Genomic DNA, 57,028 nt, shown 5'->3' with positions numbered 1-57,028 from the left:
CCGCCCCGAAGGCGATGAGGGCGAACAGAAAGGGCGCCATATTGTCCATCATGGCGGTCATTTCACCAGGGAGAGGATCTGGCGAAATGCCGGATGGCGGCAATCCCCCATCAGCTCATAGAGGCACATCTCCACCGAGGTGAGGGCGGCGCCCCGGGCCGCCAGCTGAGCGATGGCGAGATCCCGGTTGGCAAGGGTGCGGGACGACACCGCATCCACCACCAGCGAGACCCCGGCACCGCTGGCGAGAAGCCCCAGCACGCTCTGGTAGACGCAGATATGGGTCTCGATGCCACATACCAGCCAATGCTCGATCCCGCTCTCGGCCAACGCGGCCGCCACCGTCGGCTCACCCAGGGCGCCGAAGCTGTATTTGGGCAGCACAAGATCGCCTGCCTGCAGCGACTGCAATTCGGGCACGGTGGCACCGAGCTTGTCCGGGTTCTGCTCCAGCCAGACAACCGGCAGCCCCAGCACCCTGGCCCCTTGCACCAGCCTGGCGGTATTGGCAATCAGGGCGTCGCTCTCCTCGACCAGGCGGGCCAGCTTGCCCTGGAAATCGACCACCAGCAGGCCTGGGTGATGGTGTTTGTGCATTTTTTGTCTCCTTTCTCCGTTGCGGATGAGATACAGCGCCATCCTGGGAGCCATTCTCGCGTACATCTTGATACAAATTGTGAGCTGACCGACGGCGTGGGGGACACTAGGATGCCCGTCATGGAGCCCGTTTTCTCAGTTGTGGTGTGCATGACAAGGGGCGACGCATCAACCCGCTACTGCGTAGTTGGACGATTTTCCATTAACGATGAGAAGTACCATGAAGAAGATAATCCTGTTCGTCTCCCTGGCTGGCCTTTTGGCCGGTTGCGCCAGCCCGGCACAACGCATGGCGGAATGCCAGGCGCAAGGGATCAGCAAGGACGCCTGCTACCAGGCCGAGCAAAACCGCCAGGCGTCCATCATGAACGCCGCCGAGAAGCAGGCCTTGGAGAACGCCAGCAAGGCGGTCAAATAATCTAACCCGACTCATTACGTGTACTTCTCAGGCCCTGGATTCACCGAATGCAGGGCCTTTTGCTGGGTGGCACAGTGCTGCGATGTGTTTGCGGCGTGTGAGGACTCAATGTAGGTCATCGCCTCGATGTTGCTGCCATCGGGATCGCCCAGGAAGGCGGCGTAGTAATTGGGGGCATAGTGGGGACGCAGTCCCGGCAACCCATTGCAGGCAAAACCTGCCTTGATCCCTGCGTGATGGAACGCATCCACCTGGGTCGCGTCGTCGGCCCTGAATGCGAGATGGCAGGAGGCGCCCTGCTGCCCCCGCTCAATCAGAAAGCCCACGTGATCGCGGCCCATCAGGCCAAAACCGGCCGCCGTCTCATCAGACCATTTGAGTTCTATCAAAAGAGGAGCCAGCACGGTGGCGTAGAAGTGCTGACAGGAGTGAAAACGCACCACCTTGATTTCAACATGATCGAACACGGTGACTCCTTGTGTTGCCTGGGTGTAGAGCAGCCCATCAGGCCCTCATTGGAACTTGTGTAAATGGGTATCGAATGACCACAATAAGCCAGTTTGACGCCAGGCAGGGAGAGGGCAAGGCGCATAACTGCGTGCTCCGTCAAAGATTTTTCATCCAGTTGCGGGATGCGCTTTGCTTCGTGCTGGCCAAGCTTGCCCGGTTTTGTTGCTTGGCGAAGGCTACGAGCTCTGTTATGGTGTGCTCAGTTAGCCGTTTGGATGGCTAGATGGTTGTGCGCTGACTGCATGTTTGCGCCCCCGACCGCTCACCGTTTTGATGATCATGTTGACAGGGAGTTTTTATGCAACGTCGTTCCTTCTTCACCCTTTCCGCCCTGGCGTTGCTCGCCAGCAGCCTGCCGCTGTCCGCCTTTGCCATCGATGAGGCGAAGAAAGAGATCGTCATCGGCACCACGGTTGGCGACTTTGCCGACATGGTGACCGACGCCATCAAGCCGCAGCTCGAAGCCAAGGGCTACAAGGTCAAACTGGTGGAGTTCACCGATTACGTGACCCCCAACATCGCCCTGGCGGACGGGTCGCTTGACGTCAACTGCTTCCAGCACAAGCCCTATCTGGAGAGCTTCGCCAAAGACCGGGGTCTCTCTCTGGCGCCCATCACCCAGGTACCGACCGGTCCCATGGGGCTCTACGCCGGCAAGCTGGGGGATCTGAAGGCGGTGAAAGAGGGAAGCACGGTCGCCATCCCGAACGATCCCACCAACCAGGCGCGAGCACTGCTGATGTTGCAGGATCTGGGCTGGCTGAGCCTCAAGGAGGGGATCAATCCCCTCAAGGCGAGCGAGTTCGACGTGGTGAAGAACCCCCACAACCTCAAGCTGGTGCTGCTGGAAGCGGCGCAGCTGCCGCGCTCCCGTGAGGATGTGGACTTCTCCGTCATCAACGGCAACTTTGCCGCCTCAAGCGGGATCCCGTTCAGCTCCGGCCTCTTCCTCGAGCGCAGCTATGACTTCATCAACTGGGTGGTGGTCAAGAGCGCCGATGCGGGCAAGCCGTTCGCCAAGGATGTGGCGGCCGCCTACAACTCCCCCGAATTCAAGGCTTATGCCGCCAAGCGCTTCGTCGGCTACAAGTATCCCGAGGGCTGGCAGCAGAAGGGGTGAGTGGCGTACAAGCGATAAAAACGGGCACCCAGGTGCCCGTTTTTTATTGGAGGTCAGTAGTGGCGCAACCACCAGCGGGCGGCCAGGAGGGCGGTAAGGCTGCCAAGCAGGGCGCTTGCCAGCACATCCAGGGGCCAGTGCATGCCGATAAGGGTGCGCGAGAGGCCGATCCCGATGGCCCAGAGCGGCAGCAGCCAGGCTCCGGCGGGTGCCCGGGCCAGCCAGATCAGGCCGAAGAACTGGGCGAGGCTCATGGCGGCGATGCTGTGACCGGAGGGAAAGGCGTAGTTGACCTCTGCCTGCCAGTGCTGGCCGAGCCAGGCGGGCAGCGCCAGCAACTGGGTCGCGGCGTGGACCTGTTCGCTGCGAAGGGCCTGGCTTCCCCCATAGAACTGGCGGATGGCGGGGATCAGCTCCTGGCTCTCCAGCCAGATGAGGTAGGGCCTGGGCTCCTCGGTCAGCAGCTTGATGAGGCTCTTGATGACCCAGTCGCTCGCCAGCACGGCAAAGAGGGCGCCAGCCAGCGCCAACAGGGCGCGACCGTCCAGCGTCAGCTTGTGTCTTGTGAGCAGCAGCAGGGCGGCAATGGTGAAGACCAGTCCCGGCAAGTCCACCATGCGGGTGAGGGCGTAGGGCCACCATAGCCAGCCCGATTGCAGGGCCTGGGTCATGAACGGTTGCCAGGGCAGGCAGACGAGCAGCAGCAGGGGAAGGAGCAGGAGGGCATTGAAATGAAGCACCTTGCGGCGTGGCAACGAAGAGGAGTGAGTCGGCATCAAGGGGTCCGGTTCGGTGGCGCGAGCGGCTAGAAAGAGGCGTCATTGTGCCAGTCAGGTTGCTCTGGTCAAGGCGAAGGGGGCGAGGGCAACAGGCTGTTACATATGATGCTGCCGGACATCGTGCCCGCACCTGAGGCCGGAAGGCGGAAAGATGGCCGCAGAGCGGTCTGCCAACAAGCCTCTGAAAATCCGCCGCGTTTGGGCTAGAATGGCGCGCCTGTGGCCCTTGTGGACGAGATGCGTGCCGATGAAGATCGTCGTTGATGAAAATATGCCCCATGCGGTGGAGCTGTTTGCGGAATTTGGTGAAGTGGTTCCCCTGCCGGGACGAGAAATAAAGGCCGCGGATCTGCAAGAGGCGGATGTGCTGCTGGTGCGCTCCGTGACCCGGGTCAACGAAGCGCTCCTGGCGAGTTGCCCCAGGCTGGGGTTTGTCGGCACGGCCACCATCGGCACGGATCACATCGATCAGGAGCTGCTGGCGGCGCGGGGCATCCCCTTCTTCAGCGCCCCCGGCTGCAACAAGGTGTCGGTGGGGGACTACGTGCTCTCCGCCCTGCTGGTTCTGGCGGAACGCCATGAGCTGACCTTGAGCGAGATGAGCCTCGCCGTCATCGGTGCCGGCAACACCGGCGAGAGCGTGGCCGGCAAGGCCGAGGCGCTCGGGATGAAGGTGCTGCGCTGCGACCCGCCCCTGGCCCGTAGCGGCGCCGCTGGCGACTTCGTGGATTACCGCACTGCCCTGGATGCCGACATCGTCAGCTTCCATGTCCCCTATCTTCGTGAAGGGGATGAGGCCACCTTCCACCTGCTGGGAGCCGAGGAGATCGCCGAGCGTCCGGCCGGGCAGATCCTCATCAACGCATCCCGCGGCGAGGTGTGGGACAACCGTGCCCTGCTTGTCCGCCAGCAGGGACCCCATCCCCTGCGACTGGTGATGGACGTGTGGGAAGGAGAGCCGGAGCCCCTCAATGAACTGGTGCCCCATACCGAGCTGGCCACCCCGCACATCGCCGGTTACAGCCTGGAAGGCAAGGCCCGTGGCACCTGGATGCTCTATGAGGCGCTGTGCCGGCAACTGGGGCGCACCCCGCGCCAGGATCTGCAATCCCTGCTGCCTGCCCCCGAGGTGCGCGAGCTGACGCCGGGGCAGCCGGCGGATCAGGCGCTCATCAAGCAGCTTGTCCACCTTGTTTATGACGTGCGCCGTGACGACGCCCGTTTTCGCAACCGGATCGGGCTGCCCGGCAGCTTCGATGAGCAGCGCAAGCGCTACCCCGAGCGGCGCGAATTGGGCGCCTTGCAACTGAAAGGGCCCTTCGCCGACGACAGACTGGCCCGACTGGGCTTTGCCGTCTCGAAGCAATAAACCCGATTTCAACAAGGGGAGGGGCTTGCCCAGGCGGCGCTTCCCCCCGGCCCGGCATCATGGCGGGCCTGTCATCAAACCGATACGCGTGCCAGCCGGGGCCCTCATGCCCGGCCCCGACGGGCCGCATCACAGGAGAACAGATCAGTGAGTCAGCAATTCAACGTAGCGGTATTGGGTGCCAGCGGCGCCGTGGGTCAGGCCATGATCGAGATCCTGGAGGAGCGCGCCTTCCCGGTAGCGACCCTCTATCCGCTCGCCTCCAGTCGCAGCGCTGGGGACACGGTGCGTTTTGGCGGCAAGAACGTCGACATCCTTGATGTGGAGGCCTTTGACTGGAGCCAGGTGGAGATCGCACTCTTCTCCGCCGGTGCCGAGGTCTCGGCCAAATGGGCGCCCATCGCCGCCGAGCACGGCTGCATCGTCATCGACAACACCTCCTGCTTCCGCTACGACGAGGACATTCCCCTGGTCATTCCGGAAGTGAACCCGGACGCGCTGGCCGATTTTCGCAACCGCAACATCATCGCCAACCCCAACTGCTCCACCATCCAGATGCTGGTGGCCCTCAAGCCCCTGCACGATGAGGTAGGCATCAGTCGCATCAACGTGGCGACCTACCAATCCGTTTCCGGCTCCGGCAAGGAAGGGGTGAGCGAGCTGGCGGGCCAGACCGCCCACCTGCTCAACGGCCGCCCGGTGGAGCCGACCCTCTATCCGCAGCAGATCGCCTTCAACCTGATCCCGCAGATCGATGCCTTCACCGACAACGGCTACACCCGGGAAGAGATGAAGATGGTGTGGGAGACCCAGAAGATCCTGGGGGATGCCAGCATCGCCGTGAACCCTACCTGCGTGCGGGTACCGGTCTTCTATGGTCACGCCGAGGCGGTCCATGTGGAGCTGCACCAGCCGCTGGACGCCGAGCAGGTCAAGGATCTGTTGCGCAATGCCCCGGGCGTCACCCTGTTTGATGATGAAGGGGACTACCCGACCCCGGTGCGCGATGCCACCGGTCAGGATGATGTGATGGTCGGGCGGGTACGCCAGGATATTTCTCATCCGAGTGGTATCAATATGTGGATCGTGGCCGATAACGTTCGTAAGGGCGCGGCAACCAACAGCGTGCAGATTGCCGAACTGCTGGTACGCGACTACCTCTGAGGCCGGATGTCGGCCCCGGGCGGGGAGGGAACCCCGCCTTGATGTGGGCGCCCTGGCCCCGGTATGTGACCGGGAACCCACTCTCCGGTTTTTGGAATACCGTGTGATATCAGTGGACTAGGTTTTTTTCTACACTCTGGTTCGCGTCTGGGGCTGCTTTCTGGTCGCCGCCGGGCGCGAAATATGTCGGATCGCTGGCTTGAGACCGGCGCCTGATTTATATTGAGCCGATTGTTTTGGGGTAACTATCCAGATTTTTCAATGTGATAGGGCCGTCATACGAAGGAACGAATATGGGACATTCCCGCATAACGCTGGCAACGCTACTCGCATTGGGGCTTCTGGGCACGGTTCAGGCCGAAGAGGGGGCGCGAGAACCCTTCTTTGTCGAACTCAAGGGACCGGATGGCTCACCGCCCCCCGCGGTGCAACCAGAGCCCCGGGCCCAGCCCGTGGCGCCCGTCACCCTGCCCAGAGCCGAGCCCATCGTGCGTCAGGTGCCTGCTGCGTCGGCTGGCAGTTATGGTCCCGTGCGTCCCACCGATACCCTCTGGAGTCTGGCGAGCAAGCATCGCCCTTCCAACCGGGTAAGCGTCTACCAGACCATGGTGGCCATCTATGACAAGAACCCCCGAAGCTTCGCAGACGGCAACATCAACCATATTCTGGTGGGTTCCCACATCCTGCTGCCCACCGCCGCAGAGGCGGGGCGCATCACGGATGCCGAAGCACGCCGTCGCTTCAACAGCGATAACGCGAGCTGGAAGGGGCTGAGCCCCAAATACCTGGCCAACAAGCAATCCCACGTCGCCCAGCCGGTGGTGAGCAAGCCTGCTCCGGCCAAGCCGGCTGTCGTGGCCAAGAATACACCGCCCAAGGCGGCGCCGATCCCGGCGGCACCCAAGGCAACGGCTCCAGCCCCCGAGGTGAAGGAGACCGCCAAGGCGGCTGTCTCCACCCCCGTGGTGGTGAGCGCTGCTGCGAGCAGCGCCGTCAGCACGGCGCCGGCGCCCCTGCCCGCCACTGCGGTGGGCAAACCCTCTACCGAGATGGCGCTGGCCCTGGAAGATGCCAACGCCCAGCTCGGCCAGGTCACCGAGATGAACCACAGGCTCAAGCTGCGTCTGCAAGCCCTGACCGAAGAGGTGGAGACCCTCAAGGCCCAGTTGCAGGATCAGACCGCCCTGCAAAAAGAGGTGGCGGAACTCAAGGCCAATCCGACGCCTCCCGTGGTGGCGCCGGTGCCCAAACAGAGCTGGCTGATGGAGCTGCTCTCTTCGCCGCTCAATCTCGCCATGATCATCCTGCTGCCGGTACTCCTGGTGCTTGCCCTGGTCACGCTCTGGCTGCGTGCTCGTGCCCGCCGCGAGCTGGAAGAGCAGGAGAAGAGCCTCTCCGAGTCGACCTCCATGGTCATGGGAGACGAGAACAGCGAGTTTGATCAGTTGATGACGGTGGGCATCGCGGATGACGAGCCCCTCCATGGCATGCCGGATCTCAACGAGCCGGAAGTGAGCAGGAAGCAAGATGGCGCCAGTGCTGCCGCCGATGTCATCTTCCGGGATGACGAGACGGCGCTCTCCGCTTTTGATGTGGAGCCTGCGGTGACGACGGCGAACCGGGATCCGGATCTGGTGCCCGAGCTGGATCTGGCCCACGAGGGGGACTTCGATCTGCCCGTGGTGCCGGAACTCGATCTCTCCGACGAGCCCACCTCCTCTGCTCGTGGTCATGACGAGATCATGACCGAGGAGGAGCTGCAGGCCGCCCTGTTTGCCGAGCTGGACGCGGATCTGGAAGCGGATCTGGCCCAGGCCCAGGAGGAGAGCCGCAGCCAGCGTGACGAGACACTGGCCAACTTCGATCTGAGCGATCTAGAGACCGGGTTTGGCGAGCCGACCGACGATGAGCTTGCCGCCAAGGCGCCGCACATCGACGAGACGGGGTTTGGCAAGGACGATGTGGACGACATGCTGGCCGAGCTCGGGCTGGAGCCCACCAAGCCGGCGGCGTCCGAGTGGGATCCCAGCGAGCTGGCCCTGGCGGACTTCGAGGATGCCTTCGCCGAGGTGGAGTCCCATCAGGGGGAGGTGAAACCCCGCGAGCAGGTGCAAGACAGCGACTTTGTTGAAATCGACAAGCTGCTGGCCGATGCCGATGCCAGCAGCACGGAGCAGGAACCCTATCAGGGCTTCTCTCTGGATGTGGGGCTGGACGGTTTCCCCGAGGTGCTGCCGGAGTCCAACGGCTTTGATGTGGATGCCGATGACGGCGGGGTGGGGGCCAAGCTGGATCTGGCCCGGGCCTACCTCGAGATCGACGACAAGGAGAGCGCCCGCGAGCTGCTGGAAGAGGCGGTGGCCCAGGGCAGCGAGCACCAGCGCAGCGAGGCGCAGAAGCTGCTCAAGCGCCTGGGCTAGGCAGGCCCTTGTCATCCATGCACCAGAGAGGGCAGCCCGCGGGCTGCTCTCTCTCTTTGGGGACCCCGCACCGCGGCCTCGCCCGGTCTGGGACTTTTGAGCCTGAGCGCGTATAATCCGCCCCGTTTCTTTCACTGCATCCTTTCATCAGAAGACACCGTTACCCATGCGAATTGCCCTTGGTATTGAATATGACGGCAGCCGGTACTTCGGCTGGCAGCGCCAGCGCGAAGTGATCAGCGTTCAGGAGGAGCTGGAAAAAGCCCTCAGCCGCATCGCCAACCACCCCGTCTCCATCCAGTGTGCCGGTCGCACCGATGCGGGGGTGCATGCCACCGGCCAGGTGATCCACTTCGATACCGAGTCGAACCGCGCAGAAGGCGCCTGGACCCTGGGGCTCAACTCCAACCTGCCCCCTGACATCGCCGTGCGCTGGGTCAGGGAGGTGGACGAGCATTTCCATGCCCGCTTCAGCGCCACCGCCCGTCGCTACCGTTACGTCATCTACAACCACAACTACCGCCCGGCGATCCTGGGCCAAGGCGTCAGCCACTACCACGAAGCCATCGATGCGACGCTGATGCACCAGGCCGGCCAGAGCCTGCTGGGGGAGCACGACTTCAGCACCTTCCGGGCTGTCGCCTGTCAGTCCAACACCCCCTGGCGCAATGTGACCCACCTGTGTGTCAGCCGTTCCGGCCCCTACATCGTGCTCGACATCAAGGCCAACGCCTTCCTGCATCACATGGTGCGCAACATCACCGGCTCCCTGCTGCTGGTGGGGCAGGGGCTTCAACCGGTGGAGTGGATTGCCGAGGTGCTGGCGGCGAAGGATCGCAACCTGGCGGGCCCGACCGCCAAGGCGGGCGGCCTCTATCTGGTGGATGTGGATTACCCGGCCGAATTCGGGTTGCCCCGGCCGCCCCTCGGCCCGCTGTGGCTGCCGGACTCGGCACCGGGTACGACCAGTTTTTAGTAACTGGGCCCGAAAATTTGTGGTTTAATGATCCGTCGTTTATTGCCATCGAGCCGTTAAGTCATTGAACAATCAAGGCTCGATGTGTTTTGTCAGGCACAAATGCATTAAGGAATTCCATGAGCTGGCTTGAGAAGATCCTTCCCAAGAGCAAGATCACCACACCGCGTCGTCACAACATTCCGGAAGGGGTGTGGACCAAGTGTACTGCTTGCGAACAGGTGCTCTACCGGGCAGAGCTGGAGCGCAATCTCGAAGTGTGCCCCAAGTGTGACCATCATATGCGCATCAGCGCACGTGCCCGTCTCGAGAGCTTCCTCGACGCCGAGGGACGCAGCGAAGTCGCGGCCGAGCTGGAGCCGCAAGACATCCTGAAATTCAAGGATTCCAAGCGCTACAAGGATCGTTTGTCTGCCGCCCAGAAAGAGACGGGCGAGAAGGATGCGCTGGTGGTGATGAAGGGGACCCTCAAGGGGGTACCGGTCGTCGCCTGTTCATTCGAGTTCTCCTTCATCGGGGGCTCCATGTCCTCCGTGGTCGGTGCCCGCTTCGTGCGCGCCGTCGAGGAGAGCATCAAGGAGGGCCGCGGCCTGGTCTGCTTCTCCACCTCCGGTGGTGCGCGGATGCAGGAAGCCCTGTTCTCCCTGATGCAGATGGCGAAGACCAGTGCGGCCCTAGATCGCCTCACCAAGGCGGGCCTGCCCTTCATCTCCGTGCTGACCGACCCCACCATGGGTGGCGTCTCCGCGAGTCTGGCCATGCTGGGTGACATCAACGTAGGCGAACCCAAGGCGCTGATCGGCTTTGCCGGCCCTCGCGTCATCGAGCAGACCGTGCGCGAGAAACTGCCGGAAGGCTTCCAGCGCTCCGAGTTCCTGCTGGAGAAGGGTGCCATCGATCTCATCATCGACAGACGCGAAATGCGCAACCGCCTGGCCGGTCTGCTGGCCAAGCTGATGAACACTCAGGTCATCGAAGACTGAAGATGAGTTCACACATGCAACAATCCCAAAGCCGGTCGCTGGTCGACTGGCTTTCTTATTTGGAGCAGATCCACCCGGCCAACATCGACATGGGGCTGGAGCGGGTCGGCACGGTTGCCCGCCGCATGGGCCTCACCGAACTGCCGTTCAAGGTGATCACGGTGGCGGGCACCAACGGCAAGGGCTCCTCCTGCGCCATGGCTGCCAGCATCCTGATGGCCGCCGGCTACCGGGTCGGTGTCTACTCCTCCCCCCATCTGCTGCGCTTTACCGAGCGGGTGCGCGTCAATGGCCAGGAGCTGGCCGATGGCGATCACTGCGCGGCCTTTGCCGAGGTGGAAGCCGCCCGGGGCGACATCGCCCTCACCTTCTTCGAGTTCGCCACCCTGGCAGGTCTGTGGCTGTTTCGCCGCGCCGTGCCCGATGTGCTCTTGCTGGAAGTGGGGCTGGGGGGGCGGCTCGATGCCACCAATGTGGTGGAATCGGACGTCGCCCTGATCACCTCCATTGCCCTGGATCACTGCGACTGGCTCGGGGATACCCGGGAGGCGGTGGCAGTGGAGAAGGCTGGCGTCTATCGCAAAGGTAAACCCGCCATCAGCGGGGAGCCCAATCCGCCGTCGACCATCGCAAGCGAAGCGGCGCGCCTCGGCGCCTGCCTGCGTCAGGTCGGCATCGATTTTCGTGGTGACGAGCATGAAGGTGACTGGGATTATCACGGCCTGCACCACTGGTCGGGATTGCCCAAACCGGCCCTGCCGCTGATGAATGCGGTCACCGTGCTGGCGGCGCTGGAGTCCCTCGGTCTGCCATTGGCGGAGTCCGCCATCCGCGACGGCCTGGCCAATGCCCGCCTTGCTGGCCGGATGCAGCAGTTGCAAACCTCGCCGCTGGTCATCGTCGACGTGGCCCACAATCCCCACTCTGCCGCCTATCTCGCCAGCCAGTTGCGCCAGCTCCCCGGCAAGGGCAAGCGCCGCGCCGTGGTTGGCATGCTCAAGGACAAGGACATGGCGGGGTCGCTGGCCGAGCTTGACGGTCTGATTGACGAGTGGTTCCTGGCAAGCCTCCACGGCCCGCGCGCGGCCACGGCCGACCAGTTGGCGACGGCCCTTGGCAGCGGCCGGGGCGCGGCGCTCACCTTTGCCAGCGTGGGGGATGCCTACGGCGCCGCCTTGGCCGCATCGAGTCCTGACGATATGGTCATTGTGTTCGGCTCGTTTTACACTGTCGCCGACGTGCTGGCTCTGGGCGCGGTCTGAGCCGTTCGCTCCCCTGGCTCCGTCATCGTGACGACGGGCCGGGTTTTGCACTGGATAATCCCCTTTCAGGCCAAGTGGGTGGCGAGGGACCCGGCTTCGCCAGCCGGCGTGAGGGGAGGCGTTCTTTGCGAAGTGTGCAAGATTGCAATGGATCCTAAGTAACATGGGTGGAAATTAACTTGGCTTCGAAGTTTCAAAACAGATTGGTGGGGACCGTCATCCTGGTCGCCCTGGTGGTCATCTTTCTGCCGGACCTGATGGACGGCAACAAGCTGGAGCAGAAGGACGAGGCCTTCGCCAAGATCCCCCTGCGTCCGGAGCTCGAGCCCGCCAAACCTGCGCTTCAGGTCTCGGCGGCGAGCACCCTGCCGGCCGAGCATCTGGCGAGTCAGCAGCAGGCCTCTGCCGCGACCCAGTGGCAGGTAGAGGAGATTGGCGATACCGTGACCCTGGCCAATCAGGGGGGAGCCAATCCAGCGGGAGCCAGTCAGGCTCCCATCACCCAGCAGCAGCCGGTACAGGCCGTGGCGCAACCCAAGCCCCAGCCCAAACCCGAGCCCAAGCCGGAAGTGATCGCCAAGAAACCGGTGGAGCAGCCCAAACCCAAGCCGGTGCCAACCAAGCCGGTAGAGGTGCAAAAACCGGTGGAGGCCAAGCCACAGGCGGGCCAGATCAAGACCATGGATGATCTCATCGCGAGCAAGATGGCCCAGCCGACTACGGCACCGGCAGCAGCAGCCCCGGCTCAGGGGAGCTGGATCCTGCAGCTCGGCGCCTTCAAGAATGCAGACAGCGTCAATGCCCTGGTGAGCAAGCTGAGGGCGGCGGGCTACTCGGCCCAGACGTCGCCGAGAACCCCGGTGCAGGGGCAGATCAACCGGGTCTTCATCGGACCGGATGTCTCCAAGGCCAAGTTGCAGGGCATGCAGAGCCGGATCAGCCAGATGACGGGCTTGAGCGGCTCCGTGGTGGCCTACAACCCCTGACAGGACGATGAAATGAAAAGACCGCGCCTCATGGCAACATGGGCGCGGTCTTTTTTTGTGTCCAACACGGGGGAGGCAGTGTGGCTATCGGGCTGCCGAGGAGGCCTAGATGCACTTCACCGGCTTGGGGAGGCCTGCGATCTTGGTGGCCTGCTTGGCGGGGCCTTCCGGGAACAACTTGTAGAGGTAGCGGCTGTTGCCCTTCTCCGGGCCATACTGCTTTTCCATTGCCTTGACCAGGGCGCGGATGGCGGGGGAGGTGTTGAACTCCAGATAGAAGGCCCGCACGAAACGCACCACTTCCCAGTGAGGATCCTCCAGCACTATCCCCTCTTTCTCGGCCAGCACCAGGGCCAGCGCCTCGCTCCATTGCTCGCTGTGGCGCAGATAGCCCTGGGCATCGGTCTCGATGAGTTGGCCGTTGAACTGCAAATGATGTGCCTCGGACATGACGCTTCCTCGAAAAGGCTATCTCAATGGGGCGGGCATGGTAGCGCCTTGCGTCCCGTCCGGCAACCGGGGCGGCGCTTGGCGCCTGCCTCGGGCGGGACAGGCCCGGCGGCTATGTCCGGCTAGGTTCGCCCTGACCTGTCAGCAGCTGGCCGTCGTTGGCCAGCATCAACAGCTCGTCTGCCAACTGGCTGATGAGAGAGAGCTGCTGGCTCAGCATCAGCTGCTCCTCGCTGCTCTCCGGAGCGATGGTCGGACAGGTTCCCGCGAGCGGCGTCGGCATCTGCCCCGCCAGGTGATCGGCGGCCTGCTCCAGGGTCTGGCTGATGTGGCGGCTTATCTCCTCCAGCCCCTCGATGGGCTCGAGTTTGTCGCGATGGGCCCCGAGCGCCGAGATATAGGAGAGCAGGGCATGGTTGCGCCAGGTGAGAGTGAAGCAGAGATCCAGGAAGCGGCGGCGTTTGCTCGGCTCCACCAGCATGCTCTGCCAGGCCATGGCCAGCTCGCTGTCGGCGAGGTGGGCACACTTGCGGGCCACCCGGTAGTCCAGGGATTCATCCCGTTGGCGATGCAGGCTGGCGAGTACCGCCGAGAGGTACTTCGCATTGGCGGACAGGGAGTTGGCGATAAGGGTCGGCAACCGCTTGTATTGCCAGTCAGGCCAGAGCCAGGCCACCAGGGCGTAGGAGAGCAGGCAGCCGAGCAGGGTATCGAGCAGCCGGGGTCCGAGGATGGCGAAGCCGATGCCATCCAGCAGGTTGAACGCCATCAGCACGTAGAGGGTGATGAAGCAGACGGCGGCGCTGTAGTTGCTGCGCACCTGGGTGAAAAACAGGAAGGCGGCGAGCCCCATGATCCCCAGTTGCAGGTGCAGCTCGGGGAAGAACCAGAGCACGGGCACGCCGATGAGGATACCGGCGAAGGTGCCGAGCATCCGCTGCACCAGGCGACGGCGGGTGGCGCTGTAGCTCGGCTGGCAGACGAACAATACGGTGAGCAGGATCCAGTACCCCTTGTCCAGGTGAAACGCCTGCAGAATGCAATAGCCCACGACCAGCCCGAGGGAGAGCCGCAGGGCATGGCGAAACACCATGGAGTTGGGGGTCAGGTGCTGCCTGAGCAATGCCAGCAGGGGCAGGGCGACCGGCCGTGCCAGGGGAGGCAGGCTGGTGGGGGGCGCGGCGGGGTTTTGCAGCTCTTCGGCGCTTTGCAGCAACTGGTTGATGCTGGCCAGGTTGCGACGCAGGAACTTCATCGGTGTCAGCAGGGTCTTGGGGTAGTGCTGCTTGAGGTGGGTGAACTCCAGCTGATCGCCGAGGGCCTCCAGGGTCCAGTGAATGCGTTTGTGGTGGGTGTAGGGCTTGTGCACCAGGATGGCGTAGCCAAGCTGCTGACAGGCGTCGGCAAGCTGTGACAGCACCTCCTGGAAGCCGTCGAGGACGATGCCCTGCTTGAGCTCTGCTTCCAGCTTGCTGTAGGGGTAGTGGCTGGAGGTGGCCCGCTCCTGGATCTCCAGGGCAAGCAGGTAGAGGCGCAGCAGGCCCGCGAGCTCGGGGGCAACCCCGTGGCGGCCGGGGGCATGAAGACGGGCATTGAGCGCCGTCTTGGCCTGGTTCAGGGCATTGACCAGGTTGATGTTGAGCTGGGCCAGATTGTGGCGGATGGCCTGGGCGCCGTGTTCATCGGCCGGGAAGAAGCGGGATTTCTCCTGCAAATAGCGGGCGAGGGCGAAGTAGCTCTGGGCCAGTTGCTCGTGCAGGGTCTTGTAGGGCAGCAGCCAGAGCCAGACCAGGGACACCAGGCCGTACCAGAGGGCCCCGGCGCACAGGGCCAGCGGCTGATAGAAGAGATCCGGCGCCTTGGCGGCCCCCAGCATGGTGTAGATGGCAATCAGCAGGGAACCAAAGCTGATGGTGGCGTAGCGCTGGCCGAGGGCACCCACCATGACGAAGATAAAGGTGGAGCCCGCGAGCCCGATGGCAAAGAGCCAGGGAGTGGGGAAGAGATACTGCACGCACAATGAGGCGAACAGGAAGCAGAGCAGGGTCATGGCGAGGTTCTTGACCCGGCCCCAGAGGCTGTCGTCGGTCTCGGCGATGGCGCCGGCCACCACCCCGAGGGAGAGCAGCACGGTGAGCTGGATGTCACCGGTTGCCAGCGCGAAGGCGAGCAGCCCCGCGATGGCGAGCAGGACCTTGAGGGCGAAATAGATGTGGCTGTCTGTCAGCAGCCGGCGAAGCAGGCCGGAGAAATCCATCGGCATGGGATGAAGGCAACCCTTGAGCGAAACGAAAGTGACAGCATAACCTGTCGATAACGAAACGGCCCTGATTTGGATCAGGGCCACTTCGCTTCATATCCTTGATTTGCAACTTATCCTGACAGAAATGGGCGCCAATAAAAACCCCGCCGAAGCGGGGTCTTGTGCATCTTATGCATCCATCAGTTGCGGTTGCCGCCAAGCAGGCTCAGCAGGCTCAGGAAGATGTTGTAGATGGAGACATACAGGGTGACGGTGGCAGAGATGTAGTTGGTCTCGCCGCCGCGCACGATCTGCTGGGTGGTCAGCAGGATGGCGCCGGAGGAGAAGAGCATGAACATGGCGGACAGGGCCAGGCTCAGGGCGCTCATCTGCAGGAAGATGTTGGCGACCATGGCTACCAGCAGTACCCAGAACCCGACGAACAGCATGCCGCCGAGGAAGGAGAGATCCCGCTTGGTGGTCAGGGCATAGGCAGACAGGCCGAAGAAGGTGAGCGCAGTACCGCCCAGCGCCGTCATCACGATCTCGCCGCCGCCGTTGTTCATGTACATGTTGATGATGGGGCCGAGGCTATAGCCCAGCAGGCCGGTCAGGGCGAAGGTGAACACCAGCCCCATGCCGTTGTCACGGTTCTTCTCGGTCAGGAACATCAGGCCGTAGACACCGATGAGGAACACGGCCCAGTGCAGGGGCGGCATGTTCATGACGGTCGCTACCCCGGCTACCACGGCTGAGAAGCCAAGAGTGAGGGAGAGCAGCATGTAGGTGTTGCGCAGCACCTTGTTGGTGTCGCGCACGGCACCCTGGGTGCCAGTGTAGATAGAACGGGTATCCATCTTGATGTCCTCTTGATTTCCGGGGTGAAGCGACCAGTTGTGCTTCGTTAACGCATTGTATGCACTGAATGTGTGGATGACGAGCGCTGATTTCAAGCGCCACCCCACCTGCGTGGTGCCTACTATCCCAGAGCAAAGATGTATTGCGCATGAACAAGGAGGCTCAAGGCGTTGCAGAGGGCGCCAGCTCCTGCTCTTTACCCTGTCTGGCGATCCGCGTCGGCGAGAAGCCGAACTGCTTTCTAAACGCCGTGATGAAATTGGCCACATGGTCATAGCCGGCGTGGGCGGCGGCGCCTTGCAGAGAGAGGCTGCGCGCCTCCAGCCTGGCCCGCGCTTCTTGCAGCTTTCGCTGGCGAAGGTAGCGCTGCAGGCTCATGCCCAGCTCTTTTTTTGCGGCCCGCTGCAAGGTGGAGACGCTCATGCCGAGGGTGGCCGCGATCTCGGTCAGGGTCATCTCGTCCACTTTTTCATCCCTGAGCAGCATCTTGAGGCGCGTCGGTTGCTCGTTCTGGCGCTGGCAGCAGGGGGAGGCGGCCTGCTGGAGGTGGGTCATCAGGCTCTCCCAGACACTGAGGGCAAAGGCCTTGCGCATCAGCATCTCGGAGGCGTTCTGGCTGCTGGTGAGATTGAGCGCTTCCGCAATCTGTCCAAGCGCCGCGGGCAGGGTCCAGTCGACGCGGCTCAGATGGCGGCTGAAGGTCTGTGCGAAAGCCTTGCGATGCGCCTGTGCCAGATTGTGGGCGAGCCAGGTGTGGTCCAGGGAGAGGACGATGCTGCGGCTGCGCACCTGGGCTTTGGCCGCCCCCTGTACGATGTCGGGCTCGGTATAGAGGATGGCGGTTGCCACTATGGGGTCGGACTCATGGAAGCGACACCCCTTGAGCCTGTGAGTGGCGCCATAGGTCATCAGGGCCCGGCTCTCGAGGGGAATGGCGATGATCAACTGCGGCGGCAACTCCCGCTCGGTGGCGAAGTCTGCCTTGTGAACGATGTCCTTGTTGTGAAAGCGAAGACCCTCCTGGATCACCAGGTTCTCCACCCTGCCGGTGAAGCGCCCCCGCTGGCGTGCGCTGGTATCCCTTGCCACTGTGTCAGTCATGTGCAATTTGACCATGTCGAAGAGTGAAATGACCACACCGCAAAACTGCGGCGGAAGATGGAGTGATATATTAGCCCCCGGAAAATTAAATGAAAATGATTATCATCTCTATCTTGGGGTCATTCTAACTATGGTTGTCTTGAAGGATAAAGCGCGAAGCCCGCTGGCTCTGGCCATCTCTGCCGCTCTGGCCGTCACCGTTGCCGCCCCGGCAGGGGCACACACACCGGACATCAAGCCGGACGAAACCCTGGTCGTCTATGGCAATCCACTCTACGGGATGTCGCCGTCGGAGGAGACGGGAGGCTATGGGGTCGACTCGGCCACCGTCGGCACCAAGACGCCGGCGGCCCTCAAAGACATCCCCCAGTCGATCACCGTGTTGACCAACGACTACATCGAGGAGCGCAACTTCGTGGCGGTGGACGATCTGGCCAAGTACACGCCGGGTCTGCGCACCCTGGTCAACGACAGCGGTCGCTCCTCCATCTTCTCCCGTGGCTATGAATACGACGAAGTGAACCTCAACGGCCTGCCATCGCCCATGCAGAGCAAGTACGGCACCCTGCCGTCGCTGGCGGCGGTGGATCGGGTGGAGATCATGCGGGGCCCTTCCGGCCTCTTCAACAGCACCAGCGAGCTGGGGGGCGTGATCAACATGGTGCTCAAGCGTCCGACCGACGCCTTCAAGGGCTCGGTCACGGCGCGCTATGGCAGCTGGGACAGGCATTACCTGGAGGCGGACATGGGGGGCGCACTCAACGACGAGGGTTCCCTGCGCGGTCGCGTCGTGGTGGCCAATGCCGACATCAAGAACCAGGTGGACTACAACAACAACGACAACGGTACCTACTACGGCACCCTGGAGTTCGATCTCTCGGATCGCACCCGCCTCTCCGTCTACGCCCTGCACCAGACCAAGGACATCCTGCCCACCAACGGCCTGCCGGCGTACAAGGACGGCTCCCTGCTCGACATCGGCCGCAGCACCTACCTGGGGTCGGCTGAAGACTTCTTCGACGCCGACACCACGGATGTGGGGGCCTCGCTGCAACAAGCCTTTGCCAACGGCGGGGTGGGTCAGGTCTCGGCCCGCTACATGGATCACGACATGCGGCTGGAGCAGACCTTCACCAACGGCCCCGTGGACGTGGCGGGCAACACCGGGCTGATGTTCAACGGCCAGGGGAACCAGCAGAAGAACATGGCCTTCGATGCCAACTACAGTCAGATGTTCGATCTGTTGGGGCACAAGAGCGAGTTTGTGCTGGGCTCCGACTACAAGCGCTACGAGTCGGACATTCAGACCTACACCAACCGCAACCTCGGCAAGATCAATGTGTTCGATTTCGACCCGACCCGGGTCGCCAAGCCGGACTACAGCTACACCAAGAATGACCATGAGGAGCAGTCGGAGCTCGGTCTGTATGGCAAGGTGACCTGGCGGCTGATGGAGCCGCTGGCGGTGATCACCGGGGCCCGCGTCTCCTGGTACGATCTGGATGCCGTCAGCACGACCCTGAGTTCCGGAGCCCAGAGCGGCGAGTCCAGTGAGTTCAACGGCAAGCTCACCCCCTACGCGGGGGCCGTCTATGACCTGAGCGACGCACACGCCTGGTATGCCAGCTACTCCAAGGTGTTCAAGCCCCAGACCAGCCAGGACGAGAGCGGCAACCTGCTCAAGCCCCGGGAGGGCAGCCAGTGGGAAACCGGCATCAAGTCCTCGCTGCGTGACGGCCTGCTCAACACCCGGGCGACCCTCTTCCTGATGAAGGACGACAACATCGCGGCCCAGGCCTACGACGATCAGGGCATTGCCATCATCAACACCTACTGGGCCACCGGCAAGGTGGAGACGCAAGGGGTGGAGCTGGAGGCGAGCGGCTATCTCAGCCAGAACTGGATGGTGATGGCCGGCTATACCTTCACCGACATCAAGGAGAAGGCCGGGGATCACAACCCGAAATTCGACACCATCCCCCGTCACACCCTCTCGCTCTGGACCGACTACCACCTGGCCGACTGGGTGCAGGGGCTGCACCTCGGGGCAGGAATGACGGCGGTGAGCGACTACGGCTTCAACCAGAAGGGGGTCGAGACCCATCAGGGGGGCTATGCCCTGTTCGATGCGGCGGTGCGTTACGAGATCAACGACAGGATGCAGGCGACCCTGAACCTCTACAACCTGCTCGACCGGGAGTACTTCTACCGGGTCGGCTCCACCAGCACCTTCAACATGTACGGCGAGCCGGCGAACCTGATGGCAGGCTTCACCTACAAGCTGTAACGACCGACGACAGCAGGGCCTCGGGCCCTGTTGTCGTCTCTGTGCGCCGCCCTACGGGGGATCCCCAAGGCTGGCGACACAATCCTGGTTCATCCAATGACAAGACTCATCATCCTGCTGCTCACCATGATCACACTCTCTTCTGCCCAGGCAGACATGCTCCACTACGCCCAGCGCTTCACCCACCATTCGGCCCTGCTGGGGGAGACGCGGCAATACAGCGTCTCTCTGCCCCAGGAATATGAGCGCGAGCCCGGGGCTCGGTTCCCCGTGCTCTATCTGCTCGACGGGGAGAAGAGTCTGCTGGAGGTTGTCGGCATCACCCGGGCCCTGCGGGCCGGGCTCAATCCGGCGATTCCCCCCCTCATCATCGTCGCGGTGCACAACACCGACCGGATGCGGGATTACACCCCGAGCCACACCATGACCTTGCCCAATGGGGCACCGGCGGGGCCCGGCTATGCCGTGACGGGGGGCGGGCCCCGGTTCCTGCGCTATCTGAGTGAGGAGCTGCGCCCCCTCATCGAGGAGAGGTTTCGGACCCAGGCGCCGGCCCTGCTGGTGGGTCACTCCCTCGGCGGCCTGCTGGCGCTCGATGCACAGGCGCAAGACGGCGGCCAGTTCCAGGGGGGGATCGCCATCGACGCCAGCCTCTGGTTCGACTATCCCCGCAATTACGAGCGCATCGCGTCGGAGTTGACCGGGCCGCTCAGGCACGCCTCCTCGCTGTTTATCGCGGTGGCCAACAACCCCTTCACCCCGGGATTCGGGCGCTCGGCGTTTCACCGGGACCGCCTGCAGCAGTTTGCGCGGCAGGTAGTGGGGGCTCCCGGCACAAACCTGCACGTTACCAGCCGCTACTTCGAGGAGGAGGATCATCACAGCGTCTACCACCCCGCCGTCTATCAGGGACTCCAGTGGCTGTTTCAGGGCTACCGGCTGGATCTGGCGCCCGGGCACTTCAGCCGACAGGGGGTGATCGCCCGCTTTGATGCTCTGAACCGCCACCTCGGCAGCGCACTGCGCCCGGAGCTGGGGAGCCTGCGGGACATCAGGGAGAAGGCCGCGCGCTGGCCGCAGATGGCGATCTCCGTGGACGAGGCCGATGCCTTGCTGACCCACTACTACGGGTCGAAGCCGTGAAAAGCCGATATTTTTGCCTGTGTCTGGAATCGTCACAACGGCGCCGGAGACGGGTGTCGGTCCGGCGCCATCCCTGGGTACACTGCCGAAACGAGGGGCGCCGGGTCGGTGCCCCGACAGAGGCAGGGAGTGAGCGATGGCGGTTGCAGGAAAGAGGGGAGGCATGCTGGCCCTGTGGTGCAGTGCACTCCTGATGTCGGGGTGCAGTGGGTTTGCGCCTGCGCCCATTCCCGTCACCTATCTGAGTCAGGATCCGCCCCTAGGCAGGCTGCCCCTTGGGGAGACCGCCTATGTGGATGACGGTCGCTGCCCACCAGGGCAGGTCAAGCGGCTCATCGGCGGGGACGCGAAGCACAATGTGCCAAGAAAGGTGGAGTGTGTGGCAAGACCGCAATGATGATGTGATTTTCACAGCCTGAAACATCCAAAAAAGAGCCCTGAGGCAGTCGCCTTGGGGCTCTTTTCGTCTGGCTGGCCTGGTCGGTGTGATGCCGCAGCGGGCTAGAAGGCATCTCCAGGGACCCGCACCCAGCCTTCCATCAGGATGCGGGCGGAGCGGGACATCACCGCCTTGGTGACCGTCCACTGTCCCGCGACCTGCTCTGCCTGGGCTCCGACTCTCAGGGTGCCGGAGGGGTGACCAAAGCGCACCGCTTCGCGCTCGCCGCCCCCGGCGGCCAGATTGACGAGGGTGCCGGGAATGGCCGCCGCCGTGCCGATGGCCACGGCGCAGGTGCCCATCATGGCGTGGTGCAGCTTGCCCATGGAGAGGGCCCGCACCAGCAGATCGATCTCGCCGGCAATAATCTCCTTGCCGCTGGCGGTGCGGTAATCCTTGGCGGGTGCGACGAAGGCAATTTTCGGGGTGTGCTGGCGAGTAGCCGCCTCTTCGGGGCGTTTGATGAGCCCCATGCGCAGGGCTCCGGCAACCCGGATCGCCTCGAAACGGGCCAAGGCCTCGAGGTCCGTGTTTATCTGCTCGCGCAGCTCGGTGCCCTCATAACCGATGTCCTCGGCGTTGACGAACACCGTGGGGATGCCGGCGCTGATCAGGGTGGCTTTCAGTACGCCGCTCTTTACAACAGAATCCGGCACCTCCAGATCGTCCACCAGATTGCCGGTGGGGAAGAGGGCGCCGCCGTCTTCACCCTCGTCGGACGGGTCGAGAAACTCCAGTACGATCTCGGCGGCGGGGAAGGTCACCCCGTCCAGCTCGAAATCGCCTGTCTCCTGCACCTGGCCGTTCGTCACCGGCACGTGGGCGAGGATGGTCTTGTCGATATTGGCCTGCCAGATGCGCACCTCGCAGGTGCCGTGCTCCGGGATGCGGGACGGGTCCACCAGGCCGGCGTGGATGGCGAAGGCCCCGGCGCCGGTGGAGAGGTTGCCGCAGTTGCCGCTCCAGTCCACGAATGCCTTGTCGATGGCGACCTGGCCGTAGAGGTAGTCCACATCGTGATCGGGTTGCTGGCTTTTGGAGAGGATCACGCACTTGGCTGTGGAGGAGGTGGCCCCCCCCATGCCGTCCATGTGGGCGCCGTAGGGATCGGGGCTGCCGATGACCCGCAGGAAGAAGGCATCCCGTGCCGGGCCCGGCTGCTGGCAGCGCTCAGGCAGGTCAGATAAGCGAAAGAAGACCCCCTTGCTGGTGCCGCCACGAAGGTAGGTGGCCGGGATTTTTACTTGTGGTATGTGGGCCATAGAGAGTGTCCTGAAAAGAGTCATAGATCCTGCTCCCTCTGGGAGAAGGTGCCCGCAGGGCGGATAAGGGGGATTTCCCCTCACCCCAACCCTCTCCCAAAGGGAGAGGGTGCTTTATGCCTTCCCCTTTTTCAAAGGGGCGGGGTTGCGATTTAGCTTGCGGCCTTTTGCGCAGTCGACGCCAGGAAATCCTGGGCGAAGCGTTGCAGCACGCCGCCTGCCTCATAGACCGAGACCTCCTCGGCGGTGTCGAGGCGGCAGGTCATGGGCACCTGGATCACTTCGCCGCTGCGACGGCGGATCACCAGAGTGAGATCGGTGCGCGGCTGGCGTGCTCCCACCACGTCATAGGTCTCGGTGCCATCGAGGCCCAGCGTGAGGCGGGTGGTGCCCGGTTTGAACTCGAGCGGCAGCACCCCCATGCCGATGAGGTTGGTGCGGTGAATGCGCTCGAAGCCTTCCGCCGCGATCACCTCCACCCCGGCAAGGCGTACCCCCTTGGCCGCCCAGTCCCGGGACGAGCCCTGACCGTAGTCGGCACCGGCCACGATGATGAGGGGCTGCTTGCGTGCCATGTAGGTCTCGATGGCTTCCCACATCCGCATCACTTTGCCATCCGGCTCGACGCGGGCGAGGGACCCCTTCTGCACCACGCCGTTCACCACCGCCATCTCGTTGACCAGCTGGGGGTTGGCGAAGGTGGCGCGCTGGGCGGTCAGGTGATCGCCGCGGTGGGTGGCGTAGGAGTTGAAGTCCTCCTCCGGCAGGCCCATCTTCGCCAGGTATTCCCCCGCCGCGCTGCCGGGCAGGATGGCGTTGGAAGGGGAGAGGTGGTCTGTGGTGATGTTGTCCGGCAACAGCGCCAGGGGCCGCATGCCGCGCAGGGTGCGCTCGCCCGCCAGTGCCCCCTCCCAGTAAGGGGGGCGACGGATATAGGTGCTTTGCGCACGCCAGTCGTACAGGGGCGTCACCTTGGGACCCTGATCCTCTTCCTGGGTGAACATGGGGATATAGACCTGGCGGAACTGGGACGGCTTGACCGACGCCTTGACCACGGCGTCGATCTCTTCATCAGACGGCCAGATATCCTTGAGGCGAATTTCCTTGCCGTCCACCACCCCCAGCACATCTTTTTCAATGTCGAAGCGGATGGTGCCGGCGATGGCGTAGGCCACCACCAGGGGCGGGGAGGCGAGAAACGCCTGCTTGGCATAGGGATGGATGCGGCCGTCGAAGTTGCGGTTGCCCGAGAGCACCGCCGTGGCGTAGAGGTCCCGCTCAATGATCTCTTGCTGGATGGCGGGATCCAGGGCACCGGACATGCCGTTGCAGGTGGTGCAGGCAAAGGCCACCACGCCAAAACCGAGTTGCTCAAGTTCCTCGTCCAGTCCCGCCTCTTTCAAGTAGAGGGCGACTGTCTTGGAGCCGGGGGCGAGGGAGGATTTGACCCAGGGCTTGCGGCTGAGGCCGAGCCGGTTGGCGTTGCGGGCCAACAGGCCTGCGGCAATCACGTTGCGCGGGTTGCTGGTGTTGGTGCAACTGGTGATGGCGGCGATGATGACGGCGCCATCGGGCAAGAGGCCGTCAGCCTCCTGGGCACGAGCCTTGTCCAGATCCACCGCGATGCCCCGCGTGGCAAGTTCGGTCACCGGCAGGCGACGGTGGGGATTGGAGGGGCCCGCCAGGGTGCGCACCACGCTCGACAAATCGAAGTGCAGCACCCGCTCGTACTGGGCGCCCGCCAGGGCATCGGCCCAGAGACCGGCCTCCCTGGCATAGGTTTCCACCAGCCTGACCTGCTCGTCGTCACGGCCGGTGAGCTTGAGGTAGTCGAGGGTCTGCTGGTCGATGAAGAACATGGCCGCGGTAGCACCATACTCCGGCGCCATGTTGGAGATGGTGGCCCGATCGCCGAGGGTGAGGGCGGCGGCGCCCTCGCCACGAAACTCCAGGTAGGCGCCGACTACCTTCTGCTGGCGCAGGAATTCGGTGAGCGACAGCACCAGGTCCGTGGCTGTGATGCCGGGCTGCGGCTTGCCGGAGAGCTCGACGCCGACGATCGAAGGCAGCCGCATCCAGGAGGCGCGTCCCAGCATCACGTTCTCGGCTTCCAGCCCGCCCACCCCCACCGCGATGACGCCGAGGGCATCCACGTGGGGGGTGTGGCTGTCGGTGCCGACGCAGGTATCCGGGTAGGCCAGACCGCGATCGGCGTGGATGACGGGGGACATCTTCTCCAGGTTGATCTGGTGCATGATGCCGTTGCCTGGCGGGATCACCTCGATGTTCTTGAATGCCTGCTTGGTCCAGTCGATGAAGTGGAAGCGATCCTCGTTGCGCCGATCCTCGATGGCGCGGTTCTTCTCGAACGCCTGGGGGTCAAAGCCGCCACATTCAACGGCGAGGGAATGGTCGACGATGAGCTGCACCGGCACCACAGGGTTCACCTGGGCGGGATCTCCCCCCTGCTCGGCGATGGCGTCGCGAAGGCCAGCGAGGTCCACCAGGGCGGTCTGGCCCAGGATGTCGTGGCACACCACCCGCGCCGGGAACCAGGGAAAGTCGCGATCGCGCTTGTTGTGCACTATCTGGCCGAGGCACTCGGTGATAATGGCCGGATCGCACTTGCGAACCAGGTTCTCGGCGTGGACGCGGGCGGTGTAGGAGAGCCTGTCCCAGGCGCCGGGGGCGATGGCGTTCACCGCCTCCCGGGCGTCGAAGTAGTCAAGCTGTGTGCCGGGCAGGGGCTTGCGATATTGCGTATTGATCATCACTTGCGCTCCTTGAGCGGCACGAACTGGAGATCCTCCGGGCCGACGTAGTTGGCGCTCGGGCGGATGATCTTGCCGTCGATGCGCTGCTCGATGACGTGGGCCGACCAGCCTGAGGTGCGGGCGATGACGAACAGCGGGGTGAACATGGCGGTGGGCACCCCCATCATGTGGTAGCTAACGGCACTGAACCAGTCGAGGTTCGGGAACATCTTCTTGACGTCCCACATGGTGGATTCCAGCCGCTCGGCGATATCGAACATCTTGGTGTTGTGCTGCTCCTGGCTGAGCTCGCGCGCCACCTCCTTGATCACCTTGTTGCGCGGATCGGAGACGGTGTAGACCGGGTGGCCGAAGCCGATGACCACCTCTTTTTTCTCGACCCGGGCGCGAATGTCGGCCTCCGCCTCGTCCGGATTCTCGTAGCGCTTCTGGATCTCGAAGGCCACCTCGTTGGCGCCCCCGTGCTTGGGCCCGCGCAGGGCACCGATGGCTCCCGTGATGCAGGAGTACATGTCCGAGCCGGTGCCGGCGATGACGCGGCCGGTGAAGGTGGAGGCGTTGAACTCATGCTCGGCGTAGAGGATGAGAGAGGTGTGCATGGCGCGAACCCAGGAGTCGCGTGGCTTGTGCCCGTGCAGCAGGTGGAGGAAGTGGCCGCCGATGGAGTCGTCGTCGGTCTCCACATGGATGCGTTTGCCGTTGTGACTGAAGTGGTACCAGTAGAGCAACACGGAGCCGAGACAGGCCATCAGCTTGTCGGCGATGTCCCGGGCGCCCGGGTGGTTGTGATCGTCCTTCTCCGGCGACAGGCACCCCAGCACGGAGACGGCGGTGCGCATCACGTCCATGGGGTGGGCGGAGGGAGGCAACTGTTCCAAGGCGGTCCTCACCCCGGTTGGCAGGCCGCGTAGGGCCTTGAGCTTGGCCTTGTAGGCGGCGAGCTCCGCCACATTGGGCAGATGGCCGTGCACCAGCAGGTGGGCTATCTCTTCAAATTCGCAGCTGGTGGCCACGTCCAGGATGTCGTAGCCACGGTAGTGCAGATCGTTGCCGGAGAGGCCGACGGTGCACAGGGCGGTATTGCCGGCGGCGGTGCCGGAGAGGGCGACGGATTTCTTCGGCTTGAAGCCGGTGGTTTCGGGCAGGGCGCTCATCACATGTTTCCTCATTCAGTCCGTTGATGCGCCAGCCGCCAGCATAAGGCGGCCGGTCGCCGTCTTATTCCTTGGTCGACAGATCCTGGGTGAACAGCCTGTCCAGGGTCTGCTCGTAGTGGTGGTAACCGAGAAAATCGTAGAGGGACTCCCGGGTCTGCATGGTGTCGACCACGGCGCGCTGGTGGCCGTCACGGCGAAGCGTCTGATAGACGTTGAGGGCGGCCTGGTTGGCGGCGCGGGCGGCGCTCAGGGGGTAGAGCACCATGTCCACGCCGTGGGCGGCGAGCGCCTCCTTGTCAAACAGCTCGGTCTTGCCGAACTCGGTCATGTTGGCGAGGATGGGCACTCCGGCCGCCTGCCTGAAACGGTCGTACTGCTCGAGCTCGGTGACCGCTTCGGCGAAGATCATGTCGGCGCCCGCCTCCACATAGGCGGCGGCGCGCTCCAGGGCCGAGCCCAGTCCTTCCACCGCCAGGGCGTCGGTGCGGGCCATGATGACGAAGTGCTCGTCCTGGCGGGCATCCACCGCGGCCTTGATCCTGTCCACCATCTCCGAGACCGTGACCACCGCCTTGTTCGGCCTGTGGCCGCAGCGCTTCTGGGCCACCTGATCTTCCATGTGGACGGCGGCCACACCGCCACGCTCGAAGGCGCGGATGGTGCGGGCGATGTTGAAGGCGCCCCCCCAGCCGGTGTCGATGTCCACCAGGAGTGGCACCTGGGTGGCAGCCGTGATGCGTTCGGCATCGATGAGCACGTCATTCATGGAAGTCATACCGAGATCCGGCAGGCCATAGGAGGCGTTCGCTACCCCGGCGCCGGAGAGATAGAGGGCCTGGAAGCCGCTGCGCTCGGCCATCAGCGCCATGTAGGCATTGATGGTGCCGACAATCTGCAGGGGCTTTTCGTTGGCTAGGGCCGTGCGAAAACGCCTGCCGGCCGAGGGGGAGAGGTTGGACATGGTGACTCCTTTCATGGGGTGCGTGTCTGCTGGATGTGTAGGGTGAACGGTATCATCTCACACTACGTTTACGTTAACGTCAATTATGCTTAGGTCCAAGGTCGTATCAAGTGTGCTCTCCCCTGACGGACCCCTGGCAACGCCAGCACCACAGACTCGTTGGAACCATTTTTTGGTGTGATGCATCGTGTGGGAGAGCGGTGAACCTGGGAAAATGCCGAGTGTTTTTTGGCCAAACCTGGGCTTTTGGGGTCAAAATCTTGCGCGGCGTCAAACAGGATGCAAATTGTGTCTCAGCCATCCTCCCCGACTGGGTCTCTGCGTTGCTTGCCCGTAGGCGTTTGGCTACGCTCAGTGGGTGATCAAACAAGGGGTGTGCGCCATGAAGAAAAGCCAGGTTCATCTCATCGACGAAGAGGTGGATTTTCCTGCCAATGAACAGCTGGTCTCCACTACGGACCTGCAGGGTGTGATCACCTACGCCAATGATCACTTCTGCCGGGTAGCGGGGTACAGCCGGGCCGAGCTCATCGGCCAGCACCACAACATGGTTCGCCACCCGGACATGCCCAAGGCTGCCTTTGCTGACCTCTGGGGCAAGCTCAAGCAGGGCAAACCCTGGCGCGGCATGGTGAAAAACCGCTGCAAGGATGGGCGTTACTATTGGGTGGATGCCTATGTCACCCCTATCTTCGAGCAGGGGCGGATCAATGGCTACCAGTCGGTCCGCAGTCGCGCCGCGCCGGAGATGAAAGCCGTGGCCGGGCGCACCTATGCCAGATTGAAGAGCGTGGAGCGGGGGGAGCGAAAGGGCGGATTGAGCCTGCGCCCGATGCGCCACGGGCTGGCCATCATCGGTGTCTTGCTGATGCTGGCGGGGGGGGCCTATCTGATGGGGCCCTGGGGGCCGTTGTTCACCCTGTTGCCTCTCTTGTGGCTGGCCCTGATCTATCGTGACACCCTCATCACTACCCCCCGTTATCTGCGACAGCTCGCGGACGAATATGACAGCCTGACCCGGCTCATCTATTCGGGGGAGGATGCCAGTGCCATTGCAGACTTCCACATCAAGCTGTTGCAGGCCAGGATCCGCACCGTCCTTGGACGAGTGGACGATGCGACCCTCTCCCTGCAGGATCTCGCGGTGCATCTGAAAACAGCCTCCAGCGAGGCAAGCGCCGACATCGCCGAACAGGATGTCCAGACCCAGCAGGTGGCGACGGCCATCACCGAAATGGCGGCGACAGCCCACGAGATTGCCCGCAATATCCTGGAGACGGACAACCAGATAGCCCAGGCCAAGGCGCACTGCCAAAACACCGACCAGCAGTTGGAAGATACACAGCACAGGGTGACGGAGCTGGCCACCCAGGCAGAGCATGCCTTCACGGCCGCCGTGGCATTGGCGGAGGAGTCGGATCGCATCGGTGTGCTGATGAGCGAGATCCAGGGCATTGCGGATCAGACCAATCTGCTGGCGCTCAACGCCGCCATCGAGGCGGCGCGGGCAGGGGAGCAGGGGCGAGGCTTTGCTGTGGTGGCGGACGAGGTGCGAACCCTTTCCACGCGCACCCACAAGGCGACCGAACAGATCCAGAGCAGCATAGGCCAGATACAGCGTACCCTGAACGGCTGGAAGGGAATGATGCAGCAGAACCTGCAACAGACCCAATCCTGCGTGACCCTGACCCGCCAGGGATCAGAGAGCCTGCATCAGGTGCTGGCGGAAATAGAACGGGTGGTGGACCTCTCGGCCCAGATCTCGACGGCGGCAGAGGAGCAGCAGGCGGTGGTGGAGGACATCAGCCGCAACGTCAACGCCATCTCCCAGCACTCCCACACCAACAGCAACAAGATGCAGGACATGGACGCCTCGAGCGACATCCTGCTCACCAAGGCTCGCCAGCTCAAATCCCTGGGGCAGACCTTTGGGTAAGAGCGGTCAGACTCATGCAATGCAGGAAGGCCACCCCTGGGGTGGCCTTCTTGTTTATCGGTTTCATGGGGGTATCGGCTCTGTGTGCCGGGAGATGAGCCAGTCAGCCGGACTGCTCCGCCAGCGTGATGACGCGGCCGCCCTTGTCACAATACATGGCCCTGTCGGCCTGGATGAGCCACTGCTCCGGGCTCCAGTCATGCTGGTAGTGGCTGACGCCGATGCTGATGCCCACCTGCATCGGCTGGTCATTGACCACGAAGGGGGCCTGCATGGCCTGGCGGATCACGGCGGTGACCTCCTCTGCCTGACGGATATCGTAGCCCGGCAGCAGCAGGATGAACTCGTCCCCCGCCAAGCGGGCAAAATAGCACTGGTGGCCGATGGCGTCGTGGATCCGTCGGGCCAGCTGGCAGAGGATGGCATCCCCCTGGCTGTGGCCGAAGTTGTCGTTGATGCGCTTGAAGTCATTGAGATCGCAAAACAGCAGGCAGCCCGGATTGTCGCTTTGCACCTGGTGTTTCAACTGCTCCATCAGGCTCAGGCGATTGGGCAGCCCGGTAAGGGGATCGAGGCGGGCCAGTTGCAGTATCTCCTGCTCTCGCTGCTTGCGCAGGGTCACTTCCTGGTTGAGCCGCTTGTTGCTCATCAGAAGATAGAGGGAGAGCAGCAGGATGAGACCACCAACACCCAGGCTCAGCAGGAACCATGGACGCCAGAAGCTCCACTGTTCTGAGGGAACCTGATAGAGAAAACGGGTCAGGGAGACCGGTTTGGCAAGGAGGCCTATCTCCACCAGCTGCTGCATGATGTGAGCGAAGCGATCCGGATTCATATACCCGATCTCCACATAGAGCGGCTGGATCATCTCCTTGCTCATCTGCAACTCGTATTCCATGTGGGCCTGACTGCGGTTGACGCCATACTCCGTGCGCAGCAGGGCGATGGCTTCCTCGGGGTGGGTGAGGGCATAGCGCCATCCCTGGAGGCTGGCTGCACGAAAACGTGCCACCCGCTCCGGATTGAGCCGCTCCTGTGCCTGGGTGGTGAAGAGAATGTCGCTGTAGAAATCGATGCCGTAGTTGCGAGGGTTGATGACGGACACCGAGATGCCGCGCTCTTCCAGATAGAAGGGCTCATTGCTCAGATAGGCGTTGAAGATGTCTATCCGGCCGGCGATCAGATCGTCGATGTTGACCGAAGTGGGTACCGGGATGAGCTGGCGTTCGTGAAGCCCCTGATAGTAGAGGGTGGCCAGCAGTTCGGCATCCTGATGACCCGGAAACATCATGATCCGTTTGCCACGCATGTCCGCAACGGTGAGAATGCCGCTGTCGCGGCGTGCCAGGAAGATGGAGGGAGAGTGCTGGTAGACGCTGGCCAGCGCCAGCAGTGGCTTGCCCTGGGCGTAGTGGGTCAGCACCTCGGTGTTGCCGACGCCAAAGTCGGCGCGTCCGGCCAGCACCTCCTGAACCGGACTTATTCCCTTGCCACCTGGCCTTATCTCGACATCCAGACCGGCGTCGGCGTAATACCCCTTGGCCTTGGCCATGTGATAGCCCACAAACTGGGGCTGATGCAGCCAGCGCAACTGCAATACCACCTTCTCCGGCAGATCACGTGTCCGTTCACTGGCCTGGAGGGGCGAGAAGCAAGTGATGCCAAGCAACAACAGCCAAAACAGGCATTTTTTCATTCGTGCGATTCTTGTGCTGAGGGTCCATGAAGATGGCCTGCAGGCCTGCATTCAAGTTGTTAACAAATAACATTCTAAAGGGTTATACATGTACCGGATACAATTGCAGCACAAAGATTTCATGGTGATCAACAAGCGTCCGGGCATTGGCATGCACGATGATGCCGGCGAGCCGGGTCTCGTCAATCGGGTCAGAATGGATACCGGTCTTGACCTCTATCCGGTCCATCGACTGGACAAGATGACCTCTGGGTTGGTGCTGCTGGCCCGCACCCCCGAAGCGAATCGCGCCCTCAGCATGGCTTTCGCGGCGCGGGAAGTGAGCAAGCAGTATCTGGCCCTCTCCGATCGCAAGCCGAAGAAGAAGCAGGGCTGGGTGAAGGGGGACATGGAGAAAGGGCGAGGCGGCAGCTGGATGCTGAGCCGCACCCAGGATAACCCGGCCATCAGCTGGTTCGACTCCGTTTCGGTGCGCGAGGGGCTGCGCCTTTATCGCATCAAGCCCCGGACCGGCAAGACCCACCAGATCCGGGTGGCCTTGAAGAGCGTGGGAGCCCCCATCCTCGGAGATGAGCGTTACGGCGGCACGGCGGCGGATCGCGGTTATCTGCACGCCTGGCGCCTCGCCTTCACCCTGGCAGGTGAGAGCTTCGATCTCGTTTGTCCGCCCGATGAAGGAGCGCTGTTCCTCCTGCCCGAGTTGCATGCCGCCATCGCAGAGATCACCGAATGAGCGCAGCAACCGTGAGAGTCCCAGCCCGTGGCTGGATCCTGGCCGACTTCGATGACACCCTGGCGCCGGATGACAGCCATGCGGGGTTGCTGCGTTTCATCTTGCGCCGCCGTATCTGGCCGCTGCTGCTGTGGCCACTGATGGCGTTCGGTGCCGTGATCTATCTGCTGCCAGGTCAGCGCAGTCGCGGCATTGCACTCATCTGGTGGGCCATCACCCTCGGGCTATCCCCCCTGGCCTGGCGCGCCCTGGTACGGCAGTACAGCCTGACCCGGCCCGGCCTGTATCGGGAGGCGCGAGCCCTCCTGACGGGGGAGGGGTGCCGCTGCTGGGTCATCTCCGCCAGTCCCCGCGCCCTGGTCCGTGCCCAGCTCCATCGTCAACTGCCAAGGCTCCCTCACCGCATCATCGGCTCGCGGATGGGTTACCGTTTCGGCGGCCTGGTGCCGCGCTTCTATTGCCATGGCAGGCACAAGCTGCTGCCCGAGCTCCTGACCCTGGAGGCCGCAATCACCCTGAGTGACAGCCTGCACGATCTGCCCCTGCTGGCGTTGGGGGAGCAGGCCTGGCTCATCAACCCGCAAAGGACTCGATTGCTAAAGGCGAGGGCGGTGCTGCCCCATATCGAACCCCGTTATTGGTCGCTGTAAGGCAAAGCTGACAGCCTTGCGGGACGCTAACGAGCGCAGTGCAAGGTCGGGGCTGCTATGTCACATTTCATTTACATTTTTTGGCGCGGATCCCCGCCAAACTATCTGAACGCCGCCCCTTCTCATTCCCTGCGCTCGCCACTCTAATGAAACAAGTTGTTAACAACGCCGTGCGGGCTGCCTGTCGAGCCCTTGCGGCGTGAACCGTTTCGTTATCAGTTCATCGCAAGGAGCGCATCATGACCACCCCTTCTTCCCGTACTCACACCATCAACCCCCTTGGCACCGACGGGTTTGAGTTCGTCGAGTACACGGCGCCGGATCTCAAGGGCATTGCGGCCCTCAAGGCGCTGTTCGTCTCACTGGGCTTTGCCGAAGTGGCCAAGCACAGGCACAAGCAGTGCTGGCTCTATCGCCAGGGGGACATCAACTTCGTGGTCAATGCCGAGCCCCACTCCCAGGCGGAGGAGTTTGCCCGGGCCCATGGTCCGAGCGTGTGCGGCATGGCGTTTCGGGTGAGCGATGCCGGCCGTGCCCAGCAGTACGCCATCGGCCAGGGGGCCAAGCCGTTTGTGGGCAAAATCGGCCCCATGGAACTCAACATCCCCGCCATCTACGGCATCGGCGAGAGTACCCTCTCCTTTGTCGATCGCTATGGCGAGCGGGGCTCCATCTATGACGTGGACTTTATCTTCTACCCCGACTGGCAGGCCCGCATGGCCGAGGTGGATGCAGGGCTCTATGAGATCGACCACCTGACCCACAACGTCCATCGCGGCAATATGAACCTCTGGTCGAATTTCTACGAGCGGATCGGCAACTTCCGGGAAATCCGCTACTTCGACATCGAGGGCAAGCTGACCGGACTGCACTCGCGCGCCATGACGGCCCCCTGCGGCAAAATTCGCATTCCCATCAACGAGTCGGCGGACGACAAGTCCCAGATAGAGGAGTACCTGCGCCAGTACAAGGGGGAGGGGATCCAGCACATCGCGCTCGCCTCTGCCGACATCTATCACACCATCCGCACGCTCAGAGGGCGGGGAACCGGCTTCATGCCGACGCCGGACACCTACTACGAGAAGGTGGACAGCCGGGTCGCGGGTCATCAGGAGGATCTGGCCGCGCTGAAGACGCTGCGCATCCTCATCGACGGCTCGCCGACGAAGGACGGCATCCTGCTGCAGATCTTCACCGACACCGTCATCGGTCCCGTGTTCTTCGAGATCATCCAGCGCAAGGGCAACGAGGGCTTTGGTGAGGGCAACTTCCAGGCATTGTTCGAATCCATCGAGCTGGATCAGATCCGCCGTGGCGTGCTGGACGGATCCACGCAAGGGGAGGCGAACAGTGCCGCGCAGGGCCAGAAAAACGGAGAACCGAGCGATGCGTAACTGGATAAGCTTCCCCCATCGGGAGGGAACCCACTCCCGCCAGGCCCATGCCGATCTGCCGGAGCAGGCCATCTATGAGCGCGAGCTGGGGCGCTCGGGCTTCTTCGGTCCGGCCACCCACATGCACCACAAGCACGCTCCCACCGACTGGGTCAACTGGGAAGGGCCGCTTCGGCCACGGGCGTTTGACTTGAACGATCTGCAGGAGGAGGTGAGCTCCCTCTCCCCCTGGGTGATGCCGGATCTGCTCAGCAACCCCCACTGCCGCTACCGCATCTGGCGCCTGAGCGAGAGGATGCCGTTTCTGGTGCGCAACGCCGATGGCGACGAGCTCCTGTTCATTCACGAGGGGGGAGGCGACTTCTTCTGCGACTACGGCCATCTGACCCTGCGGGAGGGGGACTACGTGGTGATCCCCCGTGGCACCATGTGGCGCATCGAGCCCACCGCACCCCTCTTCATCCTGATGATCGAGGCGACGGAAGACAGTTATCAGCTGCCGGACAAGGGACTGGTGGGCAATCACGCCATCTTCGATCCGGCGGCCCTGGACGTGCCCGCCATCAACGAGCGCTTCCTGGCCCAGCAGGATGAAAACCCCTGGTCGCTGCAGATCAAGCGCCACGATCAGGTCTCGGTCGTCACCTGGCCGTTCAACCCGCTGGATGCACAAGGGTGGCACGGGGACTTGTGCGTGGTGCGCCTCAACTGGCGGGACATCCGCCCGCTGATGAGCCACCGCTACCACCTGCCTCCCTCGGCCCACACCACCTTCGTGGCGAGCCGCTTCGTCATCTGCACCTTCGTGCCGCGTCCCATCGAGAGCGACCCAGGTGCCCTGCGGGTGCCCTTCTACCACAGCAACGACGACTTCGACGAAGTGCTCTTCTACCACGCCGGGGACTTCTTCAGCCGGGACAACATCAAGCGGGGCATGGTCACCTTTCACCCTGCCGGCTTCACCCACGGCCCCCATCCCAAGGCCTTTGCGGCGGGGCTGGCCCATGCCAAGACCTTCACCGACGAGGTGGCGGTGATGCTCGACACCCGTGATGCCCTGGTCGTCGGCCCGATCTGCGAAGGGGTCGAACACCCCGGTTATGTCACCAGCTGGCAGCGTCCAGAGACGCTCGGCAAATAAGGAATTCGATATGAAACTGGCAACCCTGAACAATGGCAAGCGCGACGGCGCCCTGGTGGTGGTGAGCCGCGATCTGGCGCGCGCCGTCCACGTGACGACCATTGCCCCGACCCTGCAGTCGGCCCTCGACCAGTGGGGCGAAGTGGCGCCGCAATTGGCGAACGTCTATCAGCGACTCAACGAGGACGCCTGCCCCGACGCCTTCCCCTTCGATGAGGAGGCGTGTCTCTCCCCGCTGCCCCGCGCCTACCAGTGGATTGACGGCAGTGCCTACGTCAACCACGTGGAGCTGGTGCGCAAGGCGCGCGGCGCCGAGATGCCTGAGAGCTTCTGGCACGATCCCCTGATGTATCAGGGAGGCTCTGACAGCTTCCTGCCGCCCCGTGGCCCCATCGTGATGGGCTCCGAGGAGTGGGGGATCGACTTCGAGTCGGAAGTCGCCGTCATCACCGACGACGTGCCCATGGGTACCCGTTCGCAGGGGGCGGCGAGCCACATCAAGCTCTTGATGCTGGTCAACGACGTGAGCCTGCGCAACCTCATTCCCGGGGAGCTTGCCAAGGGCTTCGGCTTCTTCCAGTCCAAGCCCTCCAGCAGCTTCTCGCCGGTGGCCATCACCCCGGACGAGCTGGGGGATGACTGGCGCGATGGCAAGGTCCACCTGCCCCTGGTGACCCACCTCAACGGCGCCCTGTTCGGGCAGCCCGACGCCGGGGTGGACATGACCTTCACCTTTGATGAGCTGATTGCCCATGCCGCCAAGACAAGGCCGCTCGGGGCGGGCTGCATCATCGGCTCGGGCACCGTCTCCAACTACGACAGAAGCCGGGGATCCTCCTGCCTTGCCGAGCGGCGGATGCTGGAAATTATCGAGTCAGGTCAAGCCACTACACCCTTTCTGCGCTTTGGTGATACAGTGTCCATCGCGATGCAGGATCGCAACGGGATGAGTCTGTTTGGCACCATTTTGCAGCGGGTCACGCAAGCAACGGCCGAGCGGGCGAGCTAGGAGAGCCCGACCCCGAGAGGGGCGGGCGACACGGCAGGTGGCAGACACCTGCCACCACAGGGACACACTATGCTGCAGTTGTTTGGATATTGGCGCTCATCGGCCAGCTTTCGCGTGCGTTTGGTACTGCAACTCAAGGGGCTCGATTATGAGCAGCACCCGGTCAACTTGCGGCAGGGTGAGCAGAAAGAGAAGGCCTACCGCCGGGTCAATCCCCAGGGGCTGGTGCCGTTTCTCGTGGACGATGACGTGCATCTGGGTCAGTCGGTGGCCATCATGGAGTACCTCGACGAGACCTATCCCGCCTACCCCCTGATGCCCTCCGCCCCCATTGAGCGCGCCCGGGTGCGCCAGATAGTCAACATGATCGCCTGTGACACCCACCCCCTCAACAACCTGCGCGTGCTGCACTACCTGGAGCAGGAGCTGGGGCAGAGCAAGATGGCGCGGGATGTCTGGTATCGCCACTGGATAGACGAGACCTTCACCGCGCTGGAGCAGCTTCTCATGACCACCGCCGGCATCTATTGCGTGGGCAACGAGGTCACCCTGGCGGACTGCATGCTGGTGCCCCAGGTCTACAACGCCCGCCGCTTCGACATGACCCTGGATGATTACCCCACCATTGCGCGCATCGTCGCCAACTGCGAGCAGTTGCAGGCCTTTATCAAGGCCGCCCCCGCCAATCAGCCGGATGCCCAGCCCTGAAGCTGTGCAGACCGGGCCAGCGGGTTGGCCCGGTCTGCCGTCTCTTTCCTTGCCCGGGTTATCTTGCTCGCCTCAGGGCGTGCCATTGGCCCCATAGCGTCGAAACCCCGGGCGCTCTTTCAGTCGCTGGTAGTAGTCGTCCACGGCGGGTAGTGACGGGCGATCATAGGGCGTCTCCAGCCAGCGGTTGACTGACAGCCCGATGGGAATGTCTGCCAGCGAGAAGTGCGGACCGGCCACATATCCTCCGGTTGTTTGAAGCTGTTTCTCCAGGATCTCCATGCAGTGAGACCACTGCAGGCAAGCTGCGTGAAGGGCCTGATGGTCTTGATGCTGGGGGGAGCGCCACACCAGCGACAGGAAGGCGTAGCGCCAGGCGGTGTTCAAATCCGATGCCTGCCAGTCAATCCATTGATCGACCCGAGCCCTGGCTCTCGCCTCGGCGGGATAGAGTGCATTGGCACCATGGCGCGTCGCCAGATAGCGGATGATGGTGTTCGACTCCCACAGCGTAAAATCCTCATCCTGAATGACGGGCACCATGGCATTGGGGTTGAGCGCCAGAAACGCCGGGGTGTCCGTGGGTTTGAAGCCGGATCCCCACTCCTCCAGCTCGAAGGGGAGGGTCAGCTCGGCACAGGTCCACAGTACCTTGCGCACATTGATTGACGACGCCTTGCCCAGTATTCGCAACATCTTTTTCGTCCTTGTCCGGGGTGATGGATGGCCTGTTTGTCGCAGACATGCCACTTCCCTGTTTGCGCTGCCATCAAGGCCCTGCACTGTCACTGACCGTGCGGGGCCCTGTTTGATTGACTGGCGAGTCAGCCGTGGGTGGTCCTGGGCTGGAAATAGGCGATAAATTTGCCGAGTTTCTCCCCGTCGTAACTCTTCCCCTTCTCCAGCAGCCCGGTGTTGAAGGACTCGAGCAGCTTGCCTTTGGCATCCAGCACGTAGAAGTGGGGGACCCCCAGATACTCGGGATAGGCTTTCAGGAAGGATTCATTCTTGTTCTGCTCGCTGACGTTCACCTTGACCACCACGAAGGTGCGGTTGAGCTGGCCGGCGAGATCGGGTTCCCGGTCTAGAAAGCGGTTCATCTCCTGGCACCAACTGCACCATTCGCCCCCCACCAGCAACAGGACTTTCTTGCCCTCGGCACTGGCCTTGGCGGTAGCGGCGGCGAGATCGCGGGCCGGATCCCGCGTCTCGTCATAACCCTGGCTGTAATCGGGCAGGCTCTGACTCCAGAGGTGGTCGCCCGCGCAGGCGGCGCCATTGAAAAGGAGGGTGCCCAGTATCAGGGGCAGTAACAGTCGTTTCATGGTCTCTTCCTTGTGTCGTTATCTTTGCTTCCAGGCGCAGACAATGTGACACGAGGCGTTTCCTGCGCCAAGCCGCAAACAGGGAAGGGGAAGGCAAAAAGCGGCAATGGAATGGCAGAAAACAACAAAGCCCCTCGAGAGGGGCTTTGTATTCAGGTCAGGGGCGATCAGTAACCCTGCTGGTGGACGTCCATCACGGCGCGACCGGAGGGGTCGGCCATCTCCTTGAACTTGGCATCCCATTCGAGCGCGGTCGGGGTGGAGCAGGCGACCGACTTGCCGTAGGGCACGGTGCGGGCGGCGGACTCCAGCGGGAAGTGCTCGTCAAAGATGGCGCGGTAGTAGTACGCCTCCTTGGTGAGCGGGGTATTGACGGGGAAGCGGAAGGCCGCGGCCTCGAACATCTGATCCGTCACCTCTTCCTCGACCATGGCTTTCAGGCTGTCAATCCAGGAGTAGCCCACACCGTCGGAGAACTGCTCCTTCTGGCGCCACGCCACTTCGTGGGGCAGCAGATCCTCGAAGGCTTCCCGCAGGATGTGCTTCTCGATCTTGCCCTTGCCGCACATCTTGTCGGCGGGATTGAGGCGCATCGCCACGTCCATGAACTCCTTGTCGAGGAAGGGCACGCGGCCTTCCACGCCCCAGGCGGCCATGGACTTGTTGGCGCGCAGGCAGTCATAGAGGTGCAGGGAGGCGAGCTTGCGCACGTTCTCCTCGTGGAACTCACGGGCGTTGGGGGCCTTGTGGAAGTAGAGGTAGCCGCCGAACAGCTCGTCGGAGCCCTCTCCCGACAGCACCATCTTGATGCCCATCGCCTTGATGTAGCGGGCCATCAGATACATGGGCGTAGAGGCGCGGATGGTGGTGACGTCATAGGTCTCGAGGTGATAGATGACGTCACGCAGGGCATCCAGTCCTTCCTGCACGGTGAAGTGGATCTGGTGGTGGATGGTGCCGAGGTGATCGGCCACCTTGCGGGCGGCAGCGAGATCCGGCGACCCTTCCAGGCCGACGGCGAAGGAGTGCAGCTGGGGCCACCAGGCTTCACTCTTGCCATCGTCTTCCACCCGGCGGGCGGCATAGAGCTTGGTGATGGCGGAGATGACGGACGAATCCAGACCACCGGAGAGCAGCACGCCGTAGGGCACATCGCACATCAGCTGGCGCTTGACCGCCGCTTCCAGGGCCGCTTTGAGCTCGGCCTTGTCGCTGACGTTGTGCTCGACCGGCGCGTATTCCATCCAGTCCCGTTTGTACCAAGTTTTAAGCTCGCCATCCTTGCTCCACAGGTAGTGTCCCGGCGGGAAGGTCTCGACGCTCTTGCACACGGGCACCAGGGCCTTCATCTCGGAGGCGACGTAGAAGTTGCCGTGCTCGTCGCGGCCGGTATAGAGCGGGATGATCCCCATGTGGTCGCGACCAATCAGGTAGGCATCCTGCTCGGCGTCATAGAGGATGAAGGCGAAGATGCCGTTCAGATCGTCCAGGAACGCCGGGCCCTTCTCCTTGTAGAGGGCCAGCAGCACTTCACAGTCGGAGTGGGTCTGGAACTGGAAGTCGACCTTGAGGTTCTTCTCCAGCTCCTTGTGGTTGTAGATCTCGCCGTTGACGGCCAATACGTGCGTGCGCTCGGGGTTGTAGAGAGGCTGTGCGCCGTTGCCCGGATCGACGATGGCCAGGCGCTCGTGCACCAGGATGGCCTTGTCGGAGCTGTAGACGCCGGACCAGTCAGGCCCGCGGTGACGCAGTCGCTTGGACATCTCCAGGGCCGATTTGCGCAGGGCAGTGGCGTCGGTCTTGATGTCCAGAATGCCGAAAATAGAACACATTGGCGGTAATCCTCTTGATTTTTATATGAGCCCCCCACGTTTGGGCTCGAAATTCCATTTACATTCCTCGCCAATCACAATGCCTAGCGGAAAACCCTTTTGCAAGCGGGAAAACCGCAGAAAATCATGCCGTAAGCGTCAAGTTGCGCAGGGGATGGCGGCCGTCCGGCCGCCTGAAGAGAGAGGGTCAGGGTTGACGTGCGCGTCAAGTCGCGGCGGGTTCGAAGATCACATAGAGCTTGCGACAAGGGGTGAGGGTCTCCCACTGCCCGACAAAACCGGCGGGAATGACGAACTGATCCCCCGGTTTGAGGTGCAGGCGGCCGCCCTGCTCGTCGTGGATCACCGCCTCCCCTTCCAGCATCTGGCAGTATTCGTGTTCGGTATAGTGAACGGCCCAGCAGCCCGGCTCGCAAGCCCAGAAGCCCACGTGAAACTGCTGGCTCGGGTCGGAGTAGTGGTTCCATGCCGTCTGGCTCGGCGTCCCGGCCTTGATGCGCTCGGGGGCCGGGATCAGCGGGGTGGGGGAGACAGTGTGTTTGTCCAGCAGGATCCAGTCGTTCAGGCTCTTCATGGTGCGTCCTTGAGTGGCGAAGGAGCATCCTGCTCCCGTTTAGTTTGTTTAACGATGTTAAGCTTACGTTAAACGAAACGGGCCCCCTTTGCCAAGGGGGCCCGTGCAGGCTGAAGGCCACCGGAAGGGCGGCACACGTGATCAGACGATGTCGATGTCCACCACGGAGTCAAAGATGTGGTTCGGTCGAAACGGCATGCGGTCGATGTCCGCCACCTTGCTCACCCCGGAGAGCACCAACACCGTCTCGAGACCGGCCTGGAAGCCCGCCAGGATGTCGGTGCGCAGGTTGTCGCCGATGATGATGGTGTCGTCGGAGTGGGCCTCCATCCGGTTGAGGGCCGCGCGAATGATCCAGGCGCTCGGCTTGCCGACATAGAAGGGCTTCTTGCCGGTCATCCGCTCGATGGGGGCGCACAGGGCGCCGCAGGCCGGGTGCATCATGGGGCCGTGGGTATCCGGGTTGGTAGCGATGAAGCGGGCCCCCTGATCCACGAACTTGGCGCCCTGCTGCATCATGGTCCAGTTGTAGTTGCGGGTCTCCCCCACCACCACGAAGTCCGGGTCGATGTCGGTGATGGTGAAGCCGGCCTTGTAGAGCTCGTGGGTCAGGGCCCCTTCGCCAATCACATAGGCCTTCTTGCCATCCTGGCGCTTGAGAAAGTCGGCGGTGCCCATGGCGGAGGTGTAGAAGCACTCCTCGGGCACCTCTATTCCGGCGGAGCGGAAGCGGTTTTGCAGATCTTTCTGGGTCTGGGCCGGGTAGTTGGTGAGGAACAGGAGCTTGCTGCCCTGCTCCAGCAGGCGGTGGACGAAGCGGTCGGCGCCGGGAATGAGATCGTTGTTGTGCAGGATGACGCCGTCAATGTCACAGATGACGTTTTTCTTCATGAATTCTCCTTGTAGGGCGCAAGAGCGGGGACAGGGCATCCCTCTGTTCGTCTCTTCAATCGGTTATGGTTTTTGTGCCGCCATTATAAGGCCCTTTGATGACAAGTCTCCTCCGGCGGGCCAGATGGGTGCACAATGAAGGCGAAGGGAGGGCGCCGCCCTGGTGGTGCCCGCACGGAGTCTGACGATGGAGCCGTCATCATGGAGCACTTTATTGCCGGCTTGCCCAAGCTGGAACTGCACCTGCATATCGAGGGAACCCTCGAACCCGAGCTGATGTTCGCCCTCGGCCAGCGCAACGGGGTGGCGCTGCCCTGGCCCGATGTCGACAGCCTGCGCGCCGCCTATGAGTTCGACGGCCTGCAATCCTTCCTCGATCTCTACTACCTCGGCGCCAGCGTGCTCATCCACGAACAGGATTTCTTCGACCTCACCTGGGCCTATCTCGAGCGCTGCGTTGCCGATCACGTGGTGCACGTGGAGATCTTCTTCGACCCCCAGACCCACACCGCCCGCGGCGTGCCTTTTGCCACCGTGCTGGGGGGCATCGAGCGGGCGTTGCAGGCTGGCGAAGCAGCCTTTGGCATCAGCTGGCGGCTTATCATGAGCTTCCTGCGCCACCTGAGTGAAGAGGCGGCATTCGCCACCCTGGCAGAGGCCACGCCGCACCTGGCGCGCCTGCACGGGGTCGGCCTCGATTCGGGGGAGCAGGGCAACCCGCCCAGCAAGTTCGCCCGGGTCTTCGCTCGCTGCCGCGAGCTGGGGCTGCCGGTGGTGGCCCACGCGGGGGAGGAGGGACCTGCGGACTACATCTGGCAGGCGATCCGGGAGCTCGGAGTGCAACGCATCGATCACGGGGTGCGCTGCGTCGAGGATCCCGCGCTGCTGAGCTATCTTGCCGACACCCGGCTGCCCCTCACCGTCTGCCCCCTCTCCAACGTGCGGCTCAGGGTGTTTGACCAGATGGCCCATCACAATGTGCTGAGGCTGCTGGAGCAGGGGCTCTGCGTCACCGTGAACTCCGACGATCCCGCCTATTTCGGGGGATACCTGGGGACCAACTTCCAGGCCCTGGCCGACGGGCTTGGCGCCAGCCAGGAGCAGCTGTGCCGCCTCAGTCTCAATGCCGTGGAGGCGAGCTGGCTGAGCCTCGCGGACAAGGTGCGTCTGACCCGGGACATTCGCCTCCATGCCGCCCTGCACGGGGTGAGCCTGCACTGAGCTGGTCGCCTTGCACACCTTGAATGGAGGAGGCCCGCCATGGCGGGCCTCTTTGTGCCATCGTTGGGCGGGTATCAACCCACTCTCACCAGATACTTTTCCCCTTGTCCCTCCTGCTTGACGCGAGTGAGAAGGGAGGGCAGGGCGTCGAAGTCGCCCACCACCAGCGGCGGCAGGGTCAGCTCGCCGCTCGCCATCTGCGCCATCATGGCGACACCGGCCGCCACCAGACGGCTCCACTGTTTGTCCGAGCCAAAGGCGTGCTGGGCGCCGAGGGCAATCTCGTGCAATGAGTGGCAATGGCTAAAGGCGGGCAGCGGGTTGCGCGCGATGCGCCCGAGCACCGTCACCATGTGGCCGTAATAGCCAAGGGCAGGCAGCAAGGCTTCTGCCTGCTGGCTGGAGACCAGATCGATGATCCCCTCGAAGGGTTCACCGCCGTTGGCGGCCTGCAACTGGGCCAGCCAGTCGGGATCCCGATAGTCCGCCACCCCCTGCACGCCTAGCTGTTTGAGCCACTGGTGGTGGCGCGGGCTGGCGCTGGCAAAGACGCGGGCCCCCTTCTGGAGGGCAAGTTGCACCGCGAAGCGGCCGACACTGCTGCCAGCCCCCGTGATGAGCAGGACCTCCCCGTGCAGGTGAGGCAGCTTGGCCAGTGCCTGCCAGGCGGTGAGGCCGGGGCAGGGGAGCGCGGCGGCCGCCTCGTCGCTCAGGGCATCGGGCACCGGCATCAGGGCGCGAGCCGGCACCAGGGTGTGGCGGGCAAAGCTGCCGCCGTGGCGCAAGTCGGTGTGATAGGCGACCCGGGTGCCGGGGCGCAGGTGGGTGACGTTGGCCCCCAGTGCCACCAGGGTGCCCATGCCATCGACGCCGGGCACATGGCCGGGCTGCCAGTGGGGATGACCCTGTTCGATGAGTTTCCAGTCCACCGGATTGAAGGCGATGATCCGGTTGGCGACGAGGACCTCGTCGGGCCCGGGGGTGGGGAGCGCTTGCCGGGTGAGGGTGAGCTGGTCCGGTTCGCCGGGGGCGTGCCAGCACCAGGCCTGGGTATGGGTCATGGTGACTCCTTGGATGAGAGGGGTGGGGCTCGGATTGAATCACATGGCGTAACAATGCCTTGAACTGCTGTTGCACTGGCAAGACAACAAGGCGAGCCCCCTGTTGGAAGGCCCGCCCGGGAAGAGGTTCGGCGCCAGCCGCCTTATGCCCGCTCTGCCCCATAGACGGGGTAATCGGTCAGCCCTTTCTCGCCGCCGCCAAACAGGGTGGCGGGATCATGGGGGGCGAACGGATGGCCGTGGCGCAGGCGGTTCGGCAAGTCGGGGTTGGCCACGAAGGGGCGACCGAAACCAATCATGTCGGCCCAGCCCGCCTTGATGGCGGCGCGGGCGCGTTCCCCATCGTACTTGCCGGCGTAGATGAGGGTGTTGGGGAAGGCGTCGCGCAGCCCCTGCTTGAAGCTCTCCGCCATCAGGGGGGCGTCGTCCCAGTCCGCTTCGGCGACGTGCAGATAGACCACGCCGAGCTGGCCCAGCAGGCGCGCGGCGGCCAGATAGGTCTCCTGGGGGTTGGCATCCACGGTGCCGTTGAGGGTGGTGAGCGGCGCAAGACGCACCCCGACCCGGTCGGGACCGATCTCGTCACAGACCGCCTCGGTCACCTCTTTGAGGAAACGCAGCCGGTTTTCGAGCGAACCGCCATAGCCGTCGGTGCGGGTATTGGACTCGGAGTCGAGGAACTGGTTGATGAGGTAGCCGTTGGCGGCGTGCAACTCGATGCCGTCAAAGCCCGCTTCCATGGCGTTGCGGGCGGCCCGGCGAAACTGCCCCACCACGGCGTCGATGTCGGCCTGGGTCATGGCGCGCGGGGTGACGGTCTCCACAAACCCCGGGGCATCGCTGCCGTTGTCGACGAATACCTTCACTCCCTTGGCCTGGATGGCGGAGGAGGAGAGGGGCTGGGCGCCGCCGATGTTGTCAGGATGGGTGACCCGGCCCACGTGCCAGAGCTGGGCGAACATGATGCCCCCCTCGGCGTGGACCGCGTCTGTTACCTGCTTCCAGCCTGCCACCTGCTCGGCGCTGTGGATGCCCGGCGTCCAGGCGTAGCCCTTGCCCAGGGGATCTATCTGGGTGCCTTCGCTGATGATGAGGCCGGCCCCGGCACGCTGGGCGTAGTAGGTCGCCATCATGGCGTTGGCCACGTCCCCGGGCTGGCTGGCGCGGGAGCGGGTCATGGGGGGCATGACGATGCGGTTGGCAAGGTGCAGCTGGCCGAGGCGAAGGGGGCAGAACAGGGGATCGTGGTGCATGATGGATTCCTCAATCTTTGGGAGTGAGGTGACTTTAGAGGGGATTGTTATTGTGAAAAAGAGGGGGTATTGCAGAAGAGAATTGCCGTTATCGCAGCAATGGCCCGGGAGGGACCGGGCTCGCGCCAGAAAAAAGAGGGCCAAGGGCCCTCTCTTGCTGTGATTGCCGCCGATGATCAAGGGGAGAGTGGGGTAACCCGTACTCGCTCGATGCGCCGCTCGCTCACGGCCATGACCTCGAAGCGGAACTGGCCGAGGTGCAACTGCTGACCGACGTCTGGCAGGCTGCCGAAGTGGGAGAGCAACATGCCCGCCAGGGTCACGTACTCGTCGCTCTCGCTCACCAGACCGTCGCAGTTCAGGGCCTGCTCCACCTGGTGGATGTTGGTGGTGCCGTGGATGAGCCAGTGCTCGCCCTCGCGCACCACATCGGGGGTCTCGTCCTCGTCCGGCAGTTCGCCGACGATGGCCTCCAGCAGATCGTGGTTGGTGACCAGTCCCTGGATGACGCCAAACTCGTCCGCCACCAGGATGAGGCTGCCCCTGGCCTGGCGCAGCTCCGCCAGCAGCCGGATCACGTTGATGGTCTGGGGCACGATGACGGGCTCGTTCTGTCTGGCAAGTGCTGCCAGGGACTGCCCCTCGTTGAGGGCAAACAGCAGATCCCGAGCCTTGACCACCCCGATGATCTCGTCCAGCTCCCCGTCACAGACCGGGAACAGGCTGTGGGGGGCCCGTTGCAGCAGGGCGCGGATCTCGTCCTCGCTGTCGCTCACGTCGATCCACTCCATCTCGGAGCGCGGGGTCATGATGGTGCGAATGGAACGCTCGGCCAGCGACAGCACGCCGCTCACCATGTAACGCTCCTCTTCACCGAAACCAGGGGGCAGGGGCTGAGCCTGCACCTCTTCTTCGTCCTCCTGCGGGTGGGTGGAGCGCTTGTTCCCCCCCATCAACTTGAAGATGGCGGCGGTGGTGCGCTCGCGCAGGGGCTGGCGCGCCTCGTGGCGCAGGGCACTGCGCTGGGCGAGCTGGTTGAAGAACTCGATGAGCACCGAGAAGCCGATGGCCGCGTAGAGGTAGCCCTTCGGAATGTGGAAGCCGAAGCCCTCCGCCACCAGGCTGAAGCCGATCATCAAGAGGAAGCTCAGGCAGAGCACCACCACAGTGGGGTGGGCGTTGACGAAGCGGGTCAGGGGCTTGGAGGCGAGCACCATCACTACCATGGCGATGGTCACGGCCGCCATCATGACGCCGAGGTGATCCACCATGCCGACGGCGGTGATGATGGAGTCCAGGGAGAAGACCGCATCCAGCACCAGGATCTGGGCGATCACCACCCCGAACCCGGCATAGACGCCGGTGCCGCCTTGCTCCTCGGGCTTGGCCTCGAGTCGCTCATGCAGCTCGGAGGTGGCCTTGAACAGCAGGAAGAGTCCGCCTCCCATCAGGATGAGATCCCGACCGGAGAAGGGGTGATCCCAGATGTGCAGCAGAGGAGCCGTGAGGGTGACCAGCCATGACATGATGGTGAGCAGTCCCAGGCGCATCAGCAGGGCCAGGGAGAGACCGATGATGCGCGCCTTGTCCCGCTGGGCGGGGGGCAGTTTTTTCACCAGGATGGCGATGAAGACCAGGTTGTCTATCCCGAGAACGATTTCCAGGATGATCAGGGTAAGCAGACCGACCCAGATTGACGGGTCCAGCAAGAATTCCATGTGATTGACCTCAATGAAGACAGATGCAGTGAATCGTGGTCACGGCGTGGCCGTGGTGATGGAGACGATCGCTTCAGAGGCGTTGGTTGAGCAGGTACAGATAGGCTTTGATGGGAAAAGACGAAGGGCTACTTCGGGGATTGTCCATGATGGGCAATAAAACCTCGGGTCAAAAGTGAGCCCTGATGATAACGACTCGCCGCCATTTGGCAAGGGGGCTGTCAGGGGGACGCGACGAGGGGATTGCCGACGGGAGAGGCAAGGTAAAGGGGCATTGATGCGCAGCCAAGTTTGACTGGAGATAAAAGAGCAACACATTGACACGATCACAAATATAGGTGCTGAACAAGGAAAATAAACGATCTGATACCAACAACCGGATTCATCAGGCTCATATATATCCATTATTTTTGTAATAATTTGTTTCAGGGGGAAATATTGCGGCTGTGTCATGGGAGAAAGAAGGAATAGAGGGGGTTATGGTGTTTGATATGGAGTTATTATTCTAAATTTAACTTGTTCGCCACCAACTAATTCACATGGATCATATATTTTACGTATAAAAAGCAAGGAGGCCCAGGCCTCCTCGTTTGCGCTCACACGGGTTGTTTCAGGGGACGTTAACCCTGGTCGTCAGGTCAATTGCCGGTATAGGCCGCGCCCTGAACATGCCCCTTCTTGTCGCTTAGACAGGACCAGGGGGCATCGGCACCCGGCACCTTGATGGTGACGCCAACCCCGGCTTCCGAGTCCATCACGTCGGTCACCTGCAACTTGCTCTGGGCCACCTTGGTCTTGGCGGAGACCGCTTGCAGGCAGGCTTTCTCGGCGAGGCTGCCCTTGTGGGCAGGGGCTGAGGCAGTGGCTGCAGCAGGGGCCGCAGAGGAGCCTGACTGGCAGGTACCCGAGCCTTTTTTGCTGGTGTAGGAGACATCGTACTGGCCCCCGGTGTTGCTGATGGAGAGGGTGACGCCGGCACCCTTGGCCTCGTAGAACTCCTCGCTGTACTTCTTGAGTTTGGCCTCCTTGCCATTGATATAGACGGGGCCACCTTCATCGCTGTGCATCTGGATTTGACCCGGGCACTGATAATTCAACTGTGGAATGGCGGCGCTCGCCGCACCCGCCATGGCCAGGGTTATGGCAGCGATCAGTACTTTCTTCATGGACATTACCTCAACTGTTTAATGATACGAGATTTATTATTTTATTTTTCCGGTTAACAACAATTCCATTGCCAGGCAGAAAATAGCCTTCATCCCTGATCGGAATAAATAGCGGCGGCACTTTATTTTAGCAACGAATTTTTATTATTTTTCCCTGGGATGAAAGTGAATATTGATCCGGAAGGGGTGGCAAACGTTTTCTCATAGCGGGCTGAACGGAACAGGGGGAAGGCGCGAGGAGTGAGGGGGTAAGCAGGATGGGGCCTCGACAGAGGAGGGAACTTGGCGGCGGTTGCGCCGGGAGTCATGACGCGGGGCGACTGGGCCCCGCGTTGCAGCGCGATGACGAGCGCCGGATCAGAGCCAGCGTTTCTCGCGGGTGAAGCAGACCGACAGCCAGGCGTCTCCCAGGGTGTCGCCGAGGCGGGACCAGAGCTCCTGGCGCAGGGCATCCTGGCGCTCGACGGGCCACTCCTGGCCGGGGGCCACCAGGATGTTGAGCTCGAGATCGAAGCGGCGGCCGCTTTTCGCCAGGTGGCTGTAGCATTCGATGCCATGGCGCTGGCGCAGGGCCTCGATCTCGTGTTCGACTCGCTGCTTGACCTCTCCCTTGGGGGCGATCCTCAGCACCTCCCGCAGGTTGCGACCGAGCACCTTGATGGGAATGAGGATGGCGCACAGGGCCAGCAGGGAGACCAGCATGGGGTCTATGTAGCGGTTGTAGTGGCCGTAACCCAGGGTATCGAGCCCGATGGCGACCAGAAAGCCGATGAGCAGGGTGGCGCTGAGCAGGGTGTCCACCAGCCACTCCTTGGAGTCCACCCGCACCAGCTCGGAGTTGACCCGCTCGGCCACGTCGGCCTCGATGAGATAGAGGATGCTGCAGAAGAAGGTGGAGACGACGGCATAGATGAGGGCGTGGCCGAGATCGATCTCCCGTCCGCCCGCCAGCAGGGAGGTGATGCCGCCATAGAGGGCACCGAGGCAGAGCAGCAGAATGATGGCGCCGTTGATGACGTTGGCGATGGGTTCGAAATGGGCGTAGCCGTATTGGAAACGGGCGTCGGAGGGGCGGGTAACCAGGTAGGCGGTGATGAGCCCAAGGCCCGTCATGCCCATGCTGAACAGGGTGAAGATGCCGTCCAGCATGATGGCGTTGGAACCGACGAACAGACCATAGCCGATCCCGAAAATGGCAAAGGTGATGCAACCAAACAGCGACAGGGTCAGGGCCTGTTTTTCGGTGCGAATAAGCGTACTGATAACATGGCTGTAGTGAGCCATAAAAGTCCTCCTTTCAAATGGTGAAGATTGCGCGCGCAAGCGGTTTTCTAGCTGATATACTGCCCGCTCACATGTGAGCGGACTGGTTCGGACACCCGCAAAGAGGCAGGTCCGAACGGTCGTTGTCGCCGGAATGCCGGCATCAAGCAAAGGATGGGAACAAGGATTCATGATCCCGAGACTCGATTACCAGGACAGTTTGTCACCTACAACCCTGCAGTTTCTTGAGTTGCTGGCACGATCAGCATTTCGTGGTGATATCGAAAAGTCTTATGCAAGCCGGTTGGCGATGGCGACGGATAACAGCGTCTATCAGGTCGTACCTCAGGCGGTTCTCTATCCGCGCAGCGCGGATGACATAGCGGTGATGCTCAAGCTGGCTCAGGGGCCAGAGTACGCAACCTTGAGTTTCTTCCCTCGCGGCGGCGGTACCGGCACCAATGGCCAATCCTTGGGCGGCGGCATTATCGTCGATCTCTCGCGCCATATGAACCAGATCATGGAAATTAATCTGGAAGAGGGCTGGGTGCGGGCCCAGGCCGGGGTGGTCAAAGATCAGCTCAACGCCTACTTGAAACCCCACGGCTACTTCTTCTCGCCGGATCTCTCCACCTCCAACCGCGCCACCCTGGGCGGCATGGTCAACACCGACGCCTCGGGGCAGGGGTCGCTGGTGTACGGCAAGACCTCGGATCATGTGCTCGGCCTCAAGGCCGTGCTGGAAAACGGCGATCTCATGGCGACCGAGCCGGTGACCGGCCAGCGTCTGGCGGACAAGCTGGCCCTCGAGAACCGGGAGGGGGAGATCTATCGCACCCTCTATCGCATCGGCCGCGAGCGGCGCGCCGACATCGAAGCCACCTTCCCCAAGCTCAACCGCTTTCTGACCGGTTACGATCTCAAGCACCTCTATCAGCCCGATACCGACACGCTGGATGTGAGCCGGGTGCTGTGCGGCTCGGAAGGCTCTTTGGGCTTCATCACCGAAGCCCGCCTCAACATCACCCCCATCCCGCGCTACCGCACCTTGGTCAACGTCAAGTACGACAGCTTCCCCTCCGCGCTCAGAAATGCCCCCTTTATGGTCGAGGCCCACGCCCTGTCGGTGGAGACGGTGGACTCCCGGGTGCTGGGACTGGCCCGCGCCGACATCATCTGGCACTCGGTGAAGGATCTCATCCAGGATGTGCCCGGCAAGGATCTGCAGGGGCTCAACATCGTCGAGTTTGCCGACACCGACGAGGATGCACACAAGGCCAAGGTGGAGGAGCTGTGCCGGCGCATCGACGGCCTGCTGTCGCGTGGTGAAGCCGGGGTCATTGGCTATCAGGTGTGCGACCACCTGCCGAGCATCGAGACCATCTATGGCATGCGCAAGAAGTCGGTGGGGCTACTCGGCAACGCCGAGGGGCGCAAGAAGCCGGTGGCCTTCACCGAAGACACCGCCGTGCCGCCGGAATCCCTGGCGGACTTCATCATGGAGTTTCGCGCCCTGCTGGACGCTCACGGCCTTGACTACGGCATGTTCGGCCATGTCGATGCCGGGGTGCTGCACGTGCGCCCGGCGCTGGACTTGTGCGATCCCGAGCAGGAGGTGCTGCTGCGGCGCATCTCCGATCAGGTGGTGGCGCTCACCGCCAAATACGGCGGCCTGATGTGGGGGGAGCACGGCAAGGGCTTTCGCTCCGAATACAGCCCCGCCTTCTTCGGCGAGCTGTGGGAAGAGCTGCAACGGGTCAAGGGGGCGTTCGATCCGGCCAACCGCATCAACCCGGGCAAGATCTGCATGCCTTATGGCAGCGGCGCTTCGCTTGTCTCGGTGGACGGGCCCAAGCGCGGCAAGTTCGACCGCCAGATCCCGATTGCCGTGCGCGAGAGCTATACACGGGCGCTGGATTGCAACGGCAACGGTCTGTGTTTCACCTTCGAGACCGACTCCCCCATGTGCCCCTCGGTCAAGATCAGCCGCGACCGCCGTCACTCCCCCAAGGGGCGGGCCGGCCTGATGCGTGAATGGCTGCGCCAGTTGTCGGAGCAGGGCTTCGATCCCCTTGCCGAAGAGGTGGCGCTGCAAAGCGGGGGTCTGCGCTTCAAGCAGATCGTCGACAAGTTCCGCAATACGGTGGCCCGCGCCCGGGGCGAGTATGACTTCTCCCACGAGGTGATGGAGGCGATGGAGGGGTGCCTTGCGTGCAAGGCATGCACCAGCCAGTGCCCCATCAAGGTGGATGTGCCCACCTTCCGAGCCCGCTTCATGCAGCTCTATCACAGCCGATATCTGCGCGGCCCCAAGGATTACTTCGTGGGCACGGTAGAAAGCTATGCGCCCCTGCTGGCCAAGGCCCCCAAGCTGGTCAACTTCTTCCTCGAAAAAGAGTGGGCCCAGAAGGCGACCGAGAAGAGCATCGGCATGGTGGATGTGCCGCTGCTCTCCGTGCCGACCCTGGCCGAGGAGCTGCGGGATCACCGCGCCCGCTATTTCGATCTGCCGGGCCTCGAGGCCATGAGCCCCGAGCAGCGCCAAAAAGTGGTGCTCATCGTGCAGGATCCCTTCACCAGCTACTACGACGCCCCCGTGGTGCGTGACCTGGTGAAGCTGGCCAGCAAGCTGGGTTATCAGCCCTACCTGCTGCCGTTCAAACCCAACGGCAAGCCTCAGCACGTGAAGGGATTCCTGCGCGCCTTCGCCCGCACTGCTGCCAGCAGCGCCCAGTTCCTCAACAAGGTGGCAGCCCTCGGCATCCCCATGGTGGGGGTCGACCCCTCTCTGGTGCTCTGCTACCGGGACGAGTACGTGAAGGCGCTCGGCCCCGCCCGCGGCGATTTCCAGGTGCTGCTGCCCCAGGAGTGGCTGCTCTCCCTGCCTGCCGAGGCGCTGCCGCTGCGGGAAGAGGTTGGCACCGACCCCTGGTATCTGTTTGCCCACTGCACCGAGAAGACCGCCAAGCCCACCACCCACGGTGATTGGAGCACCCTGTTCGGCCGCTTCGGTGCACGTTTGCAGCCGGTGTCGGTGGGTTGCTGCGGCATGGCGGGCACCTATGGTCACGACGCCAAACAGGTGGAGAACTCCAAGGGGATCTACGGTCTGAGCTGGGCCGAGCCCCTGGCTCGCCTGCCGCAAGCCCGTTGTCTGGCCACCGGTTATTCGTGCCGCAGCCAGGTCAAGCGGATGGAGGGGGAGAAGCTCAAGCATCCGCTGCAGGCCCTGCTGGAACTGCTCTGATGCTCCACTTTCCCAAGGGATTCCGGGTGCCAAAGGCCTATCGGCACCCGCATTTTCTGTTGCTCCCCACCACGCCGTCCCAGGCCGTGGTGGAGTTTGTCGCCATCCTGCGCGAGCGGGATCAGCTCCATCAGCTGTTTCGCCCGGACGATGTGTGGCCCTCCGCCAATTTCAGCCTGAGTCAGCACGAGGCCGACTTGGAGTGGCAGCACTCCGAGTTTCTGGCCAAGCGCTCCTTTGCCTATGGCCTCTGGAGCCCGGACAGGGAGCCCCGCTTCTGGGGCGGGGTTTACCTCTATCCGTCGGTGCTGCCGGAGGTGCAGGTGGAGCTCTTCTTCTGGAAGGTGGCCGAGGCGCCGCTCACTGACAGCGAACTCGAAGCCGAACTGCGCACCTGGCTCGGCAAGGTATGGCGCTGGTCCGAGCCGCGCCTGCCGGGGCGGGACGGTCCCTGGGCCGAGTGGCCAGGGGTGACCTATCCCTGGTGAGGGCAAACCTCGATGCAAGATGCCCCGGCGTGGGCATCTTTTTTTTTGCGCCTTTTTCGCCGACACTGCTGGTTTGCCGCTACAGCGCAGCGATAACCCGTTGATCACGCAAGGAGTCCGCTCACCATGAGTCAAGAAAGCAGCCCCATCTGGCGCAAACCCATGAGCCTGGAGGGGCTCAACGCCAGCTCCCGCAACACCCTGATGGCCCACCTCGACATCGTCTACAGCGCCTTTGGCCCCGACTGGCTGGAGGCCACCATGCCGGTGGATCACCGCACCCATCAACCACTCGGCATGCTGCACGGCGGCGCCTCCGTGGTGCTGGCGGAAACGCTGGGATCGCTTGCGGCCAACATGGCGGTCGGGGAGGAGAGTTACTGTGTGGGGCTGGAGGTCAATGCCAACCACCTGAGGGCCAAGCGGGAAGGGGTGGTGACGGGGCGCTGCAGCCCGCTGCATCTGGGGACCACGACTCAGGTGTGGCAGATCGAAATTCGGGATGAACGTGGTCGTTTATTGTGCACCAGCCGATTGACCATGGCGGTGCTCAAGCACAAGCGGGACAAGGACTCTGGCGAAGCGTGATCCGCAATAACGCATCATGAGTGAAAAATAAGCAAGCCATAGTCGCGAGATCCCTCTATAATTGCCAACGTCTTGAGACACCTATCACATTTTTCAAGACAGCAGAACAAAGTGGCGCTATAATCGCCGCCTTTTTGCTATTCCGCGGTGTTAGCCGCCTGCCTTAATCTGGAAGAATCTATGTCTGATACCGAACAACTGCCCCTTTTTAGTGAGCTTGGACTGGCCGCGCCTGTATTGAAAGCGCTGCAGGACGTGGGCTATGAGCGCCCGTCTCCCATCCAGGCCGCAGCAATTCCCCACCTGATGGCGGGACACGATCTGCTGGGGCAGGCACAAACCGGTACAGGGAAGACCGCTGCTTTTGCCTTGCCTCTGTTGTCTCGTCTGGAAGCTGGTAACCGCAACACCCAGATCCTGGTGCTGGCCCCGACCCGCGAGCTGGCCCTGCAGGTGGCTGAGGCGTGCCAACGCTATGCCCACCACATGCCCGATTTCCACGTGCTGCCCATCTACGGCGGCGCTTCCTACGAAACCCAGACCCGCGCCCTGCGCCGCGGTGCTCAGGTTGTCGTGGGTACCCCGGGCCGCGTGATGGACCTGATCCGTCGCAAGAACCTGGACCTCTCCGGTCTGAAAGCCCTGGTGCTGGACGAAGCGGACGAAATGCTGCGCATGGGCTTCATCGACGACGTGGACTGGATCATGGATCAGTGCCCGGCCGGTCGTCAGGTTGCCCTGTTCTCTGCCACCATGCCGGAGCAGATCCGTCGTGTTGCCCAGAAGCACCTGAAGCAGCCCAAAGAGATCAAGATCGCCTCCAAGACCGCGACCGCAACCACCATTCGTCAGCGTTACTGGCAGGTGACCGGTCTGCACAAGCTGGACGCCATGACCCGTCTGCTGGAAGTGGAATCCTACGAAGCCCTGCTGGTGTTCGTGCGTACCAAGAACGCCGCCGAAGAGCTGGCAGGCAAGCTGGCTGCCCGTGGTCACGCCTGTGAAGCGCTGCACGGTGACATCCCGCAGAAGCTGCGTGAGCGTACCGTCGACAAGCTGCGTCAGGGCCAGCTGGACATTCTGATCGCCACCGACGTGGTCGCCCGCGGTCTGGACGTTGAGCGCATCACCCACGTGGTGAACTACGACATCCCCTACGACACCGAATCCTATGTTCACCGTATCGGCCGTACCGGCCGTGCTGGTCGCAAGGGTGAAGCCATCCTGTTCGTGGCGCCGCGCGAGCGTCGCATGCTGCGTGCCATCGAGCATGCCACTCGTCAAGCCATCGAGCCGATGAAGATGCCGAGCACCGAGGACATCAACCAGCACCGTCTGGCCAAGTTCAAGGAGCGCATCCGCGAAACCATGATGGGTGAAGAGCTCGAGATCTACCACAACCTGGTGAACGAGCTGATCGAAGAAGATTCTGCCGATCCGCTGGAGCTGGCTGCCGCACTGGCCAAGCTGGTACAGGGCGACCAACCGCTGCTGCTGGATGACTCCATTCCGGATCCGGTGTTCAACGCCGGCAACGATCGCGGTGGCTTCGAGCGTCGTGAGTTCAACGACCGTGGCGGTCGTGACTTCGGTGACCGTGGCGATCGTCCGGCCCGTCGCATGCCGTCCCTGGAGCCGCGTCCGCTGAAAGACAACCCGGACGTGGAGATGGAGCGCTACCGCGTCGACGTGGGCGCCCATCACGGCGTCAAGCCGGGCCAGATCGTGGGTGCCATCGCCAACGAAGCGAACATCGAGAGCCGCTTCATCGGCAACATCGACATCGCCGATGACTTCTCCACCGTCGATCTGCCCAAGGGTATGAGCGCCGAGGTGCTGGAAGTGATCAAGAAGGCCCGTGTCTGCCAGCGTCCGCTGCAGATCACCCGTTACACCGAAGTGCCGGCCGGTGGCAACACTGCTCCCCGTCCGCCCCGTGGTGATCGTCCGTTCCGTGGCGACCGTCCTTTCAACAAGGATCGCCGTCCCCAGGGTGACCGTCCCTTCAACAAGGATCGCCGTGAAGGCGGTTTCGACAAGGGTCGCAAATTCGGTGGCAACAAGCGCCGCGACAGCTAAACCCTGACTGCACTGATGAGAAGGCCGCTCCATGGAGCGGCCTTTTTTGTGTCTGTTTTTCAGATGCGTAGCGAAGACTGTCACCTTTTTCCGGCCGTGGCGGGCACCCGGTTTGATGAGGAGCCAGTGAAAGAAAAATGGTGCAATCCATTTGCCTGGGGGTGGCGCCTGGTGTCATTCTTTGGGAAGCGATTGGGTACTTTTGGAAGGCGCAGAGATAGTTGGTGGTTGCAAACGACTGCGACTTTGGTCTGAAGGTGCATTCTGTTGTTTGCATATGAGTCAGCAGAGTGAGATGAATAAATAAACCGTATGACAGGGAGGTGCGTGATGGGCAAGTGGCTTGGCAAGGTGTTGCTGATATCTGGATGGCTCGTGTCGGGTATGGTGTTGGCGGAGGAGCCCTTCTTCAGAATTGCGGGGGCGGGGTGCTGCAATGGCAAGGGGGAGGTGGTGCTGACCCGTGCCGAGTTTGAGGCCTTGCCGCAGACGGAGGTTAAGACAGGGACGCCCTGGACCGAAGGGGAGCACCTCTATCGCGGGGTGTTGCTGCGGGACCTGGTCAGGATCTACGGTCTCAAGAGCCAGGAGGTCAAGGCCCTCGCGGTCAATGAATACTGGGCCGCACTGCCGCTGGAAGACGGGGAGAAGTACCCGGTACTGGTGGCCGAGAAGCAGGATGGCAAGGCTCTGACCCTGCGCAACAAGGGGCCGCTCTGGGTCATTTATCCCCTCACCGACCATCCCGAACTCAACAAGGAGCTCTATCACAGCCGGATGGTGTGGCAGCTGACGGCGCTGGAGAGCAAATAAGATGCTGCGCGGCAAGTTCTTGAGCCTGATCCTGATGGTGACCACCTTTTTGGGGGTGACCCTCTGGTCGGTCTGGAACTATGACCGCGCGTTCAATGCGGTTACGCGTTACACCCAGCTCTCCGCCTGGGCATTGGCCCAGCTTGAGCTGGAGATCCACGCCTTCGAAGAAGGTTTGAAGCTCTATCGTGCTGGTGCCGCCAGCCGGGAGGAGATGAACAAGCGCTTTGACATTGCCTGGAACCGGCTCGATGTCTTCCTGCACGGGGAGGAGGCAAAGTCGGTCAGGGCCCGATTCGGCGCGGACAAGGCGGTCGGCAAGATCCTCGCCCTCTTCGAACGCTATGAGCAGGATGTGGTGCAAGGGGAGCCGGATTCCCCCGCACTCAAGATGTTCACGGCCGCACTCGATGACGAGATGCGCGGGGTGCGGGACGTGATGGTGAAAAACTTCACCGGGCCCTCTGCCATCGCCCAGCGTGAGCTGCTCAACGAATCGAGAACCCAGAACTTCTTCATCCTGGGATTTCTGATGCTGGCGACCATGGTGATGTTGATGGTGCTGTTTCGCGAAGTGCGCCGCCAGCATTTTCTGGCGTGGAACGATCCCCTCACCCGTCTCCCCAACCGGGCGGCGCTCATCAAGCACCTCCAGCAGTGGACCAGCCACCCCGGGCGGCGCAGCAGCATCACCGTCTGCCTCATGGATCTGGGGCATTTCAGGGAGGTCAATGACAGTCTGGGTTACGAAGTGGGGGACGCCTTGCTCAAACGGCTTGCGGAGCGGATCCGCGCCGCCTCTGGCCAGGGGATCTTCGTTGCCCGAACCGGCAGTGACGAGTTCACCCTCATCATCACCGGCACTATGCCCACCTATCTGCGCTTCCCGTTTCTGGAGCAACTGCGCAGCGAGCTGGCGGATCTGGTGTTTGCCGCCGATCCGGCGCACCGGGTGCGGGTCTTCATGGGCACCAGCCAGTACGT

49 protein-coding genes (2 of these 49 only partly in view) are annotated in these 57,028 nt (G+C 62.8%); 26 read left to right on the top strand and 23 right to left on the bottom strand.

The window, feature by feature from the left end:
- Positions 1-40, bottom strand: the 5' end (the start) of a protein-coding gene (locus AB7E19_RS07775; protein ID WP_223918067.1) for a hypothetical protein. It extends 140 nt beyond the left edge of the window; the window shows 40 of its 180 coding nt (coding positions 1-40); its start codon is at positions 38-40; its stop codon lies off the left edge, out of view.
- A 17-nt stretch (positions 41-57) separates the two neighbouring features.
- A complete protein-coding gene (locus AB7E19_RS07770) occupies positions 58-597 on the bottom strand; it encodes a hydrolase (RefSeq protein ID WP_427934872.1) in 540 nt (179 codons plus the stop codon).
- 220 nt (positions 598-817) lie between these two features.
- Here AB7E19_RS07770 and AB7E19_RS07765 point away from each other — a divergent pair, with 220 nt between their 5' ends.
- Positions 818-1,015, top strand: a complete 198-nt coding sequence (locus tag AB7E19_RS07765) for a hypothetical protein (protein ID WP_010675148.1) — start codon at positions 818-820, stop codon at positions 1,013-1,015.
- Between the two features lie 14 nt (positions 1,016-1,029).
- Here AB7E19_RS07765 and AB7E19_RS07760 read toward each other — a convergent pair whose 3' ends face one another.
- A complete protein-coding gene (locus AB7E19_RS07760) occupies positions 1,030-1,482 on the bottom strand; it encodes a VOC family protein (protein ID WP_427934871.1) in 453 nt (150 codons plus the stop codon).
- Between the two features lie 341 nt (positions 1,483-1,823).
- On the opposite strand from AB7E19_RS07760, the gene AB7E19_RS07755 reads away from it, so the two are divergent.
- On the top strand, positions 1,824-2,645 hold the full coding sequence (locus AB7E19_RS07755) for a MetQ/NlpA family ABC transporter substrate-binding protein (protein WP_010675145.1): 822 nt from the start codon (positions 1,824-1,826) through the stop codon (positions 2,643-2,645).
- Positions 2,646-2,698: 53 nt separating this feature from the next.
- On the opposite strand, the gene AB7E19_RS07750 is transcribed toward AB7E19_RS07755, so the two are convergent.
- Positions 2,699-3,421 carry a phosphatase PAP2 family protein gene (locus AB7E19_RS07750; RefSeq protein WP_029314731.1) on the bottom strand — a complete coding sequence of 241 codons (723 nt, stop codon included), beginning with the start codon at positions 3,419-3,421 and terminating at the stop codon, positions 2,699-2,701.
- A 250-nt stretch (positions 3,422-3,671) separates the two neighbouring features.
- Here AB7E19_RS07750 and AB7E19_RS07745 point away from each other — a divergent pair, with 250 nt between their 5' ends.
- The 7 genes from AB7E19_RS07745 to dedD all read left to right on the top strand — a co-directional run bounded on the left by AB7E19_RS07745 (position 3,672) and on the right by dedD (position 12,584).
- A complete protein-coding gene (locus AB7E19_RS07745) occupies positions 3,672-4,793 on the top strand; it encodes a 4-phosphoerythronate dehydrogenase (RefSeq protein ID WP_322131599.1) in 1,122 nt (373 codons plus the stop codon).
- A 147-nt stretch (positions 4,794-4,940) separates the two neighbouring features.
- Positions 4,941-5,957: an aspartate-semialdehyde dehydrogenase gene (locus tag AB7E19_RS07740; protein WP_010675142.1), complete on the top strand. Its 1,017-nt coding sequence runs from the start codon at positions 4,941-4,943 to the stop codon at positions 5,955-5,957.
- 293 nt (positions 5,958-6,250) lie between these two features.
- On the top strand, positions 6,251-8,377 hold the full coding sequence (locus AB7E19_RS07735) for a FimV/HubP family polar landmark protein (protein ID WP_427934868.1): 2,127 nt from the start codon (positions 6,251-6,253) through the stop codon (positions 8,375-8,377).
- 166 nt (positions 8,378-8,543) lie between these two features.
- Complete coding sequence (gene truA / locus AB7E19_RS07730) at positions 8,544-9,353, top strand: tRNA pseudouridine(38-40) synthase TruA (RefSeq protein ID WP_041214976.1); 810 nt, start codon at positions 8,544-8,546, stop codon at positions 9,351-9,353.
- Between the two features lie 119 nt (positions 9,354-9,472).
- Positions 9,473-10,336, top strand: a complete 864-nt coding sequence (accD, locus tag AB7E19_RS07725; RefSeq protein ID WP_010675139.1) for an acetyl-CoA carboxylase, carboxyltransferase subunit beta — start codon at positions 9,473-9,475, stop codon at positions 10,334-10,336.
- Between the two features lie 2 nt (positions 10,337-10,338).
- The gene (gene folC, locus AB7E19_RS07720) at positions 10,339-11,598 is read left to right on the top strand and encodes a bifunctional tetrahydrofolate synthase/dihydrofolate synthase (RefSeq protein WP_427934866.1); all 1,260 of its coding nucleotides are present in this window, start codon (positions 10,339-10,341) and stop codon (positions 11,596-11,598) included.
- A gap of 179 nt (positions 11,599-11,777) precedes the next feature.
- On the top strand, positions 11,778-12,584 hold the full coding sequence (dedD, locus tag AB7E19_RS07715) for a cell division protein DedD (RefSeq protein ID WP_069785214.1): 807 nt from the start codon (positions 11,778-11,780) through the stop codon (positions 12,582-12,584).
- A gap of 105 nt (positions 12,585-12,689) precedes the next feature.
- On the opposite strand, the gene AB7E19_RS07710 is transcribed toward dedD, so the two are convergent.
- From AB7E19_RS07710 to AB7E19_RS07695, 4 genes are all read right to left on the bottom strand, one after another.
- The gene (locus AB7E19_RS07710) at positions 12,690-13,034 is read right to left on the bottom strand and encodes a TusE/DsrC/DsvC family sulfur relay protein (RefSeq protein WP_029314727.1); all 345 of its coding nucleotides are present in this window, start codon (positions 13,032-13,034) and stop codon (positions 12,690-12,692) included.
- Between the two features lie 112 nt (positions 13,035-13,146).
- Positions 13,147-15,297, bottom strand: coding sequence for a YccS family putative transporter (gene yccS, locus AB7E19_RS07705; protein WP_427934864.1), 2,151 nt, complete (start codon positions 15,295-15,297; stop codon positions 13,147-13,149).
- Positions 15,298-15,476: 179 nt separating this feature from the next.
- Positions 15,477-16,133, bottom strand: a complete 657-nt coding sequence (locus AB7E19_RS07700) for a Bax inhibitor-1/YccA family protein (protein ID WP_010675134.1) — start codon at positions 16,131-16,133, stop codon at positions 15,477-15,479.
- Positions 16,134-16,296: 163 nt separating this feature from the next.
- Positions 16,297-17,235: a helix-turn-helix transcriptional regulator gene (locus AB7E19_RS07695; protein WP_041215878.1), complete on the bottom strand. Its 939-nt coding sequence runs from the start codon at positions 17,233-17,235 to the stop codon at positions 16,297-16,299.
- 130 nt (positions 17,236-17,365) lie between these two features.
- Here AB7E19_RS07695 and AB7E19_RS07690 point away from each other — a divergent pair, with 130 nt between their 5' ends.
- The 3 genes from AB7E19_RS07690 to AB7E19_RS07680 all read left to right on the top strand — a co-directional run bounded on the left by AB7E19_RS07690 (position 17,366) and on the right by AB7E19_RS07680 (position 21,062).
- Positions 17,366-19,522 carry a TonB-dependent siderophore receptor gene (locus tag AB7E19_RS07690; RefSeq protein ID WP_322131604.1) on the top strand — a complete coding sequence of 719 codons (2,157 nt, stop codon included), beginning with the start codon at positions 17,366-17,368 and terminating at the stop codon, positions 19,520-19,522.
- Positions 19,523-19,618: 96 nt separating this feature from the next.
- Positions 19,619-20,665, top strand: a complete 1,047-nt coding sequence (locus AB7E19_RS07685; protein WP_322131605.1) for an alpha/beta hydrolase — start codon at positions 19,619-19,621, stop codon at positions 20,663-20,665.
- 136 nt (positions 20,666-20,801) lie between these two features.
- Positions 20,802-21,062: a DUF6719 family protein gene (locus AB7E19_RS07680; RefSeq protein WP_322131606.1), complete on the top strand. Its 261-nt coding sequence runs from the start codon at positions 20,802-20,804 to the stop codon at positions 21,060-21,062.
- Positions 21,063-21,166: 104 nt separating this feature from the next.
- Here AB7E19_RS07680 and prpF read toward each other — a convergent pair whose 3' ends face one another.
- The 4 genes from prpF to prpB all read right to left on the bottom strand — a co-directional run bounded on the left by prpF (position 21,167) and on the right by prpB (position 27,258).
- Complete coding sequence (gene prpF / locus AB7E19_RS07675; protein WP_322131607.1) at positions 21,167-22,366, bottom strand: 2-methylaconitate cis-trans isomerase PrpF; 1,200 nt, start codon at positions 22,364-22,366, stop codon at positions 21,167-21,169.
- Between the two features lie 152 nt (positions 22,367-22,518).
- A complete protein-coding gene (acnD, locus tag AB7E19_RS07670) occupies positions 22,519-25,137 on the bottom strand; it encodes a Fe/S-dependent 2-methylisocitrate dehydratase AcnD (protein ID WP_322131608.1) in 2,619 nt (872 codons plus the stop codon).
- Positions 25,137-26,294 (bottom strand): bifunctional 2-methylcitrate synthase/citrate synthase, encoded by a 1,158-nt coding sequence (gene prpC / locus AB7E19_RS07665; RefSeq protein WP_322131609.1) that lies wholly within the window; start codon positions 26,292-26,294, stop codon positions 25,137-25,139. The genes acnD and prpC overlap by 1 nt, the downstream gene beginning before the upstream one ends.
- Positions 26,295-26,358: 64 nt before the next feature.
- On the bottom strand, positions 26,359-27,258 hold the full coding sequence (gene prpB, locus AB7E19_RS07660; protein WP_322131610.1) for a methylisocitrate lyase: 900 nt from the start codon (positions 27,256-27,258) through the stop codon (positions 26,359-26,361).
- A gap of 382 nt (positions 27,259-27,640) precedes the next feature.
- Between prpB and AB7E19_RS07655 the strand changes: the two genes are divergently transcribed.
- Positions 27,641-29,194 (top strand): methyl-accepting chemotaxis protein, encoded by a 1,554-nt coding sequence (locus AB7E19_RS07655; RefSeq protein ID WP_113070098.1) that lies wholly within the window; start codon positions 27,641-27,643, stop codon positions 29,192-29,194.
- A 103-nt stretch (positions 29,195-29,297) separates the two neighbouring features.
- Here AB7E19_RS07655 and AB7E19_RS07650 read toward each other — a convergent pair whose 3' ends face one another.
- Positions 29,298-30,890: an ABC transporter substrate-binding protein gene (locus tag AB7E19_RS07650; RefSeq protein ID WP_322131611.1), complete on the bottom strand. Its 1,593-nt coding sequence runs from the start codon at positions 30,888-30,890 to the stop codon at positions 29,298-29,300.
- 88 nt (positions 30,891-30,978) lie between these two features.
- Between AB7E19_RS07650 and AB7E19_RS07645 the strand changes: the two genes are divergently transcribed.
- From AB7E19_RS07645 to maiA, 6 genes are all read left to right on the top strand, one after another.
- The gene (locus tag AB7E19_RS07645; RefSeq protein WP_102948537.1) at positions 30,979-31,623 is read left to right on the top strand and encodes a TIGR01621 family pseudouridine synthase; all 645 of its coding nucleotides are present in this window, start codon (positions 30,979-30,981) and stop codon (positions 31,621-31,623) included.
- On the top strand, positions 31,620-32,273 hold the full coding sequence (locus tag AB7E19_RS07640) for an HAD family hydrolase (protein WP_322131612.1): 654 nt from the start codon (positions 31,620-31,622) through the stop codon (positions 32,271-32,273). The genes AB7E19_RS07645 and AB7E19_RS07640 overlap by 4 nt, the downstream gene beginning before the upstream one ends.
- A 239-nt stretch (positions 32,274-32,512) precedes the next feature.
- Positions 32,513-33,667, top strand: a complete 1,155-nt coding sequence (gene hppD / locus AB7E19_RS07635) for a 4-hydroxyphenylpyruvate dioxygenase (RefSeq protein WP_268453139.1) — start codon at positions 32,513-32,515, stop codon at positions 33,665-33,667.
- Positions 33,660-34,808, top strand: a complete 1,149-nt coding sequence (locus AB7E19_RS07630) for a homogentisate 1,2-dioxygenase (protein ID WP_268453140.1) — start codon at positions 33,660-33,662, stop codon at positions 34,806-34,808. Before hppD ends, AB7E19_RS07630 begins: the two co-directional genes overlap by 8 nt.
- A 10-nt stretch (positions 34,809-34,818) precedes the next feature.
- Positions 34,819-35,817, top strand: coding sequence for a fumarylacetoacetate hydrolase family protein (locus AB7E19_RS07625; protein ID WP_322131613.1), 999 nt, complete (start codon positions 34,819-34,821; stop codon positions 35,815-35,817).
- A 69-nt stretch (positions 35,818-35,886) separates the two neighbouring features.
- Positions 35,887-36,525 carry a maleylacetoacetate isomerase gene (gene maiA / locus AB7E19_RS07620; protein ID WP_322131614.1) on the top strand — a complete coding sequence of 213 codons (639 nt, stop codon included), beginning with the start codon at positions 35,887-35,889 and terminating at the stop codon, positions 36,523-36,525.
- Positions 36,526-36,597: 72 nt separating this feature from the next.
- Here the strand turns inward: maiA and AB7E19_RS07615 are convergent, their stop codons facing one another.
- From AB7E19_RS07615 to AB7E19_RS07595, 5 genes are all read right to left on the bottom strand, one after another.
- Positions 36,598-37,221 carry a glutathione S-transferase gene (locus AB7E19_RS07615; protein WP_322131855.1) on the bottom strand — a complete coding sequence of 208 codons (624 nt, stop codon included), beginning with the start codon at positions 37,219-37,221 and terminating at the stop codon, positions 36,598-36,600.
- A 128-nt stretch (positions 37,222-37,349) separates the two neighbouring features.
- A complete protein-coding gene (locus AB7E19_RS07610) occupies positions 37,350-37,850 on the bottom strand; it encodes a thioredoxin family protein (protein WP_322131856.1) in 501 nt (166 codons plus the stop codon).
- Between the two features lie 167 nt (positions 37,851-38,017).
- Positions 38,018-39,682: an asparagine synthase B gene (gene asnB / locus AB7E19_RS07605; protein ID WP_041213050.1), complete on the bottom strand. Its 1,665-nt coding sequence runs from the start codon at positions 39,680-39,682 to the stop codon at positions 38,018-38,020.
- A 205-nt stretch (positions 39,683-39,887) separates the two neighbouring features.
- Complete coding sequence (locus AB7E19_RS07600; protein WP_322131857.1) at positions 39,888-40,256, bottom strand: cupin domain-containing protein; 369 nt, start codon at positions 40,254-40,256, stop codon at positions 39,888-39,890.
- Positions 40,257-40,397: 141 nt separating this feature from the next.
- Positions 40,398-41,147, bottom strand: coding sequence for an HAD-IIA family hydrolase (locus AB7E19_RS07595; RefSeq protein WP_005337281.1), 750 nt, complete (start codon positions 41,145-41,147; stop codon positions 40,398-40,400).
- 201 nt (positions 41,148-41,348) lie between these two features.
- On the opposite strand from AB7E19_RS07595, the gene AB7E19_RS07590 reads away from it, so the two are divergent.
- Positions 41,349-42,368 carry an adenosine deaminase gene (locus tag AB7E19_RS07590; RefSeq protein WP_322131858.1) on the top strand — a complete coding sequence of 340 codons (1,020 nt, stop codon included), beginning with the start codon at positions 41,349-41,351 and terminating at the stop codon, positions 42,366-42,368.
- A 74-nt stretch (positions 42,369-42,442) separates the two neighbouring features.
- Here the strand turns inward: AB7E19_RS07590 and AB7E19_RS07585 are convergent, their stop codons facing one another.
- From AB7E19_RS07585 to AB7E19_RS07565, 5 genes are all read right to left on the bottom strand, one after another.
- Positions 42,443-43,429, bottom strand: a complete 987-nt coding sequence (locus AB7E19_RS07585) for a zinc-binding dehydrogenase (protein ID WP_322131859.1) — start codon at positions 43,427-43,429, stop codon at positions 42,443-42,445.
- A gap of 143 nt (positions 43,430-43,572) precedes the next feature.
- The gene (locus AB7E19_RS07580; RefSeq protein WP_322131860.1) at positions 43,573-44,682 is read right to left on the bottom strand and encodes an alkene reductase; all 1,110 of its coding nucleotides are present in this window, start codon (positions 44,680-44,682) and stop codon (positions 43,573-43,575) included.
- Between the two features lie 176 nt (positions 44,683-44,858).
- Positions 44,859-46,400 carry a TerC family protein gene (locus AB7E19_RS07575; protein WP_322131861.1) on the bottom strand — a complete coding sequence of 514 codons (1,542 nt, stop codon included), beginning with the start codon at positions 46,398-46,400 and terminating at the stop codon, positions 44,859-44,861.
- Positions 46,401-47,038: 638 nt separating this feature from the next.
- Positions 47,039-47,566, bottom strand: coding sequence for a hypothetical protein (locus tag AB7E19_RS07570; protein WP_322131862.1), 528 nt, complete (start codon positions 47,564-47,566; stop codon positions 47,039-47,041).
- Between the two features lie 357 nt (positions 47,567-47,923).
- Positions 47,924-48,850, bottom strand: a complete 927-nt coding sequence (locus AB7E19_RS07565) for a cation diffusion facilitator family transporter (protein WP_322131863.1) — start codon at positions 48,848-48,850, stop codon at positions 47,924-47,926.
- Positions 48,851-49,019: 169 nt separating this feature from the next.
- Between AB7E19_RS07565 and ydiJ the strand changes: the two genes are divergently transcribed.
- The 6 genes from ydiJ to AB7E19_RS07535 all read left to right on the top strand — a co-directional run.
- The gene (gene ydiJ / locus AB7E19_RS07560) at positions 49,020-52,076 is read left to right on the top strand and encodes a D-2-hydroxyglutarate dehydrogenase YdiJ (protein WP_322131864.1); all 3,057 of its coding nucleotides are present in this window, start codon (positions 49,020-49,022) and stop codon (positions 52,074-52,076) included.
- Positions 52,076-52,564, top strand: a complete 489-nt coding sequence (locus tag AB7E19_RS07555; protein ID WP_161469642.1) for a hypothetical protein — start codon at positions 52,076-52,078, stop codon at positions 52,562-52,564. The genes ydiJ and AB7E19_RS07555 overlap by 1 nt, the downstream gene beginning before the upstream one ends.
- Positions 52,565-52,690: 126 nt before the next feature.
- Positions 52,691-53,152 carry a hotdog fold thioesterase gene (locus tag AB7E19_RS07550; protein ID WP_103858442.1) on the top strand — a complete coding sequence of 154 codons (462 nt, stop codon included), beginning with the start codon at positions 52,691-52,693 and terminating at the stop codon, positions 53,150-53,152.
- 180 nt (positions 53,153-53,332) lie between these two features.
- Entirely contained in the window at positions 53,333-55,231 is a 1,899-nt protein-coding gene (locus AB7E19_RS07545) for a DEAD/DEAH box helicase (protein WP_029314717.1), read from the top strand.
- Positions 55,232-55,561: 330 nt separating this feature from the next.
- Positions 55,562-56,044, top strand: coding sequence for a molybdopterin-binding oxidoreductase (locus tag AB7E19_RS07540; protein ID WP_039038761.1), 483 nt, complete (start codon positions 55,562-55,564; stop codon positions 56,042-56,044).
- A gap of 1 nt (position 56,045) precedes the next feature.
- A protein-coding gene (locus tag AB7E19_RS07535) for a bifunctional diguanylate cyclase/phosphodiesterase (RefSeq protein ID WP_322131865.1) crosses the window boundary here: on the top strand, positions 56,046-57,028 show its 5' portion. 934 nt of this gene lie beyond the right edge of the window; only the first 983 of its 1,917 coding nucleotides appear in the window; its start codon is at positions 56,046-56,048; the stop codon falls past the right edge of the window.

Source organism: Aeromonas sp. (assembly GCF_050252055.1).
Classification (GTDB): Bacteria; Pseudomonadota; Gammaproteobacteria; order Enterobacterales; family Aeromonadaceae; genus Aeromonas; species Aeromonas caviae.
Note: the sequence above shows the minus strand (reverse complement) of the source record. Positions and strands in the feature narration are given on the sequence as shown.

What these genes read in the sequence shown, in the direction of transcription:
- AB7E19_RS07770 (WP_427934872.1), bottom strand. Translation starts at nt 597, where the DNA reads ATGCACAAACACCATCACCCAGGCCTGCTGGTGGTCGATTTCCAGGGC.
- AB7E19_RS07765 (WP_010675148.1), top strand. Translation starts at nt 818, where the DNA reads ATGAAGAAGATAATCCTGTTCGTCTCCCTGGCTGGCCTTTTGGCCGGT.
- AB7E19_RS07755 (WP_010675145.1), top strand. Translation starts at nt 1,824, where the DNA reads ATGCAACGTCGTTCCTTCTTCACCCTTTCCGCCCTGGCGTTGCTCGCC.
- AB7E19_RS07750 (WP_029314731.1), bottom strand. Translation starts at nt 3,421, where the DNA reads ATGCCGACTCACTCCTCTTCGTTGCCACGCCGCAAGGTGCTTCATTTC.
- AB7E19_RS07745 (WP_322131599.1), top strand. Translation starts at nt 3,672, where the DNA reads ATGAAGATCGTCGTTGATGAAAATATGCCCCATGCGGTGGAGCTGTTT.
- AB7E19_RS07735 (WP_427934868.1), top strand. Translation starts at nt 6,251, where the DNA reads ATGGGACATTCCCGCATAACGCTGGCAACGCTACTCGCATTGGGGCTT.
- truA (WP_041214976.1), top strand. Translation starts at nt 8,544, where the DNA reads ATGCGAATTGCCCTTGGTATTGAATATGACGGCAGCCGGTACTTCGGC.
- accD (WP_010675139.1), top strand. Translation starts at nt 9,473, where the DNA reads ATGAGCTGGCTTGAGAAGATCCTTCCCAAGAGCAAGATCACCACACCG.
- folC (WP_427934866.1), top strand. Translation starts at nt 10,339, where the DNA reads ATGAGTTCACACATGCAACAATCCCAAAGCCGGTCGCTGGTCGACTGG.
- AB7E19_RS07710 (WP_029314727.1), bottom strand. Translation starts at nt 13,034, where the DNA reads ATGTCCGAGGCACATCATTTGCAGTTCAACGGCCAACTCATCGAGACC.
- yccS (WP_427934864.1), bottom strand. Translation starts at nt 15,297, where the DNA reads ATGCCGATGGATTTCTCCGGCCTGCTTCGCCGGCTGCTGACAGACAGC.
- AB7E19_RS07700 (WP_010675134.1), bottom strand. Translation starts at nt 16,133, where the DNA reads ATGGATACCCGTTCTATCTACACTGGCACCCAGGGTGCCGTGCGCGAC.
- AB7E19_RS07695 (WP_041215878.1), bottom strand. Translation starts at nt 17,235, where the DNA reads ATGACTGACACAGTGGCAAGGGATACCAGCGCACGCCAGCGGGGGCGC.
- AB7E19_RS07690 (WP_322131604.1), top strand. Translation starts at nt 17,366, where the DNA reads ATGGTTGTCTTGAAGGATAAAGCGCGAAGCCCGCTGGCTCTGGCCATC.
- AB7E19_RS07685 (WP_322131605.1), top strand. Translation starts at nt 19,619, where the DNA reads ATGACAAGACTCATCATCCTGCTGCTCACCATGATCACACTCTCTTCT.
- AB7E19_RS07680 (WP_322131606.1), top strand. Translation starts at nt 20,802, where the DNA reads ATGGCGGTTGCAGGAAAGAGGGGAGGCATGCTGGCCCTGTGGTGCAGT.
- prpF (WP_322131607.1), bottom strand. Translation starts at nt 22,366, where the DNA reads ATGGCCCACATACCACAAGTAAAAATCCCGGCCACCTACCTTCGTGGC.
- acnD (WP_322131608.1), bottom strand. Translation starts at nt 25,137, where the DNA reads ATGATCAATACGCAATATCGCAAGCCCCTGCCCGGCACACAGCTTGAC.
- prpC (WP_322131609.1), bottom strand. Translation starts at nt 26,294, where the DNA reads ATGAGCGCCCTGCCCGAAACCACCGGCTTCAAGCCGAAGAAATCCGTC.
- prpB (WP_322131610.1), bottom strand. Translation starts at nt 27,258, where the DNA reads ATGTCCAACCTCTCCCCCTCGGCCGGCAGGCGTTTTCGCACGGCCCTA.
- AB7E19_RS07655 (WP_113070098.1), top strand. Translation starts at nt 27,641, where the DNA reads ATGAAGAAAAGCCAGGTTCATCTCATCGACGAAGAGGTGGATTTTCCT.
- AB7E19_RS07650 (WP_322131611.1), bottom strand. Translation starts at nt 30,890, where the DNA reads ATGAAAAAATGCCTGTTTTGGCTGTTGTTGCTTGGCATCACTTGCTTC.
- AB7E19_RS07645 (WP_102948537.1), top strand. Translation starts at nt 30,979, where the DNA reads ATGTACCGGATACAATTGCAGCACAAAGATTTCATGGTGATCAACAAG.
- AB7E19_RS07640 (WP_322131612.1), top strand. Translation starts at nt 31,620, where the DNA reads ATGAGCGCAGCAACCGTGAGAGTCCCAGCCCGTGGCTGGATCCTGGCC.
- hppD (WP_268453139.1), top strand. Translation starts at nt 32,513, where the DNA reads ATGACCACCCCTTCTTCCCGTACTCACACCATCAACCCCCTTGGCACC.
- AB7E19_RS07630 (WP_268453140.1), top strand. Translation starts at nt 33,660, where the DNA reads ATGCGTAACTGGATAAGCTTCCCCCATCGGGAGGGAACCCACTCCCGC.
- AB7E19_RS07625 (WP_322131613.1), top strand. Translation starts at nt 34,819, where the DNA reads ATGAAACTGGCAACCCTGAACAATGGCAAGCGCGACGGCGCCCTGGTG.
- maiA (WP_322131614.1), top strand. Translation starts at nt 35,887, where the DNA reads ATGCTGCAGTTGTTTGGATATTGGCGCTCATCGGCCAGCTTTCGCGTG.
- AB7E19_RS07615 (WP_322131855.1), bottom strand. Translation starts at nt 37,221, where the DNA reads ATGTTGCGAATACTGGGCAAGGCGTCGTCAATCAATGTGCGCAAGGTA.
- AB7E19_RS07610 (WP_322131856.1), bottom strand. Translation starts at nt 37,850, where the DNA reads ATGAAACGACTGTTACTGCCCCTGATACTGGGCACCCTCCTTTTCAAT.
- asnB (WP_041213050.1), bottom strand. Translation starts at nt 39,682, where the DNA reads ATGTGTTCTATTTTCGGCATTCTGGACATCAAGACCGACGCCACTGCC.
- AB7E19_RS07600 (WP_322131857.1), bottom strand. Translation starts at nt 40,256, where the DNA reads ATGAAGAGCCTGAACGACTGGATCCTGCTGGACAAACACACTGTCTCC.
- AB7E19_RS07595 (WP_005337281.1), bottom strand. Translation starts at nt 41,147, where the DNA reads ATGAAGAAAAACGTCATCTGTGACATTGACGGCGTCATCCTGCACAAC.
- AB7E19_RS07590 (WP_322131858.1), top strand. Translation starts at nt 41,349, where the DNA reads ATGGAGCACTTTATTGCCGGCTTGCCCAAGCTGGAACTGCACCTGCAT.
- AB7E19_RS07585 (WP_322131859.1), bottom strand. Translation starts at nt 43,429, where the DNA reads ATGACCCATACCCAGGCCTGGTGCTGGCACGCCCCCGGCGAACCGGAC.
- AB7E19_RS07580 (WP_322131860.1), bottom strand. Translation starts at nt 44,682, where the DNA reads ATGCACCACGATCCCCTGTTCTGCCCCCTTCGCCTCGGCCAGCTGCAC.
- AB7E19_RS07575 (WP_322131861.1), bottom strand. Translation starts at nt 46,400, where the DNA reads ATGGAATTCTTGCTGGACCCGTCAATCTGGGTCGGTCTGCTTACCCTG.
- AB7E19_RS07570 (WP_322131862.1), bottom strand. Translation starts at nt 47,566, where the DNA reads ATGAAGAAAGTACTGATCGCTGCCATAACCCTGGCCATGGCGGGTGCG.
- AB7E19_RS07565 (WP_322131863.1), bottom strand. Translation starts at nt 48,850, where the DNA reads ATGGCTCACTACAGCCATGTTATCAGTACGCTTATTCGCACCGAAAAA.
- ydiJ (WP_322131864.1), top strand. Translation starts at nt 49,020, where the DNA reads ATGATCCCGAGACTCGATTACCAGGACAGTTTGTCACCTACAACCCTG.
- AB7E19_RS07555 (WP_161469642.1), top strand. Translation starts at nt 52,076, where the DNA reads ATGCTCCACTTTCCCAAGGGATTCCGGGTGCCAAAGGCCTATCGGCAC.
- AB7E19_RS07550 (WP_103858442.1), top strand. Translation starts at nt 52,691, where the DNA reads ATGAGTCAAGAAAGCAGCCCCATCTGGCGCAAACCCATGAGCCTGGAG.
- AB7E19_RS07545 (WP_029314717.1), top strand. Translation starts at nt 53,333, where the DNA reads ATGTCTGATACCGAACAACTGCCCCTTTTTAGTGAGCTTGGACTGGCC.
- AB7E19_RS07540 (WP_039038761.1), top strand. Translation starts at nt 55,562, where the DNA reads ATGGGCAAGTGGCTTGGCAAGGTGTTGCTGATATCTGGATGGCTCGTG.